This is a genomic window from Pseudomonas tohonis (assembly GCF_012767755.2).
Taxonomy (GTDB): domain Bacteria; phylum Pseudomonadota; class Gammaproteobacteria; order Pseudomonadales; family Pseudomonadaceae; genus Metapseudomonas; species Metapseudomonas tohonis.
Window position 1 is genome coordinate 6,598,325 of the sequence record NZ_AP023189.1, and the last position, 41,676, is coordinate 6,640,000.

Below are 41,676 nucleotides of genomic sequence, written 5' to 3' on the forward strand. Positions count from 1 at the left end.
CGCTGGCATCGGCGCGCAGGCGCAGCTGCTGGCCGTGGGCCAGGCTGGTGCCGGCCGCAGGCGATACCAGGCTCACGCTCGGTGCCTGGGTGTCCTTCTCGGTGGGTGCGCTGTCCTCGCCGTCGAGCAGGCCGTCCTTGTCCATGTCCGCGTCCAGCGGGTTCAGGCCACGGGCCACTTCCACGCCATCGGACAGGCCGTCGCCGTCGGTGTCCGCCACCTTCGGATTGGTGAGGGTCTCCAGCAGCTCCTGCTTGTTGCTCAGGCCGTCGCCATCGTAGTCCTGGCCGGCGTCCTGGGCGTTGCGCGGGTTGAGGATGTCGGCATAGGGGCCCTTCAGCTCGATGAAGTCGGACAGGCCGTCGCCGTCGGTATCCGCCAGGTCCGGGCGGGTGCCGTAGCTGTTGATCTCGTCGTAGTCGGAAATGCCGTCGTCGTCGCTGTCGGCCTTGCGCGGGTTGGACTTGTACTGCACTTCCTGGGCATCGAGCACGCGGTCGTAGTCGCCGTCCTCGCTCAGCGGGTCGCTGTTGTGCTGGTTGACCTCGGCGCCATCGGTCAGCCCGTCCTCGTCGCTGTCGACCTGGCGCGGGTGGGTGCCCAGCTCCTGTTCGCGCAGGTTGCTCAGGCCATCGCCGTCGCTGTCCAGGTTCTGCTCGCCGGCCACCAGCGGGTTGAAGCCGTACTTGACCTCGAAGCCGTCCAGCAGGCCGTCGCCATCGCGGTCGGCGATGAAGGCGCTGGTGCCGTTGCCATATTCGTAGACGTCCTTGAGGCCGTCGTTGTCGCTGTCCTTGAGGGTCAGCTCGTGCATCATCACCAGGATGCCCGGGTGGTAGACGGTGAACAGCGGGTCGTTGTCGGCCGGGCGGCCCGACTCGGTCGGGGTGAAGCCGAAGTAGACCTGGCCAGCGCCATAGGCATAGCGGATGGCCGCCACGCGCTTGTCCGCGCGGGCGTCGGTGAACATCAGCGGCACGGTGCCGGGCGCCAGCTTGTCCAGCGGCATGTAGGCGTGGCCGGAATAGTTGTTGTTGCGATAGGGCCACCAGGAACCGACGCGGCTTTCGCTGGCATCGGACCAGCGCTGCACCGGCGTCAGGCGGACCCAGTTGCCCGTCCACACCGACTCCGCGGGCTGGCCGGGCACGTCCGCCAGCACGGCATTGGAGCTGGTGTTGTAGTTCTCGCTGAACAGCAGCGTGCCGCCGTTCTGGACGAAGGCGAAGAACTTGGCGCGGTTGCTGGAGTAGTTGCTGTTGCCGTAGTAGTCCCGCGAGCTGTCCACCATCAGCATGTCGATCTGCGACAGGTCGAAGCTGGCCAGGTTGCTCACCTGCACCGGCTCGTAGCCGGCACGCTCGATGATCAGCCGCTGCGAGGGCTGGCCGGCGTTGAAGCGCGCGTTGAAGTAGCCCACCCGTACCTTCGGCTGCTGCAGGGTGATGGTGCCGACATCCGTGGTGCCGCCCCAGACCGGGTCGGTGGGCGCGGAGGTGGCGGTCACCGCCTGGTTGCCCAGCAGGCCGCTGGCGATGACCGAGACCACGCCCGGCGCCACCGGCACGCGGGTGATGACGAAGCTGCCGTCGCCGCCGCTGACCGCGGTCAGGCCGCCGACGTCGAGCTGGGCGCCCACCACCGGCTGGCCGTTGCTGTCGAGTACGCGGCCGATCACGGTGGTCAGCGGGTCCTGCACCAGGGCGAAGGCATGTTCGCCGCTGCTGCCGACGTTGTTGTTGGTGTCGGTGGCGATGATTTCCAGGCGCAGGCTGTCGGCGTCGCCCGGCAGGTTCAGGGTGTAGGTGAAGGGCGCCGCGTTGACCAGCGCGATCTGGGCGCCGTTGAGGCGGAACGCCACCTTGGTGACCCGGCCGTTGTCCTGCAGGGTCGGCACCAGGGTCATGCGCAGGCCCTTGATCAGGGTCTGGCCGACCTTCGGAGTGTCCAGGCCCACGCGGGGCGCCTGGGTGTCCTTGACCAGGGGCTCGGCGTCCTCGTCGTCGCGCAGGCCGTCGCCGTCGGTGTCGGCCTTCAGCGGATCGGTGCCCTTCTGGTTGACCTCGACGCCGTCCAGCAGGGTGTCGCCATCGCTGTCCGGGTTGTTGATCAGGGTGCCCAGCTGCGCCTCGCGGGCGTTGCTCAGGCCGTCGTTGTCCTTGTCGGCCTGGCCGTCGGCCGGGTCGCTGGGGTTCAGGCCCATCTGCAGTTCGAGCGGGTCGGGGATGCCGTCGCCGTCGGTGTCCTTCTTCAGCGGCGAGGACGCCGGGATGTTGCTGACCTCGGCACCGTCGGACAGGCCGTCCTCGTCGGTGTCGGCCTTCAGCGGGTCGGTGTGGTGGGTGCGCACTTCGGCGCCGTCGGAGAGGCCGTCGCCGTCGGTGTCGGCCACGCGCAGCTTGGTGCCCAGGGCGGCTTCTTCCAGGTTGCTCAGGCCATCGCCGTCGAGGTCTTCGGCGCCATCCTCGATGCCGTTGCCGTCGGAGTCGCGCAGTGCCGGGTCGAGGCCCTGGGTTTCCATTTCCAGCTTGTTGCGCAGGCCGTCGCCGTCGAAGTCACCGGCCGGGTCGAAGACCTGCAGTTTCAGAGCGTTGCCCAGCACCACCGACTTGGCCGGCGTGCCCGGCAGGGTGCCGGTCAGGGTCAGCGGCAGCAGGGCGCCGTCGGCGATCGGCTCATTGGCCGCGCCGAAGAGGGCCGGAACGGTGAGGGTGCGCGTCGGGCCGTAGTACCAGTTGAAGCCCTGGCTGGTGCCGCCCAGTTCGGCGCGGCCGTTGGCGACGTTGTACCAGCTGATGTTGTCGGCCAGGGCCAGCGGGATCTGCACGCTCTGGCCGGCCAGCACCTTGAGCGGGCCGGCGAGGCTGAACAGCGCATGGGGCGCGCACAGCTCGGCGCCCTGCTCGCGGACCTGGTCGTCGCGGGCGACGCCGCGCAGGCCGGAGCCGGTGGTGTCGTAGCGGTAGCAGCGGCCCAGGGCCAGGGCGGGTTGCGCGTCGAAGCTCAGGGTGCGGCCGTCGCTGCTGAGGGTGGCGCTGCCGCCACGGGCCGCGTTGCCCTCGAAGAACTTCAGGGCGTCGCCGCTGGCCAGGCGCACCGGCTCGTCGAAGTCGAAGTAGGCGCGCAGCGCGGTGCCCTGGCGGGCCTCGATCAGGGCGCGGACGACTTCCGGCGGCTGCACGGTGAAGCTGATGCGGAAGCGGCTGGTCAGGTCCAGGTTCGGCAGGGCCTGCACCGGGCCGGCCAGGCTGACGGTGACGTCCTCGAAGGTTTCGTCGCTGATGGCCATCCAGCCCAGCCCGGCGTTCAGCTGCACGGTGGCGCCACCGGCCTTGCCGTCCACCAGGGCGGAGCCGCTGGCCTGGACGTTGACCGCGAGGTTGGCGGGCTTGCCGTCGACCTGGGTGATGGGGTTGCCGAAGCGGTCCTGCAGCATCAGTTGCAGGCGCACGTCCTGCTTGATGCCACGGGTCAGCACCGCGCCGTCGTCCTGCACCCGGCCCTGGTCGTTGAGCAGGCGCAGGTGGCTGGCCACGGCCGGCAGCACGGTGAGGTCGAGGTTGCTGTAGCAGCAGTTGACGTTGCCACGGGCGTCGTAGGTGTAGCGGATGCTGTTGCCGTTGCTCGACAGCGGCAGGCTGAACTGGCCGGCCTTCTGGCCGACCTGCAGGTTCAGCCGCGCGCGGCCGTCCTTCACGGTCACCTGCACCCGCTCCACGGTCTGGCCGTTGAGGGTGGTGCTGCCGATCTGGATGCCGGCGCCAGGCTGGGCGTGGTAGTCGGCGGCCGGCAGGGTGAGGATCAGCACGCTGCTCTGGTCGTCGGTCACCGGGTTGAGCACCAGGTCCTGGGACTGGATGTCCAGCGCCACGGTCTCGCCCGCCGCCACCGGCGGCAGGTAGCTGAGCAGCAGGTTGCGGGTCGGGCCGGCGAGCAGGCCGATGGCCGCCTCGGCACGGGCCACCTGGGTGAACTGCGGCAGGTCCGCCCACAGCTGGTAGTCGCCCAGGCTGCGGTCGGCGTTGAAGGTCAGGCTGGCGTAGCCGCCGCTGTCGCTGTTGCTGGTGCCGAGGTTTTCCACATAGCCGTCGGCCAGGCGACGCAGGCGCCACTGCACCGGCTGCTCCGGCACCGGGCGCGCGGCGGCGTCGAGCACCTGCACGCGATAGACCGGGCGCTCCTGCACCCGCGCCTGGGCGGGGTTGTCGCTGCCCTGCACGGCCTTGAAGCGCAGCTGGTTCGGCGACTGGGTCAGGGCCACGGCGTATTCGCGGCTGAGGGTCTGCTGGCCGATGCGGTCGGTGAGCTCCACCTGCACGCGGAAGCTGTCGCCCGGCAGCGCGGCCTCGGGCATGCGCAGGTCACGGCTGTGGCCGTTCCAGTAGGCGCCGTTGCCGCAACGGAAGTTGCCGGTGTCCTCGCGCAGGCAGTTGAACAGCTCCTTGCGCTCGCTGCCCACCAGTTGCAGCACGCGCAGGCCCAGGCCGCCGGTATCGTCCAGGGCGTTGAGGTTGTTCAGTTGCAGGGTGACCAGGCCACCGTAGACGCCACGGGCCGGCAGGCTCACCTGCAGGGCGGCGGCATCCGGCGCGCGGTCGCGGACCACGCGCAGGGCCTGTGCCGGGAATTCGCTGACCTGGCCGCGGCTGTCGGTCAGGCGCACCTTGAACGGCTGGTTGACGCTGCTGGCGACGCGCTCGGTGCGGCGGTCCTGGACGCTGAAGCTGCGGTTCAGGCTGGTGCCGGTGACATCGTAGTGGTCGGTGAAGCCGTTCCACAGCAGGTCGACGCCCTTCAGGCCGACGTCGTCGCGGGCGGCCAGCTGGACATCGAAGCGACCGCGTTCGATCACCTCGGCCGGCAGGTTCAGGGTGGTGACCTCGGGGAAGGCGTCGTCGATCACGGTGACGCGCAGCTCGGCGCTGGTCACGTTGCCGGCGCGGTCACGCACCTCGACGTTGTAGACCTGCTCGCCAAGGCTGGTGGCGGCATCCTGGTAGCTCAGCTGGTTCTGGCCGAAGGCCACCGCCACCACCTGGCCGTTGCGCATCAGCGTGGCCTTGTCGAGGGCGCCCTCCTCGTCCGCCATCTGGGCGGTGACGGTGAAGGGGTAGCCGCGCACGGCACGGTTGTTGTCCTTGAACACCGCGCTGCCCTGGTAGCCGAGGCTCACGGTGGGGGCCTTGGTGTCCTGGTGGCGGTAGAAGCGCTTGGCCGCCGACTCGGCGCTGTTGCCGAACACGTCCACCGCGCGGGTCTTGAGGTACTGGCCGGAGAAGCTGCCGTCCAGGGCCAGGTTGGCCTGGTAGGGCTGGGCGCTGCGCAGGGCGACGCGCTGCCAGGGTCCGTTGCTGCCGGCGGCGACCAGGAATTCCACCTGGGCCAGGGGCTGCTGGCTACCGCTGACCTGGGCGCTGACGGCCAGCGGCAGGGGCAGCCAGGAATGTTCGTCGGCCACCAGGGCGATGCTGAAGGGGTTGGCCACGCCATCGCCCGGCTCCATGAACAGGTCGCGGGCGCTGCCCTGGCGGATCACCCCGAAGGCGTCCTCGACGCGCAGGCCCAGCGCCAGGGACTGGCCGCCCGGCAGGCTGGCGGGCAGGCGCAGGCTGGTACGGCCGAGGCCCTGGCCGAGGGTGCCGGCCGGCTGGCCGTTGATGCTGAATTCGACGCCGCGCAGGCCGTCTTCCGCGAGGCCAAGGGCCAGCGCCTGGGCCGGTTGCAGGTGGCTGCCGGCCAGGGGTTCCAGCAGCGAGGTGGTGCTGGCACCGAGGCCGTAGGGCAGCTCATAGACCAGCACGCCCTGGCTGCCGAGGCCGACGGCCAGGCGGTTGTTCTCCACCGCCAGGGCGCTGATGCGCTGGGCGAGACGCAGCTCGCCACCGGCCATGGCCTGGCCGCTGGCCGGGTCCAGGGCCAGCAGGCGCACGCCCTGGGCCTGGGGTTGTTCGATCCACAGCAGGTTGCCGCCCAGGTACAGCTGGGTGACGGTGGCGCCGGCCAGCAGCTCGCTGCGCTGGCCGCTGCGCAGGTCGTAGCGCCAGGCGCGCTCGGCGGAGAGGTAGAACAGCGCATCGCCATCGAAGGCCAGTTGGCGGACCTCGCCACCGAGCTGGGCGCTCAGTTCGCTGACCGGCTGGCGCGCGTCGCTGCGCAGGTCCACCAGGAACACCCGGCCGCTCTCGCTCAGCGCGGCGACGCGGCTGCCGTGGGCCGACAGCTGGCGCAGGCTTTCCTGGGCGGTGACCAGCAGGCTGCGGCGGCTGGCCAGGTTGTCCAGGGCGGCGATCTGCAGGCTGCCGCTGCTGGCCACCAGCAGCTGGCCACGGGCGATGGCCAGGTCGTTCACCGGGGTCTGGGCGAAGACGGTCTGCGCCGCCAGGGTGGAGCGCGACAGCGCCACCACCTGCTGTTGCTGATCCTGAGCGAGGAACCACAGGTCCCCGGCACTGGCCACCTGGCTGGCGGCCTGGGTGAAGGCCTGGCTCGGGTAGAGCGTGGACTGCCAGGTGCCGGCGTCGTCCTGGCGCAGCAGCTGGGCGCCGAAGTTGTCGGCGGCGACCAGTACCTGGCCGTCACGCAGGCCCAGGTCTTCCACGCTGCCACGGGTCGGGGTGGCCAGGCTGCGGCTGTCGTGCAACAGGTGGAAGCCCGCGCTGCCGGCCTGCGGACGCAGCACCAGGCCTTCGCTGCCGCCCAGCCAGAGGCGGCCGCCGGTCCACTGGGCCGCGGCCACGGGCGCGTTGCCCAGGCTCCAGTCGGCGATGCGCTGGCGGGTGGCCAGGTCGATCAGTTGCAGGCGGCCGTCGGCCAGCGCCAGCAGTTGGCCCGGCAGGGCGAACAGGCGCTTGGCGGCGGTGCCCAGCGGTACGGAGGTGCCCTTCAGGGCGGCGTCCAGGCGCCACAGGCGGCCGGCGGCATCCGACACCTGCAGCTGGTCGCCGCTGCGGGCCATGGCCAGCAGGTTCTCGCCGTTGAAGCTGGCGATGACCTGGCCGCTGGCGGACAGGCGCAGGACCTGGCCGGCGGTGAGCACCAGGAAGCCGTCGTCGCGGGCCAGCAGTTGGCGGACTTCCGCGCCCAGGGTCTGGGTGCCGGTGGCCTTGAGCTGGCCGCCCAAGGCGTCGAACCAATACAGGTCGCGGCCACTGGCACCGAGGACGCGCTCGCCCTGCACCGCCAGGTGGTTGATCGGGGCGGCCACGGCCAGGCTGCCGGCGCTGCGCAGGCCGTCCTGCGGGTCCAGCAGGGTCAGGCCGAAGCCCTTGATGCTCAGCAGCAGGTAGCGCTGCAGGTTGTCCATGGCGGCGATGGGGCCGTCCAGGCGCTGGCGCAGGCCCTGGGCGTCGTGCAGTTCGGCGCCGCGTGCCAGCCAGTAGCCGCCAACCTGCGGCAGCATCAGGTCGAAGGGCAGCCGCGCGCTTTCGCTCTGCAGGTTCCAGGCGTCCACCACCGGCGCGCTCCAGCGCTGCTCCTGGCGGTTGCCCAGCTCGTCGTCGATCAGGGCGCGCACGCGCAGTTCGCGGATGCCGGCCGGCAGGCGCAGGCCGAGCGTGCCGGCACCGCTGGCGAGCAGGCGGTCGTCCTGGTCCAGGGCTTCCAGGCTCATGCGGAAGCGGCTGGCGTCCACGCCGGAGAGGCTCAGGTCCACGCGGCTGCCGGCGTACAGCAGGCTCGGCAGGCCGGCGAGTTGCGGCTGGGGCAGTTGCTGGGCCGGCGCGACGCGCAGGTTCAGCTGCTGCTCGCTGTAGTGGAAGTCGCCCGGGAAGTAGGCGCGGGCGCGCAGCACATAGCTTTCCTGTACGGCCACCTGGGGCAGGCGCAGGCTGAAGCGGCCCTGCTGGCCGGCGTCGAGGATGCGCTGCACGGACTGGCCGTTGAAGCTCAGCAGCTCGATCTCCACCCAGGCCGGGACGTCGCCCACCTGGTAGGCCAGGGACAGGCTGGAGCCTTCGGCGAACACCTGGTTGTTGCCGGCACCGCTCAGGGTGACGGCGCTGGTGGACGGGTTGGCCTTGGTGAACAGGCCGATCTCGCGGGCACCGGCCGCATCCTGCCAGGCGTAGCGGGCTTCGCCGCTGGCGGGCAGGCCGATCCAGCTGAAGCGCTGGCGCAGGCCATTGATGCCCGGCTGCACCTGGCCCTCGCGGGACAGGGTGGCGCCACGGCCGTCGCTGCCGGCAGCGAACGCGGCGGCCAGCGGCAGGCGGGCTCCGGCGGCGAGCACAGCGCCCTGGTCGGGCGTCAGTTCGGCGGCGGCATGGGTGGCTGCAGGTACGGCCAGGTCCAGGGCCTGCTCACCCGCGTGGTCCTGCAGCACCAGGCGCAGGCTGGCCGGCGGGTTGGCCAGCAGCCAGGCGCGGCCTTGGGGGAAGGCCTCGCCCAGGTAGGCATCCAGTTCGCCCTGGTACCAGAAAGCCTGGGCGGCCAGGGGCTTGTCGGCGCCATCGCGCAGGCTCAGGTCGGCCTGGCCGAGCGCGGCCTCGGCGGCAGCGGGCAAGCCGCCGACCAGGACACCGAAGGGCAGGCGCACGGCCTTGGCGGTCAGTGCGGCAGCCGGTGCGGCGGCCACTTTCAGGGGCTCGACCACCAGGTGCTGCACGCCATCGCGCAGTTGCAGGGACACCAGGCGGCCGGCACCGAAGGCCAGGTCCTGGCGTTCGCCCGCCAGGGCGCCCAGGCGCTCGCCGTCACGCCAGGCCTGCCAGCTGTCGCCGTGCAGGTCGTCGCTCACCCGCAGCCAGGCCAGTTCGCCGTCGAAGCGGGCGCGCTGCACGCGGCCGTCGACAGCCAGCACGGTGGCATCGCCCAGGCGCCAGCCGTCGGCATCCAGCACCGGCGTGTAGCGGGCGGCTTCGGTGGCGGTCCAGGCCAGCAGGCGCTCGCCGTCGAGGGCGAAGCCCAGGCGGCCCGGCAGCGCCAGGCCGGCGCGGCGCACCAGTTGCGGCAGGCGGCTGTCGTCCAGCTGCAGCCATTCCAGGCCCTTGTCGGTCAGCACCAGCAGGCGCTGGCCGTCCAGCTGCACCTGGCGGATCTCGTCGGCGAGGCTCAGGCCCACCAGCTCGCTCATGGCGCCACCGTCGACGGCGTAGCCGCCCAGTTGCTGGCCATGGCGGACGTACAGCAGGTCGCCGCTGCCGCCCAGCAGGGTGCCGGCGATGGGTTGTTCCACGGCGGCCAGCCAGGCGCCGTCCTGCCAGCGCCAGAAGCGCAGGTAGTCCTGGCCGTCGCGGCGGACCTGGGCCGCCAGGCCGGTGCCGGTGAAGGCCAGTTGGCGGACACGGCCGCTGTCGCGGCTTTCCACCAGGCCGTCGAGGGTCCGGATGCGGTAACCGTCGCGCTGGGCGTTCTCGACCCAGGCGGCGCCCTGGGCCAGGCCCGGCAGGCGGGTCAGGTGGCCGGCCTGGTAGCCGGTCTCGATGGGCTCGCGACGGCTTTCGGCCTGCAGGTAGGCCAGCTTGGCCAGGCTGCGGTCCAGTTGTTTCTCGTGGCCGGAACGGTCGCGCAGGGTCGCGGCCAGGCGCAGGCCGGCACCGTCGAAGCGGCTGTTCCAGACCTGGCGCTGGTCGCCGAAGGCCAGGCGCGCGGCGGCGCTGCCGGCATCGGCCGGGTCGAACAGGTCGAGACTCGAGTCACGGCTGAAGTCGGTCATGCCCGCCGGTGGCGGCGCGTCGATCCACAGCTGGGTGCCCGCCAGCAGGGTGCTCGCCGGTTGCAGCAGCAGGGCGACGTCCTGGTCGATGCCGTTGTCGGCGTGCAGGTTGAGGATGCGCTGGCTGCGCAGGGTCTGGCCCTGCCAGGTGGCTTCGAGGCGCAGCACCAGCACGCCATCGGCGGCGACCTGGGGCATGGGCACGGCCAGCTCCACCACGTCGTCGCCGTCGGCGGCGCGGGTCAGGCTGCGCGCCGCCGGGTTGCCCGGGTGCTGCGGGTTGCCGGCGATGTCGAGGTTCAGGGTGGCCTGTTCCAGCTTGCGCATGCGCACCCGCACCGGGATGGTCTCGCCGGCCTGGACGTCGAGGCCGTCGGCCGGGACCAGGAAGCTCAGTTCCGGCGCGCCGCTGCGGCTGTCGTAGGGCTGCAGGGTGACGCTGGCCGGCGCGCTGGCCAGGCCGTTGAGGTCGATGGCGCGGGCCACCACGTGGATCGGCTGGGTGGCGTCGGCGGCGACCGGCAGGCGCAGGCGGCCCGGGTCGGCGAGGCGCTGGCAGGCCTGGGCGTCGGCGAAGGGATCGGCGCTGCGGCTGTCGACGCAGGCTTCGACGCGGTCGATGCCGTAGCGGTCGTAGCTGCGCAGGATGACCTCGGTCACCTCGCCACGGGGCACGAACTCGCCGTCCAGCGGCGCGATGATCGACAGCTGCGGCGGGGTGCGGTCCGGCTGCAGGTCGTAGCCCACCTGGAAGTAGCGGTAGCTTTCCTGGCCGGCCAGGCCGAAGCCCACGCGCAGCTCGGCGGTGATCGGGGTGGCCGTGGTCGGCGCGCCCGGCAGGTCGCGCAGGCGCGGGTGCGGCAGGCTCAGGCTGGCCAGGCCGCTGGCGCGGTCGAAGGTGGCGGCCTGGTAGCGGCCGTCCAGCAGGCGGACCTCGGTGCTGCGCACCAGGTCCAGGTCGCCGCTGATGGCGAAGCGCAGCTCGGCCGGGGTGCTCTCTTCCACCGGGGTCGGCAGGGTGCTGAACGAGGCCAGACCCAGGTCCGGGGCGCTGATGTCGGCGTCGAAGCGGCGGTCGACGCTGTTGCGGCCGTCGCTGGCGCGCAGCAGCAGGCTGAAGCCCTGGTACTGGCCGTTGAGGTCGAGGCTGAACTCGCCCTTCTGCACCGGCACCCAGTCGGTCTTCCAGGTCTGGCCGCCATCGGCGGACAGGCGATAGGCGAAGGCGATCTTGTCGGCGGCCTGCAGGTTGTCCTGGGCGCTGACCTTGAAGCCGTAGCGGTTGCCGGTCTTCAGGCGCACCGCCGGGCTCAGCGGGCGGCCATCCTGCAGCACGACCTGCAGGGAGTCGTAGCGCGGCGCCAGGCGGTCTTCGGCCTGGAACACGCCGTTGTAGGCGCCGGCCTTGATCAGCGTGTTGTCGCGGGCCGGGTTGCCGGCGGCGTCGCGGATACCGCTCAGGGCGATCTGGTAGAGGGCGTTGGCCTCCAGCTGGGCATCGGCGCGCAGGCGCAGCTCCAGGCGCTTGCCCTGGGCGATGAGCGGCTGGAAGCGGGCGCTGACGTCTTCGCTCGGCTGGGCGTGGGTCTCGTAGTCCTTGAACACCTTGATGACGCTGACGCCCTGGGCCTGCAGCGGCTCGTCGGCCTCCAGCACCAGCGACTGCGACGCGCCCAGGGCGCTGATCAGGCGCACGCTCGGGGCGGTGTCGTCAATGGCGGTTAGCCACTGGGCCGGGACGCTGTCGACGCGCTCGCCGCTGGATTCGCGCACGACCGAGACCTGGTACTGCCAGCCCGGCTGGCTGGGCGGGGTGACGAAGTTCAGGCCATCGTCGGCCAGGGTGAAGGCCACGCGGTTGCTGGCGGTGGGCTGGATGCCCTGGCCGGCCGGGTACCAGTGCAGGCTGAGGCCTTCGGACAGGCCCTGGGCGGCGATGTGCACCTGGGTGCCGCCGGCGTCGCTGACCACCGCACCGGCGGCATGGGCGGACTGCACCGCGTCGATGGCCAGCGGGGTGACCACGGCCAGGGCGGTGGGCAGGGTGGCGCGTTCGTCGCCGTAGCGGGCCTGCAGGCTGTAGAGGCCGGCCTGTTCCATCTGCAGGCGGAAGCTCAGCTGGTCGCCGGTCGCGTTGGCCTGCAGCTGGCTGCGGCCGAGCACGCGGTCGCCCACCTGGAGTTCGTCGATCAGGTGCAGCTGGCGGCCACGCAGCACGTAGTCGCGCGGTACACCGCTGATGCTGCGGTTGGGTTGCAGGCTGTCCAGGCGCACCTGGGCGGCGCCGAAGAAGTCCACGGCATCCACCAGCCACGGCAGGTCGATGTTCACCTCGGCGCCCTGCAGCCAGTCCAGCGGTGCCTGGCTCAGTTGCAGGCGATAGAGACCGGCCGGCTGGAAGCTCGGCTGTTGCACCAGGGCGCGCAGCTCGCGGCCCAGTACCTGGGAGTCGCTGGCGATGCTCTCGCCGCTGGCCGAGGACAGCGCCAGGCGCGCCTCGCGCCAGGCGTATTCGGCACCGGACAGGCGCAGGCCCACCGGCTCGTCGGCGGCGGCCAGGCTTTCCGGGGCCAGGCCCCAGGCGTTGTTCAGCGGTACGGCGGCGTTGAAGTAGTTGCCGCCGTTGCTCCATTCCAGCAGGTCGCCGTGCAGCTCCAGTTGCCCCAGCGAGCCCACCTCGGCGCTGCCGACGGTGATCGCGGCCACTTCACGGGCGACCAGGCGACGCTGGGCGTCCAGGTCGAGGTCGAGCACCTGCAGGCGGCCGTTGTCCAGCCAGGCCAGCAGTTCGCCCTGGCTGGTGAGCTTGCCGATGCGGGCGGGGAGTTCCAGCTCGCCGAGCACCGGCTCGCCACGGCCGCGCAGCAGGGCGGCGCGTTGCAGCACCTGCAGCCCGGAGGTGCCTTGCAGGTAGAGACGCGAGCCGTCGAGCCACAGGGACCTGGCGCCGGCCAGGCCGTGGACCTGGGTGGCCAGCAACTGCGACGGGTCGCGCACGTTGCGCACTTCCAGGCGGTCGCCATAGAGCAGGTAGAGGGCGCGGCCATCCAGCGCCAGGTCGACCAGCGTGCCGGCGGCGAGGGTCAGCTCCTTCAGCTCGGGGCCCTGGACCTGGCCATGGAACACGCGGTTGCCGGACTTGGCCAGCACCAGGTCACCGGCGATGCGCACCTTGTCGTAGGCGACCTGGCGGCTGTTGGCCAGGGCCGGCAGCGCCTGGGGCGAGTAGAGGTTGGCCAGGTCATAGACCTGCAGGCGGGTCTTGTCGCCCAGCACCGCGGCGTAGCGATCGCCCAGGGCCAGGTCGACCAGCTCGGCGGCGGCCTGCCACTTGGCCAGCAGTTGCGGCGTGCTGCCGTCGCGCAGGCTGTAGAGCTGCACGTCGCGACCATTGCCGGTGAGCAGCAGGTCGCCCTGGCGGCGGAACTGCTGGACGCTTTGCAGCTGGCGGCGGGCCGGCAGTTCGATGCGCAGGCTGGCGTCGCTGGAAAGATCGCCGGCGAAGCCCTGGTTGCTCACTTCGACCAGCAGCTGGCCGAGGCTGTTCTCCGGCACGGCGAAGCTGATGAGATCGGCGCGTTCCAGGCGGGTCTCGGCGATCTGCCGGCCGTTGACCCGGACCACGGTGGATTCGCCGAAGCCACGGCCCTGCAGGCCGATGATCTCGCCGGCGTTGTAGGTGAAGCGCTTGGCCTGGGCATTGAGGGTGCCGGCCAGGCGGTCGTAGAGGCCGGACTGGTCGATGCGCGGATCGGCCACGTAGGTCAGCGCGGCGCCACGGAAGACTTCCTGGCCGCCCTGCTTCAGGCGCAGGCCCACCGGCAGGTTGCGGTCCGGCGAGGCCACCAGGCCCGGCACGCGGAAGCGCAGCTGGTTGTCGTCGCGATGCAGCACGTCGGCCGCCGGCACGCGCTGGCCGCCCACCTCGATCACCAGGCCCTCGGCGAAGTTGCGGCCACGCAGGGTGACCTCGGCACCGCCCCGCCAGCTGGCCTGGCGCGGGGTGATGCTGTCGAGCTCCGGCAGTTGCTGGTCGTCGGCGACGAAGCCGAAGCGGTAGTCGTGGCCCAGGGTGCGGCCCTGCTGGTCGCGCAGGGCGGCGCCCAGTTGCACCTGGTACTGCTTGCCGGCCTGCAGCGAGGCCGGGCGCAGCACCAGGCGACCGACGCCGACCTGGGCCACCTGGGCCGGGACCGGGGTGCCGTCGAGCAGCAGTTGCACCAGCTGGGCGCCCTGGTCGCGCAGCTGGGCGTTGTCCAGCAGGCGGTTGAACTGCACCTCGATGGCGCCGTCGCGCGGCAGGCGGCCGGACGGCAGCGGCTGCTGGGACAGGATCGCGAGGTTCTGGTAGGCCAGGGTGTTGAGGCTGCCGCCCAGGTAGTTGCCGGCGTCGAGGCTCGGCAGCGGGTTCTCAGCCGGCGCGCCGTCCAGGTAGACGAAGGCGCTGCCGGCGTAGAGGGCCTGGCTGCCCAGGGACAGGCTGTTGACGTTGCCGAGCACGCTGAAGTAGTCGCGCAGGCCGATGCTGGCGCGGGCATCGCCGTTCAGCCACGGGGAGATGTCGAACAGCTGCACGTCGCCCTGGCCGCCGGCCACGTAGAGGGTCTGGCCGGCGAGCTGCAGCTGGCCGGCGAACAGGTCGCCACGGCTGACCAGGTAGGTGAGCTTGAGGTCGGCCACCGGGGTGGCGTCGTCGCTGCGGTCCAGGTTGAACAGCTGCACGGTGGCGTTCTTGCCGCTGGAGACCAGCAGGCGCTCGGGCGCCACCAGCAGGTCCTCGGGCACGAAGGGGTTGCCGGCCTGGTCGCGGGTGGCGACGCGGCGCACCACGCGGAATTCGCCGCTGGCCAGTTCCAGCTCCACCAGCTGGCGCTGTTGCGGCAGGGTGGCCCAGAGGCTGGCGCCGGCCAGGCGCAGGCGGCCGGGCACGCCGCCCAGCTGCTGCACGCCGATCAGGCCGAGGTCGGTGAGCTTGAGGTCCTGGCCGATGCGGTACTGGCGCACGCCGTCCTTGTAGGCGACGTAGAGCAGGTCGTCGCGGCTGGCCAGGGCGTTGATCTCGCCGGCCATGTCCAGTTCGGCGAGCTTCTCCGGCGCGGCCGGCAGGGTCAGGTCGAACTGCAGCAGCTTGCGGCCGCCGGCGACGAACAGCTGGCGATCGTTGATGGTCAGGTCGACGAAGCCGCGCGGCGACAGGCCGTTGGGCGCTTCGTAGTGGTAGGCCTTGGTCTGGCCGGCGAACTCGCGGGTGACGATCACCGGGTGCACCGGGTCGCTGATGTCGGCCACCAGCAGGCGCGCGGCGTTGCTGGTCAGGGTGGCGACGCGGCCCTGGCTGTCGAGCTTGTCGAAGCTGCCACCGGTGACGGCGTACAGCAGCTGGCTCTCGGCGCCGTCGAGGCGGGCGATGGCGGAGACCGGGCTGGCCATCTCGGCCGGCAGGTTGACCGAGCCGGTGGGGATGCCGGTGTAGAAGTAGTCCACCGGCGAGTCGGTCTGTTCGCCCGGGAACAGCTGGCTGGTGGCGGCGACCTTGGCCTTGCCGAAGCTGCCGGCGGGCGCGCGCACTTCGGCGCGGTTGCTGCTGAGGATCTTCAGGTCGCCGGCCAGGGCGCCGGCGAAGCGCACCTGCATGTAGTGGTTGAAGCCACGGCCGTGCAGGGTCACCAGGTTGCCGCCCTGGGGCGGGCCGGTCTGCGGCTGCAGGTCGTCGATCTCGATCTGCGGCAGCACGGTCATGGCGCCCTGGCGCAGGTAGGACAGGCGCTGGTCGATGCGCTCGACCTTCACCGCGAGGCTGGCGCTGATGCCGGCCATCTGCAGGTCCGGCACCTCGACGCGCAGCTGGGTGTCGCTGAGTTCCAGTATCTGCTGCGGCTGCAGGCGGGTTTCGCCCAGCCACACGGCCAGCTGGTCGGCGGCGACGCCGAAGCCGCTGCCCTTGATCACAGCGATCTCGCCACCGGTGGCGTGGAAGTAGTGCAGGCCCGCGACGCCGGCCGCTTCGCGCTGGACCTGGGTGACCTGCGGACGGATGCCGGTGAGGCGCTCCAGCTGCAGCACGAAGGCCTGGCGCAGGGCGTGGCCGGCCAGGTCGGTGAGCGCGGTGCCCACTTCGATGCGCAGCGCGCCCTGGTAGTCGCCCTTGAAGGCGATCTGCACCTGGCCGCCACGCAGGGTGTTGGTGCCGGTCATCTCGAAGGCGCCGGCCGGCAGCGCCTGGCCGCCCTCGCCCAGCACGCGGATGGCCTGGGCCAGGTGCGCCGGGTCGGTGTTGATCAGGTTGTTGAAGGCGATCCGCACCGATTCGCCGCTGCCGAGCACCGCGCCGTTGCCCGGGGTGGCCGAGGCGACGGCGAGGTAGGGCGAGGTGTTGATCTGCACGCCCTTGCCGTTGCCCTGCATGACCTGCCCGCCGACGCTGAGCAGCTCGCCGCCGGTCTTCTGGTTCTGCCAGTAGATGGTTTCGTACTGGCCCTGGGCATTGGCTTCCAGCAGCAGGTAGGTGTCGCCGGTGCCGACGCTGATCAGGCCCTGCTGGACCTGCAGGGTCGGGCGGCCGAGGGACGCGCTGATGGAGTCGCCGGAGACGGTGCCGCGCTCGATGGCCTGGACGCGGTAGTCGAGCTTGTCGCCGAAGTCCTTGAAGGTGGCCAGGTGCAGCTGCTTGTCGCGCAGGAACAGCACGTACAGCTGGCCGTTGAGCCATTGCAGGTCCACCGGCGCGCCCAGCAGGTCGGCGCGCAGGCTGCCGTCGAAGGGAATGCTCGGCAGCGGCGCCTGGGCACCCAGTTCGTTGCGGCCCAGGGGCAGGAAGCGCACGTAGCCGGTGCCCAGGTCGTTGGCGGCGGCCACGGCCAGGGCGCCACGCTCGCTCTCCACGGCCAGGTCGAGGGCGCGGTGGTTGGGCAGGGTCAGGCTGGAGACCAGCAGCGGGCGGCCCAGGTCGTTGACGTCCACCACGCGCACGCCGTCGCGGTCGTTGGCCATGTACACCAGGCTGCCCAGGGTCTCCAGGCCCAGCACCGGCTGGTCGAGGCGCAGCTGGGACAGGCGGATCGGCCGTTCCCACAGCCCGATGTCGTAGATCTCCAGGCCGGCCGGCATCAGGAAGCGGTTGGAGCTGGTGGGCGCGGAGCCCGCCTTGACGCCGACGAACAGGGTGTCGCCCACCACCTGGGCGGCGCCGATCTGCATCGGCGGGTAGTTCGGCAGCACGATGCCCAGGCCCTGCGGCAGGGTGTAGGACAGCGCGCCGACCTTGACCTCGCGGGTGCTGGCGCCGCTGGGGATGCGCAGGAAGACGTCGTAGATGTCCGGGTCGATCACGCCCGGCAGGATGAAGTCGAAGTCACGCTGGGTCTCGACGTCGTCCTGCAGGTCGATGGCGGCGCGGCCCGGCTCTTCCACGATGGGGCTGCGGCCGGTGTAGATTTCGGTGGCGCCATGGCGGGCACGCAGGACCACGCGGGTGCCCGGCAGCAGCACGTCGGCGGACGCGTTGATGCTGACGAGGGTGCCGCCCTTCTTGCTCGCGGAATCCGGGCTGATGCGGTACTTGACCTGGTCCAGCGCCTGCTCGGCGCCGATCACCAGGGCGCCCAGGTAGTCCTCGCGCAGACCGCCGTCTTCCAGGCGCAGGTGCCACTGGCCGGGGCCGAGGGGCAGCATGTCGAGGGCGTTCGGGGCGATTTCCAGGCGCTCGGTGCTGACCCACTGCAGGGCCACCGGGTACTGGTTGACGTAGCCCTTGACGGTGCTGGAGAAGCCGCTGCCGTTGATCACCACGCGGTCCTGGGCGCCACGGTGGAAGCGGGCGTTCTCCAGGTTGCGGATACGCGGCTGGGTGGCGCCGGCGGCGGCCACCTTGAAGTCCACCTGGTACGGCGCCCACAGGCCGCCGCCACGCAGGTTGCGCGCGGAGGCCAGCTGCAGGCGCAGGCTGGCACCGGCGGCGGGGGTGAAGCGCAGGGTCACGCGGGTCGCGGACTGGCCGTCGCCGCCCACGGCCTCGACGCTCGGGGCCGGCAGTTCGCGCTCGCCGTTGCTGATGTCCAGCAGGCGCAGGGCGCCCGGGGCACGCAGGGATTCCAGGGTCACCGGTTCGTTGAAGCTCAGGCTCAGGGCCTGCTCGCTGGCCGGGATCACACCGCCCTGGGCGACGCCGGCTTCCAGCACCAGGGCGCCGGGCAGCTCGAGCACGGTCAGGCCCTGTTTGCCGGAACCGGCCACCAGGCGGTTGTTGAAGAGGTCCAGGGCTTCGATGCGCTCCTGGTTGCCGGCGGAGACCACGCGCGGTTGCAGCGGCTGGGCCAGGTCCAGCACCACCACGCCGCTTTCCGCCGAGACGAACAGCAGGTTGCCGGCCATGCGCAGGGCGATGCCGCGGCCGGCGACGGCCTGCAGCTGCTTGTCGAGGGTGACCAGCACGCGTTCTTCGGGCTCGTCGCGGTTGACGATCTCGACGCCGCGGCCGCCTACGGCCACCACCAGGTAGCGGCCGTAGACCAGCGCGTCCTGCGGGTTGGCGGTGAAGCTGTAGACGCGGGTCTGGCTCGGGTCGAACAGGTTCAGGCTGCGGATCTCGCCTTTTTCCAGGTCGATGGCCTTGGCCAGGGTCTCGTCCCAGCCCGGGCAGTTGGCCCACTTGGCGCCCTGCACCAGGCCGCCGCTGAGCAGCCAGCCGTTGTCGAGCTTGAGCAGGCCGGCGCCTTTCAGGCCATCCGGCGCCGCGACCCGCACCGGGTCCTCGCCGTCCTGGTAGTTCAGCGCGGCCAGGCCGAGGCCGCTGGAGCCGCCGATCTTGAAGGCGCACAGGTCGCTCTGTGGCGGGTCGACATCCACCGAGGCGGTGGCGGCGAACAGGCCGTCGCCCTGCTTGACCAGGCGGCTGACGAGGCCGTCGAGCTTCTCTTCCTGGATCACCTGCAGGCCGTTCTGCTCGTCCAGGTTCAGGCGGGCGACGCCGCCATTGCCGCTGGCGATGTAGAGGCGCTTGCGCCAGGTGTTACCTTCCCACTCGCGGGTCGGGGCGATCTGCAGGGAATCGAGGCCGAGGGTGAAGTCCTGGGCGGCCTGGCGGTCGAGCAGCTCCTGCTCTTCCTCGGTGGGCTCCATGACGCCACTGGCGAGGAAGCCGTCCGAGAGGCGCTTGGAAATGGCCATGGCCTGGGTCTTCAGGGACAGGCGCTGGGCGTCGCTCGGCAGGGCCGGCGAGCCGCCCACCAGCAGCGGCTTGGCGGGGTCCTGCACGGAGAAGGTGGCGGCGCGGTAGTTTTCCGGCAGCCAGCCGCCGGCGGCGAGTTTCTGCTGGCCGTAGCCTTCCACCATGAGGCCGCCGTTGCTCACGGCGACACCGGTGTCGCGGTCGATCCACAGGTCGCTGGGGAAGATCAGCGAGGGGTGCAGCTCGGCCAGCTTGCGCAGGCCGTAGCCGAAGCTGCGCTCGCCGTTCAGGCGGGCCTGGTTGCCGTAGCGGTCTTCACCCAGCACGTCCACCTTGCCCGGGGCGCCACGCGGGGTGGTGACGCGCATGCGGCTGGTGGAGAGCACCTGGATGCGGCCCACCGGCAGGCCGCCGAAGCGCACCTTGAGGCCGTCCATGACGCTGTTGCCGGGTTCGAAGCCGTCGCCGCTGATGGTGACGCTGGTGTCGCCTGTGATCGGCCCCCAGAGCGGCGCCAGGGCGTCGAAGCGGATCGGTGCGTCCACCAGCAGCGCACCTTCGAGCACGGCCTGCTGCCAGAGCCCGTCGCGCAGCACGGACAGGGTCAGGTTGTACTGGCCGGGACGCGGCATGGCCGGGACGCTGACCTTGAGCACGGCCGGGGCGGTGTCGCTGTCGCGGGTGACGCCTTCGATCTGCAGGGCGCGGTCACCGGCGAAGAGGCGCACCTGGGCCAGGTTGGCCGGGATGCCGCGGGCGCTGACGGTGATCAGGCTGGTGGTGTTCTGGGCGATACGACGCGGCACCACGGCTTCCAGGCTCAGGGTGTCGTCGCGGGCGCCGCGGTAGGTCAGGCCGACGCGCTGGTCCTGGGCCAGGCGCTGGAGCACGACGATGTCGCGCTCGGACAGCGGCTTGACCGAGGCGATTCCGGCCTTGGCCAGCAGGGTCAGGCGGTCGCCGGCCTTGAGGGTGTCGGCGACGCTGGCGGCCAGGGTCAGGCGGGCGTCGTTGTTGAGGATCTGCACGGTGGCCGGCAGGGTCTCGCCCTGGGGCCCGAGCAGGCTGAACAGGGCGGCGTTCGACGGGTACAGGTCGATGGCCTTGTTGAAGCGGGCGATGACCTGCAGGCTGCCGTCGACCTGGCGATCGAGGATGCCGTTGCGCGGGTCGACGGTGTGCAGCTTGAGCACCACGTCCGGCACCACCTGCAGCACGCTGCCCTTGGCGTCGACACCACCGGCGTGGGCGGCGTATTCGCTGGCCACCACGCTTTCCACGGTGCCGCCCTCGGGGGCCTGCATGCTGCGGCTGGGCTGCGGGCGCAGCGGGTCGGTGACGTCGATGCTGAGCACGCCCTTGTCGCCCCGGGCCACATAGAGGGTGTTGCCGTTGTAGTCGAGGTCGTAGACGTAGCCGATGTCGTTGACGCGGGCGACCACCTGGGGACGGTTCGGGTCCTGCAGGTCGACCACGGCGACGCCGCTGGCGCCGGCGGCCACGTAGGCGTAGCGGCCCTGGAGCACCACGCGGGTGCCCGGCAGGTCGAGGTGGCCGAGGCGCTGCAGACCCTGGCCGCTGCTCTGGCCGTAGACCTGGAAGCCGCCGCTGCCGTTCTCTTCCTTGCTCAGCAGGCGGTTGTTGGGGAAGTCGAAGGCGCCGCCCACGGTGACCAGCAGGCCGCTCTCGCCGGCGGCGGCGTCGCGGGTGGCGACGTCGAGCATCGGCATGCGCGGGTCGCTGGCCAGGCTTTCCACCAGGTAGGTCTTGTTCGGCAGGAAGGCGTCGACCACGCCCAGGCCTTCCTCGCCCATGGCCAGCAGCACGCGGGCGTTGCGCACCCGCAGGCCGCGCACGGCGCTGGAGGGCAGTTCCAGCGAGCCGATCAGGGTGGTGCGAGACGGGTCGAGGCTGTCGAAGGCCACGGTGAACAGCTGCGCCGCGTCGGGCTTGCCGCCGGCCAGATGCACGGCGGTGATGTAGACGCGGTCGGAGCCGCGCTCGAAGTAGGGCTCGACGCCGACGGCGATGTAGCCGGACGGCAGGCTGATGGCGGAGATGACGCGGTCGTCGCGGCCATCGCGGTTGCGGTCGATCAGGCGCAGCAGGTCGTCCGGGTTCAGCGGCTTCTGCGGGTCGGCGGTGTAGTTGCCGGCGTTGAGGTCGTAGACCAGCACGCCGTTGCTGCCCTGGGCGGAGAACAGGTAGCTGCCGCTGGGGTCCAGCGCCAGGTCGTAGACGCGGCCCTTGTCGCGGATCTGCGATTGCGGCGGCTGCTGGAAGGTGAAGGACTGCGCCAGGGTGCCCTGCTGACCGTTGGCCAGGCGCACGCGCACATCCACCGTGCCGATGGGGCCGGGCGGGGTGATGACTTCCAGGGTCTCGCCGTCGAGCACCTTGAACTGCTCGGCGAGGATGTCGCCGAAGCTGACGGTCATGGCGCCCAGTTCGCTGCGGAAGCCCTGGCCCTTGATCAGCACGCGGGTGCCGCCGTTCAGCGAACCCTGGGACGGCGACAGCGAGCGCAGCAGCAGCGGCTCGACGAACTGCACGGCGCCGACGCGGGTGGCCTTGCTGCCGTTGCCGGCCACCACTTGCAGGCTGGCCGGGCCGGGCAGGCTGGCCGGTGCCTGGACGCGGTAGCGGGCGCTGCCGTCGGGCAGGGATTCGGCCAGGGTGCCGGTGGCGGTCTGGCCGGAGACGGTGAACTGCGGCTGGCCGGTGACGCCGGACAGGCGCACCTCGATCTCGCCGCCACCGACGTCGAGCATCGACGGCCGGCTGTCGAGGATGGCCACCTGGGCACCGCCGGCCAGGCCGCTGCGGAAGTGGATGGCGTGTTCCATCAGGCCACGGCTGCGGCGGCTGGCCAAATCGCCCTTGAGGATGAGCTGGTGGCTGGCATTGGCCAGCAGCGCCTGCTCGGGCACCAGGGTCAGGGTGCGCTGGTCGGCGCTGCGCTGCAGGGCGAAGGGCAGGCTGACGGCCGGCTGGTCGCCCTGGGCGTCGCGCTGCAGGACCAGGAACTGGCGCAGCTGCTCGTCGCTCATGGCGCCCAGGGAGCGGGTGAAGCGCAGCACCAGCGGGCTGTCCAGGGGCACGCCGTCGGCCTGGTCGCGCGGGGTGGAGCCGACCAGCTCCAGGGTCAGCAGGTCCACCAGGCCGAGGTGGGAGACCTTGCCGCCAGTGGCGTCGCCGCGCAGGGCGAAGCCGGCGATGCCTTGGTCGGTGATCACCAGCGGCTGGGTGCGCCAGGGCTTCTTCAGCAGGTTGTCGTAATCGTCCGAGTAGTCGGCGGCACGCACGCAGTAGGGCAGGCTCAGGGCGTCCAGCAGGCCGATGTCGGCCGGGCGGCTGAAGTCGTAGAAGCCCAGGTAGGCCTGCAGGCCCTTCTCGCAGGTGGCGAGGTCGTCGCTGCCGGTGTAGGTCAGGTTGAGGCCGGTGGTGGCCTGGGCGGCGATGCCACGGCTGTCGCCCGGCACGCTGAAGCCGCCGGAGAGGTAGCGGCCCTGCTCGCGGATGAAGGCCGGGCGGCTGGCGTCGTAGAGGTTCAGGCCGTTGCCGGTGGCGAAGCGGCTGCCGTCGGCGGTGAGGCCGATGTAGCCGCCCACGCGGGATTCGCCCAGCTGCGGCAGGGACGGACGCGACAGGTCGAAGACCACGCGGGCGCCACCGTTGACCACGTGCAGGCTGTCGCCGATGACGGCGATGTCCTGGACGTTGCCCAGGGTCTGCACGCGGCCGTCGATGCTGGCCTGGGTGATGCGGCGCACCACGGTCGGGCGCAGCGGGTCGGCGACGCTGACCACGGCGATGCCTTCGGCGGTGGTGGAGACCAGCAGCAGGCCCTGGTGGGCGACCACTTTCTCCGGCACGGCCTGGGTGAAGGGCAGCGGCAGACTGTAGCGGATGCCACGGTCCTTGCCCGGCGGCTGCTCGGTGAGGTCGTCGGGGTCGCGGATCTCGCGGTCGTAGACCAGCAGCACGCTGCGGCCTTCGTATTCGGTGTCGATGTAGGGGAAGTCGTAGCCGCGGCCCACCACGTAGAGCTGCTTGTCGGCCAGGGCCATGGCGCTGGGCTTCATGTCCTGCGGCAGGTTGTAGTAGCCCAGGCCGTGGCGCGGCGCGGCTTCGCCGACCTTGGCCGGGTCGTATTTCACCAGGCTGATCCAGCCCGGGGCGTAGTAGTGCTCGAGCTGCTCGCGGCTGAAGACCTGGTTCGGTGTCGGCGAGCCCTTGCCCAGTTCGCCCCGGCCGAGCACGTAGAACATGTGCAGGTCGCTGTCGACGGCGAGGTCGACGATATGGCCCGGCGGCAGCTTGAGCGGGTCCGGCACGTAGTCGGTGATGCCGCCCTTCTCCAGGGTCTCCAGGCGCTTGTCGATGACCTCGGCGGACATCGGCTTCTCGGTCTCCAGGCCGCGGTCGAGCTGCAGGCGACCGTAGAACAGGGCGTTGCGCTGGACGTAGTGGCGGCCGAGTTCGTCGTCCAGTTCCAGGTCGATGAAGCCGCGGTAGCCCTTGCCGTTCTCGTCGCGGAAGTCCGGCACCAGCAGGCTCATGCGTTCGGCGCTGTAGAGGCGCAGGTCGCCCGAGCCGACCTTGATGACCTTCTTCTCCGGGTTCGGCTCGCCGCTCTTGTAGGCGGTGAGCGTCAGGCCTGCGTGGAAGCCCTTGCCGACCAGGTCGACGCGGTCGTTCTTGCCGCTCTGGGCGACGCGCACCACGGCCGGGGCCAGGTGCGAGATGGACAACTCGTCGACGAACACGAAGCCGCCGAGCACGGTGTCGGAAAGACCGGCCTCGGTGTACAGGCTGACCGCCGCCGGGCCCGGGTAGTTGGGCACGGTGCGGGCGTAGAGGCTGATCACGCCGCTGGCGGCGTCGACCGCGCGGCGCTCGATCACCAGCGGCTCGCCACCCACCAGCAGGCGCGGCTGGTCGCCGAAGTTGAGGCCACGGACGATGAGTTCGGTGCCGCCGCGCACGTCGCCGACGTTGACGCAGGCGCTGCGCTCGGCGCTTTCGCGGGTGCAGATGCTCTGGATGTCCGGGTAGGCGGCATCGGCCGGCGCGGTGCTGAAGCTGAAGACGTAGTCGGCGGCCAGCGGCTGCCCGGTGATGGGCGTGAGCCCCTGCCTGATGCGTACGTAGTAGCGCTGGCGCGGCTGCAGGCTCTGGCCGTCCTTGCGGGTGAGCTGGATGCGGCGCTTGGTGGTGTCGCTGCCACGGGCGGCGAAGGCCAGGTCGAACAGGCCGGTGACGTCGCGGCCCACCTGGGCATCGCCTTCGAGCACCTGGACGAAGTCGGCCAGGCGGGTCTGTTCCGGCAGCACCGCCGACAGTTCGATGAGCATGGCCGGCAGTTGGGTGCTGACGTCGTTCTCGCCCACCTGCGGGTTGTGCTGCAGCACGGTGAGGGCCGGCAGGTCGATGCGGCCGATGCCGCCCTTGCCGGCGGCGACCTGGATGGCGCCACGGGCCAGGGTCACGCCGCGGATGGCGAAGTTGTCGGGGGTGGCGTTGCGCTGGACCATGACCGGGACGCTGGCGTCCAGGCCGCTCTCGCCGATGCGCGCGAGGTCGAGGATCTGCACCAGGCTCTGGGTCGGCTTGTCTTCCTGGTCGGAGAGCAGCTCGGTGACGTAGGCGAGGTTGCCGGAGACGTGCACGTCGTAGAGGCCGTCGGCGGCCTGGTCGGGGCGGTGCGGCTTGATCTCCACGACCTGCACCAGGCGCGGCTGGTCGGGCTCGCTGATGTCGATGCGGGTCAGGCGGGCGCTGTCGCCGCTGCCGGCCATGTCGGTGACGTAGAGCTGGTTGCCCACCAGGTGCAGGCGGTTGGCCACGCCCAGGGTGTCGATGCGCGCCACCTGGGGCATCGCCGGGGTGCTCAGGTCGGCCACCACGACGCCCTCTTCGGAGGCGGCGATGTAGGCGTAGTGGCCACGCACCTTGACGTCGCGGGCGAAGCCGTTGGGCTTGATGTAGCCGACGTGGTAGGGGGCGGTCATGTTGGTGATGTCGATGACCTGCACGCCGCCGGCACCGTTGGCCACCAGGGCCAGGTTGCCGCTGCGGGTGAGGCCGTAGACATCCGGGTAGGGCATGTCGACGCGACCCATCATCAGGTAGGGCAGGCCGAACTGGCCGTCGCCGTTGCGCTGGCCGAACAGCAGCAGCTCGCCGGCCTTGTTGTCGAGGTACAGGGCGCCGGTGCCTTCGCTCGGGGTGTCGCCGCCGTGCCAGTCCTTGCGGATCTCTTCGCTGAACTGGTTGACGAACTGGCAACCGGCGTCGCTCGACTGGCAGCTGCCGGCATCGGTGACGCCGGACTTGCCGGCCAGCACGATGTTCTCGTCGGTGACCAGTTCGCCGATGGTGCCGCTGAAGATCTCGGCGGCGCCGTTGAGCAGCGGCGAGTAGGCGAAGTAGTCGCCCTTCTGGTTGCCCTGGGTCTCGTCCACCGCATCCATGATGTAGATGCCGGTGCGCGCCTCGGGCAGGCCGCGCAGGGCGTCTTCCTTGCTCAGCAGGCCGAGGCCCTGCTCGATGCGCAGCGGGTCGACGCTGGCCCAGGCGGCGATCATCGCGCCGCTGCGGTCGAGGGCGCGGTACTGGTCGATGGCGGTGTAGTGCACGCCCTTGGCCTGGGCCTGGGCACCGGCCTGGGGCGCGATGAAGCGGCGCTCGCTCAGCGGCCAGCCCATCTCGTGGTAGGTGTCGCGGGTGACGGTGTGGTTCGGCGTGACCACCTTGGTCAGCACGTGCAGGCGTTCGTTGCGCAGGCCGGTGCGGCGCAGCACGTTGCCCTGGCTGAAGTCGGCCCAGTAGATGTAGTAGTGCTTGTCCGGGTCGCTGACCGGGGTGGTGTCGCCCGCCTGGCGCTGGTCGTCGCGGAACAGGGTCAGCGGGTACTCGTCCGCCACCTTCCATTCGCCGGCATCGTTCTGGTATTCGCGGCGCCAGAGCATGCTGACGCCTTGGATGGCGCCGCCCATGTCTTCGACGGACACCACCGCCCGCAGGCTTTCGCCCATGGTCAGCACGTCCTTGTCGATCGGGTAGAGCACGGCGAGGCGCGGCACCACGGTGTCTTCGAGCTTGCCGACGCGCACCACCTGGGACTCGCCCGCCTGGCCCAGCGCGTCGTAGGCGATGGCCTGGACGGTGAAGCCCTGGACGCCCGCCGGGGCGGCGAGGCGCGCGCGGTAGACGTGGTCCTGGGCGTGGCTGCCGACCTGCTGGCCGTAGCTCTGCTCGGTGGTGATGACCGGTACGCCGTTGACGTAGAAGGTGACGTGGTCGATGCCCTCGGGGCCGAGGTCGTCGAAGGCCTCGACGAAGACTTCGAGGTCCTGGCCGTCGATCACCACGGCGTTGTCGTTGTCGGGCTTGACGATGCGCGCCTGCGGCGGCTTGTCGGCCTTGATCAGGATGCTGCCCGGCAGGTCCACCATGGCGGACTCGTAGCCGTCGAGGTCGCGGGCCTTGGCGCGGAAGCGCAGCACCTGGTCGACGCGGCCGGTGGGCACCTTGAAGTGGAACTGGTAGGGCGCGGCGGAATCCTCGCCCAGGGCCTGGTACTTGGGCGTGGAGCCGGCCGGGCCGATGGCGTAGTAGAGCGCGGCGGCGTCCACCCCGACCTCGGGGTCGCTGGCCTGGACCTGGACCACCACGCCGCGGCCCTCGGTCAGCTCGGTGACCTCGCCCATGGCGAAGCCGCGGGCGTCCAGCAGCTTGATGGCGTTGACCTCCGGCGGCTGGTTGCGCAGCAGGTTGACCGGGATGATCTCCTTGGCCTCGTTGCCGGCCGGGTCGCGGGCGGTGATCTGCAGCTGCATCGGCAGGGATTCGGGCAGCGTGTCGGTGCGGCCCAGGTAGTCGGCGATGCTGGCCACCGGCAGGCTGCCGATATAGGGGCCGGTGAGCAGCAGGCGATCGGAGACGCGCTCCTCGGGTGCGAAGGTGCCGTCGCCGTTGCGGTCGACGTACAGGCCCAGGCTCACCGAGCCGACGCGGACGTTGTCGCTGACTTCCAGCTGGTACGGCAGGTTGCGCTTCTCGGCGATGCTGGCGCCGCTGGCCAGCGGCTGCTTGACCAGCAGTTGCGGCGCCTTGTCGTCCTTCAGTACGCGCACGCGCACGGCCTGGGGCGTGCTGACGCTGCGGCCCTTGCCGTCGGCGCGACGCTCCAGGGCGCTGGCGGTGAGGCTGAGGTCGGTGCCGGCCTGGCCATAGGGCACTTCGACGAGGAATTCGTAGGGGAAGACCATGTCGGTGAGGCTGCGGTCGCCGCCCTTGAGGCCGCCGATGTTGAGCACCACGCGGTCGATGCCGACATCGTCCACGGCGTTGATTTCCACCAGCAGCAGCTGGCCTTCGGTGGTCTCGCTGTTGTTCTGCGGCGCGCCGACCACCACGCTGGGCAGCTGGTCGCGGGTGACTTCCACCGTCAGGTGCTCCTCGGCGCGGTGGGCGTCGAGATCGCCATGGGCGACGCCGTAGGTGTCCACCGCTTCCAGGCTGAGCTGCACCTGGTTGGCCTGGGGGTTGTCCGGGTCGAAGGCGGGCATCGGCACGGAGAAGTTGTAGGGCGACTGGCGCAGGCGCATCTCGTAGGGCGGCTGGCCGTTGCCGTAGGTGGCGCGCAGGTGCACGTACTCCACGCCGACGTCGTCGAAGGCCTTGGCGTTGACGTACAGCGGGTTGCCTTCCACGACCTTGGCGCCGGGCACGGGCTCGACGACGTCGATCACCGGGCGGGCGTCGATGTTGATCGGGTAGCTGTTGGTGAGCACCGCGTTGTTGGCCGCGTCGAAGCCTTCCAGGCGCACGCGCACGCTGACCCGCTCGATCTGGTCGCTGGTCAGGCCGAAGGCGCGGACGATCTCGGCCAGGCGGTCGACGTGGATCAGCTGGCTGTATTCGGGGGTGTCGATGTCGACCGTGGTGACCGGCTCGTAGTCCTCGGAAGGGATGCCGTCGATGGTGCGTACCACGGTGAAGGGCTGCTCGCGGTCCTGGGCTTCGCCACGCACGCGCACCGAGTAGCCGCGCGAGAGCACCAGGCGGTTGACCTTGACGTTGTCGAAGGCCTGGTAGACCAGGGTGAAATCGCTGTCCTCGATGGCGCCGAAGCCGAGGCTGGGCCGCTTGAACAGCAGTTTCGGGCTGATGGTATCGGCCATCACCTTGATCTTGCGCTCGAACAGGCCGACCGCACCGTCGGAGTCCTCGACCTGGGCGGTGAGCTTGAGTTCTTCGTTGTGGCGGATCAGGCCCTGGGGTACTTCCAGCACGAAGGTGCGCTGCATCGCGTAGGGGCTGTCCTTGCGGCCGAAATCGTCGGCCATGGACTGGTCGTAGCGGGCATGGATGCTGTCGTGGATGCTGGCGAAGGCGGCATCGACCACCTTGTCGCCACCGGTGACGCCGTCGCTGGAGCCGATCACCGGCAGCGGCACGCCATTGGCGACGACCTTGAGGCGGCTGGCGGTGAGCTTGCGGTCGTCCGCGGCCACCAGGCCGACGCGGATGCGGAAGGTGCCGGCCGCGATCTCCTGCTCATCGCCCGGGGCGGTGATGCGCACCTCGGGGACCATGTTGGTCAGCGGGTGGACCAGGATGGTGCGGTCGCTGACATGACCGTAGGTGTCGGTCAGTTCGATGCGGTATTCGGTGGGCTCGCTCTGGTCGAAGAGGACCTCGGCCTGGTCGGCGGCCTGCAGCGGCGGCGCGGCGGGGCAGTTGACCTGGAAGCCGCGCTCGTAGACCACGGCGGCGACACTGCCGTCGCGCTTGAGGCGCAGGATGCGGTAGGCGGCGAGGCCGGCGTCGTCGCGCAGGTCGGTGTCGAGGCGGAAGCGTTCGTTGATCCGCACCCAGAATTCGCCGTAGTTGATGCGCGCCGGGTCGGTGAGGGCCTTCTCGTACTTGCCGTCCACCCAGTAGGTGTTGAAGCCGGTGAGGCTGAGCTGCGGCTTCTCGTTGGCGGCCAGCGGGTAGCGCAGGCTGTGTTCGGTGGTGCGACCGCTCCAGTCCTCGGCCACCAGGGTCAGCTCCAGTTCGCCGCTGGAGAACTCGCGGGGCACCCGGTAGGGCAGTTGCAGGGCGCTCTGGCCGAGGTAGGTGCCGAGGTCGTGAACGACACGGCCACGGTTCTCCAGCAGGCGCAGGCTCTTCAGGCCGAGGCTGTCGTCGCCGAAGGTGGTCTTGAGGTCCAGCTGCTGCAGGGGCACGGCGACGGAGCCGGCCACCGGGCTGACGATGCGCGCCTGGGGCGCCTGCTCGTCGACCCGCAGGGGCTGTTGCAGCAGGGTGCCGAGCACCAGGTCGCCGCGCTCGTGGGACAGGCGGTCGGTGGCGTGGCCGATCAGGCTCAGGCTGGTGCTCTGCACCTCGGCGGGCACCGGCAGGAGCAGGTTGTAGCGTTCTTCCGCACGGCTCTGGGCACCGCTGTCGCCCACTTGCAGGAAGGCGGTCTGGGCATTGCCGTCGAGGCCGTCCTGGAGCAGCAGGTTGATGACGTTGCGGCCCGGTACGCGGGTGCCGCCGTCGGTGCTGACGTTGGCCTGGGAGGTTTCCAGCTGGGTGATCTGCAGCTCGCGGATGAAGGCGGGCGCGCCGGCACGCGGGCGCAGCACCAGGCGGGTGACGTCGGGGCCGCCCAGGGCGGCGAGGTCGAGCAGGCCGCCGACGGCCTGCACGTCGCGCAATTCGGGGCGCACCTGGCAGAGGCTGCGGGAGAAGGTCTCGACCTGCCAGTTGCTGGTCTGCGTGCCCAGCTTGAGCAGGCGCGGGGAGCCGAGCTGCTCGTTGCCGGAGAGGATCAGGCGGCCGTCCTTGACCTGCAGGAAGGGCTTCTCGTTGAGCAGCAGGTCGCCCTGCCAGCCCTGGGCCTCGGGGTAGGCGATGCTGATCAGCGGGCTGTTCTGCTGGCTGGTGGCGTCGACCTTGGTCAGGCCGCGGATGTCGCGGGCACCGCCCAGGTCGCGCAGGGAGCTGGCTGCCAGCAGGTAGCGGCCGGTGCTGGCGGGCGCGCCGTCGTTGAAATCGTCCTGCACGACCAGGCTGCCACGCAGGGGCATGCCGCGCTGCTGCTGGGCGGAGGGGGTGCTGTCCTTCCAGCTGAGCAGGGGCGCCTGGTCACGCTGGACCAGCAGGCGGCGGGTCACCTGGCTCTCGTTGCCCAGCAGGTCCTTGGCCTTGACCACCAGGGTCAGGCCGATGGGCTCGGCCTGGGGCCGGTAGCGTTCGATATCGAGCAGGTCGTTGGCACCGGCGGCGGGGACGCTGACCTGCGGCGTGCTGAGGCCTTCGGCCTTGGCCACTAGTTCGTCGCGGCCCTGGTCGTCGAGCAGGCGCACTTCGTAGGAGGCGACGGCGGTGTCGTCCTGCAGGCTGACCTGCAGCTTGGTCTTCTGCCGCTCGAAGAGGCGTTCGGTGGGGGACTGGATGTTGATCTGCGGGCCGGTCTCGTCGCCGAGGACCTTGATGTTGATGGCCGGGGAACGGGTTTCGTTGATGCCGCGGTCACGGGCGCGCAGCACCAGCTGCAGCACCTTGCCGGCGTAGCGGCGGCTGAGCTCGGGGGTCAGGCGCAGGCGGCCGTCGAAGTCGGCGTAGAAGCGCTGGCCGACGAGGATGGCGCCGATGGTGCCGGGGTTGGGCACCTTGACGGTCTCGACACGGTCCTTGCGGCTGAACAGTTCCCAGGCCACGGCGTGTTCTTCGCGGGTGTCCGGGTCGATCAGCAGGGGGTCGAGGCTGTCGACGTACTGGTTGTCGCCGGCACTGCCCTGGATCTGGAAGTTGGTGCCCGGCGGCAGGCTGAAGTCGCCTTCCGGCTTGCTCAGCTGCAGGGTCGGCGGCTCGGTGTCGTCGATGATCTCCAGCTCCAGCGAGGCTTCGCTGACCTGGTTGGCGCTGTCGTAGGCGCGGACGGCGATATCGGTGTCGGCCCCGGCCTTGTTGGGCACGCGCAGGGCGGCGCCGACATAGCCTTCCTGGGACTTGGCCAGTTCGCTGCCGCTGACGGTCTTGAGCACCTGCACCTGGCCGCCCTGGCGCAGGATGAACTCGACGCGGCTCACCTGGCGGTCGTCGGTGACCAGCGCCTGGGCGGTGAAGGCTTCGCCCTCGTACAGGCGCGAACCGGGTGCCGGGGCGCGGACGGCGATCTTCGGCGGCTGGTCCTTGCCGATGGGGAAGCGCCAGAGGGTGGGATCGGCGTCGTTGCCGTACTGGTCACGGCCGCGCAGTTCGATCACCAGTTCCTGCTGGTCGGAGGGGACTTCCATCTCGAAGCTGTCTTCGAAGCTGGCGACCTGCTGGGCGCCGGTGAGGGCTTTGGAATACAGGGTGCGGCTGCCGCTGAGGGCGCTGAAGGCCACCAGGCGGGTGTCGTCGACGCCGCGCAGGCGGACCTGGATGCGGTTGCCGGCGTAGAGCGGTGCGCCCTGGATCGGCGAGACCACGGCCAGGCGCGGGCCGAGGGTGTCGGCCATGACCTGCAGGGGCAGTTCGCGGTTGTCGCCCTGCTGGCCGCCGTCGTCCATGGCGGCGACCTTCAGGCGCAGGGCGCGGTCCTGGTTGCCCAGGTTGAGGGGCTTGAGGTCGATCACCAGGCGGTTGACGGTATCCGGGCCGATGATGAGGCCACCCTGCTGGTCGATGCGCTTGTGCCACAGCGGTGCGCTGCCGCCTTCGGCCCAGAGGCTGGCTTCGAGTGCGTGTACGGCGCGGTCGTCGTGGGCGACCACGTCCACCTGCAGGCTGTCCTGGCTGTAGACGCGGCTCTGCACCGGGTTGAGGCCGCGGACCTCGGGCTTGGCGTCGTCGGCGATGCCGATCAGCACCTTCACTTCGCTGTCGTTGCCGGTGCCATCGGTGGCCACGACGCGGATCGGATAGCGGTCGTAGCGCACGCCGTCGAGGTGCTTGAACTTGGGCGCCGCCACCACCTTGAGGGTGGAGAAGGCCTTGAGGGCGCCAGGGATGGCCTGCACCGAGAGGCTGCCATCGGCGCTGCTCAGGTGGTCGTTGGGGTTGCCGGTGAGGTAGAAGCCGACGCCCTCCTGCTTGGCCACGCCGTAGAGGTCCAGGCGCTCGACGCCGACGTTGTCGTAGCCGGTGACCTTGAGCACGAAGGTGCTGTCCTCGACCACCGGGGCCAGGTCGTCGCCGGCGTCGCTGACGGTGATGGAGGGTGAGGCCAGGTTGATGACCGGGTCTTCCTCGTCCTTGCCCAGGGTGACGTTGACCGGCGCGCTGCGGGTCAGCTGTCCGGCGCTGTCGATGGCCTCGGCGTGGAGGGTCAGGGGGGTTTCCTTGTCCACGCCGGCCGGCGCCTGGTAGATCACCGCGAAGGGCGCCTTGAGGTCGGTGCCCGCCAGCTTGCCGTTGACGTAGAAGTCGACCTGGCGCAGGCCCAGGTCGTCGGTGGCGTTGGCACGCAGCTCGACCGGCTGGCCGGAGACCAGGTGCGCGCCTTCCACCGGGTGACTGAAGGATACGGTCGGCGTCTGGTCGCCCTTGACCGGCAGGGTCAGGGGCTCGGAGAGGTTGGACTGCTGGTGCAGGTCGACCACGCGGGCGCGCAGTTCCAGGGTGCGGCCGAGCCAGTCCTGCTTGATCGGCAGCTGGAAGCTGTGGCTGGTGCTGCGCAGGCCGAGCTTGGTGCCGTCGTAGTCGCGGTCCTGGTGGCGGTAGGACTGCACTTCCTCGCCGTTGACCAGCAGGAAGATGTCGGTGCCGCCTTCGAGGGTGTCGTCGGTGGCCTCGACCGTGACGCTGACGGTCTGGCCCACGGTGGCGATGCTGCCGGCCGCGGGCTGGGTGATGCGGGCGGTGGGCCGCTGGTTCTCCAGCACGCGCAGCAGGCGGGCCGGGGCGTCGACCACGGCGCCGTTCTGCGCATGCACGCGGGCGGAGAGCGCCATGCTGGTTTCCCGCAGGGAGATCTCGGGCACCTGGAGGGTGACCTGCCAGACCTCGAACAGCTGCTTCTTGCTCGGGTCGCTCTCCAGCGGGCGCTGTTCGAAGATGGGGAAGCGGGTCTCGCCGACCTTGCGCCCGTCGAGGAAGTATTCGACCTGGCTGATGCCGCTCTGGTACTCGACGTCCGGCAGTGTGCCCAGGTTGACGCTGATGGCGGCGCGCAGCGGGCTGTTCTCGACGACGCGCTGGGCGTCCACCGGCGATTCGAAGATGAACTCGGGGGCCTTGGGATTGCTCTTGGCGACGACCTGCACGGCGCGCTCGGGGCTGCTCTGGCTCTTGCCGGTTTCGTCGAAGGCCACGGCGCGCACGCGCAGGGTGCGGCCTTCCAGTTCCTGCTCGATGGGCAGGCTGAGGGCGTAGGGCGGGGACAGGCGGCGCCCGACCATGGCGCCGTCGAGCCAGAACTCGACGCTTTTCACGCCGACGTCGTCGCTGGCGCTGGCCTGGAGTTCGAGCACCGAGCCGACGGCGATGCTGGCTTCGGGCTGCAGGTCGACGGCGGGGGCGGCGTCCTGGGCGGCGACCGGGAGGTCGACGCCGATGTCCGGGTAACGCTGCAGGCGGGCGTGCAGCAGCATCGGGCTCTGCTCGGGCACCTGGGCGCGGGCGCGCAGTTGCAGCTGGTCGTTGCGCTCGAGGATGCCTTCGCTGCCGTTGGGCAGCTGCAGCTCGACGGCGAGGCTGTCGGCCAGGGGCGACTCGCTGCCGTCGTCGAATACCGCGAGGATCGCCGGCAACGCCTGGAAGTCGTTGAGGCGCGGAAGCACCAGGGGCTGGCCGGCGGCCTGGCCTTCGAAACGCAGGGCGGTGAGGCGGCGGCTGTAGTCGACCTTCACCGGCAGGCTGACTTCGGGCAGGCCGGGGTAGCTCACATAAACAAAGACCGCCTCGGAGGCGGTCTCTTGCAATGGATAGACAACGCCTTCGGCGCTGACCCAGACCAGGTCCGGGTTGGAGGAACGGTAGCTGATGCCGTTGCCCAGCCCGGCCAGGGGGGTCGGCCCGCGGAATTCGAAGTCGACCTCGGGAACCAGGCGGGCCGACTGCAGGGCGTCGCTGAACACCAGGCGATCGGGGTGTACGGCGATGGAGCGGGCGGCTTCTTCGACGCTCTCGCCGATGAAGCGGATGTCGGAGAAGCTGCTCTGGTTGCCGGAGGCATCGACGGCGACCGCCTGGACCATGACCAGGGCGTTGCGCGCCACTTCTTCGGCGCTCAGGGGGGCGTCCAGGCGCTGGCGCAGGCTGTAGCGCTGCTGGCCGTCGACCTTGGGGAAGACCCGGCGCGCTTCGGGCATGCGCAGGAAGGCCTTGCGCTCGGCCTGGCTGACCACGCCGCCGGCGGCGCGCAGGTCGGAGGCACGCAGGCCGGTGAGGGACAGGCTGAGGTAGCTGAGGTCGATGTCGTCCTGGGCGTCGAAGCTGGCCACCAGGTACTGCTCGCCATCCTGGCTCTCGATCGCCAGCTGGGTGAGTTCCAGCTGCGGGGCCACGGCTTCCTGCTGGAAGGTTTCGCTGTAGTCCTGGATCCGCCCGTCGGCGTAGACCAGCTTGACCGCCGGCTGCAGGACGTCGCCACCTTCGAGACGGAAGCTGAAGGAGCAGGCGACGCTGGAGTCGGTGTCACGCGTGGCATCGGTCGGCAGGAAGCGCTTGCCGCTGGCGGGAATGCTGACTTCGGCCAGGTCGCGGCAATCATCGAGGGAGAGGACGTAGTCGGCGGCGTTGCCGGTGGAACCGAGGGCGGAGGCGGTGCGGATGTCTATTTCGGATGCAAAGGTTTCAGGGGCCGCTAGCGCGATCAGCGCGGCGAGCACCCGGCGAAACCCTGTATGGCGGCATCCTTGCAGCATCTTGGGGGAAAAGTTCCATTTATTTTGCGCATTCAGGCGTAGGACTTCGATAGCCTTAGCCTTTCCAATGGCAGAATGCTATACACGGAAAAATCTTATTTCAAGATAGGTACAAATGCCGAACAGGCATAAACGGTAGGGAACGTGATCGGCGTCAAATATCGCCATCATCCGCCACCACCCGTCCTGACCCGGCTTTGCACCCGATTGAGCAATGGATAGTATTGCCGCGCCATCACAGGGAAGAGTCCATGGCCACCATCCTTCACACGCTGACCCAGCTCGCAGCCACACGCGCGGTAAAGCTGTCGGCGCTGTCCCTGTGCTCCCTTCTCATGCTCGCTGCCCTGACCTGGCACGGCCTGCAGCTGCGTGCTGCGCTGCAACCGCCGGTGCTGACCCCAAGCGCGTTGAACGAGCCCGGCCCGCAGGACGGGCCGACGCCGCTCGGCAAGGGGCTGCTCGGTTTGTTCGGGTCCAGCGCCGAAGCCGAATCGGTGGCGGCCGAAGCGCTCGAGAAGCTGCCCGAGAGCAATCTGGACCTGCAGGTGTCGGCGATCTTCTTCATGGCGCCCGCCGAGCAGAGCACGGTGATCCTGGAAGACGGCGATCGCACCCTCATTCTCAAGCCGGGTGAAGAGGTGCGCCCCGGCATCGCCGTGCAGCGCATCGAAAGCCACCGGATCACGCTCAAGCGCAATGGCAAGCTGGAGCAGATCAGCTTCCGCGGCTTCGGCGAGATGCCCGGCAGCAGCCCGGCGCCGGAAAGCCCCATGCCCGTCGCCCAGAACATCGAACCGGTGACCGACACCCTGGCCAGTTCATTGCCTGCCACACCGGAGCCGGCGGTGGCGAGCCAGGGCGTACCCACCGCTTACCAGCAATACATTCAGCGCAAGCTCGCGCAGAACAAGTAGTCGAGTGAGAGAAGTGTCCACCAGAGCCCCGTCGTGCCTGCTGCTCAGTCTGTGCCTGCTCGTCCCCTTCGCCAGCGCCCACGCCGAGGACAAACCGGTGGCGGCCGAGGCGCCCGTGGCGGCCAGCGATGTGAAGATCAACATGCAGGACACCAACATCCGCTCCTTCATCGAGTGGATCGCCAAGGCGACCGGCAAGAATTTCATCATCGACCCGCGGGTGACCGGCAAGGTGACGGTGATTTCCAACGAGTCGATGAAGCCGGAGGAGGCGTACCGGGTCTTCCTGTCGGTGCTGCAGGTGCACGGGTTCTCCGCCATCGAGTCGGACAGCGCGGTGAAGGTCATCCCGGACGCCAACGCCAAGCAGAGCGGCGTGCCGCTGGTGGACGACGACACGCTGAACGATGACCAGCAGGTGGTGCGGGTGATCCGCACGCAGCACGTGCCGGCGACGCAGCTGGTGAACATCCTGCGGCCGATGGTGCCGCAGGTGGGGCACCTGGCGGCTTACCCGGACAGCAACGCGCTGATCATTTCCGACCGGGCTTCCAACATCAACCAGCTGCTGAAGCTGGTGTCCGAGATCGACCGGGCCGGGCAGTTCGAGATCGACGTGATCCCGCTGAAGTTCGCCAATGCCAAGGAGCTCTCCAGCATGCTCGGCAACCTGGTGCCCCAGGGCGGCGGTGCCGAGGGCGCGAGCAAGATGAGCGTGTCGGTGGATGAGCGCACCAACAGCATTCTGATCTCCGGCGACCCGAGCAAGCGCCAGCAGTTGCGCGATGTGCTGGCCAACCTGGATCGCCCAGGGAACATCATCCGCGACACACAGGTGATCTACCTGCATTACCTGAAGGCGTCGGAGGTCGCGCAGATCCTGCAGAACGTGGCCACCAGCCTGCAGAAGCAGGACAAGGACGTGGGCATCAGCGGGGCGGAGATTTCCATCCAGGCCAACGACACCACCAACGCGCTGGTGATCAGCGCGCCGCCGGCGATCATGAAGACCGTCGAAGGGGTGGTGCAGCGGCTGGACATACGCCGGGCGCAGGTGCTGGTGGAGGCGGTGATCGTCGAAGTCTCGGACAACAAGGTCAACGAGCTAGGCGTGCAGTGGAAGACTTCGGAAGGGGCCATCGGTGGCGACGGCTTCTTCGGTGGCTTCAAGTCGTCGCTCAAGGGCAATGCGATCGACACATTCCCGGGCGGCAACCCGGCCAAGCTGGATGCCGGGCTGAGCCTGGGCTTCTACAGCAATGGCTCGCTCCGGGCGCTGATCCGTACGCTGTCCACCGACGACTCGATGAATATCCTCTCGACGCCGAACCTGGTCACTCTGGACAACGAGGAGGGCAAGATCGTGGTCGGCCAGAACGTGCCCTTTGTGACCGGCAGTTCGACCAGCGCCTCGAACCCGTCCACCAACCCCTTCCAGACGATCGAGCGGCAGGACGTGGGCATCACCCTGAAGATCAAGCCGCAGATCAACGAAGGGGACTCGGTGACCCTGAACGTCTACCAGGAAATATCCAGCGTCACCAACGACACCAGTGCCGCGGACATCGTTACGAACAAGCGTTCGGTGGAAACGCGAGTCCTCATCAAGGACAACATGACGCTGGTGCTGGGCGGCCTCATCTCGGACGAGGTGAGGGACTCGGGCGACAAGGTGCCCTTCCTGGGCAAGATCCCGATCATCGGGCAGTTGTTCCGCAGTGACCGCAAGGAAGTGAACAAGAAGAACCTGATGGTGTTCATCAAGCCGACCATCATCAATGACTTCGACCATGCCGACCAACTGACCGAAGGCAAGTACAACTTCATCCGGGAGCGCCAGCTGCGTTATGCCGACCAGGACATCGCCAAGGGCGTGCCCACGCTGCCGGAACGCATCAACAGTGCGGAGAAGGAGTTGAAGATCAAATCCGTACCGCTACCGCCCCAGTGATGGATTGCTGAAGTGAAGCCACCTGCGGGTGGCTTTTTCTTTGGCGGTTCGATGGTGCTGGCCTGGTTATCCGGGCTGGTGGGTGGGGAGCGGCGAGGGACGCCTGTTACTCTTCCAATTTGCGGAGAGGGCGATTGGGAAAATCGACTTGGGGGAGACTGGCTTGCTCATCTGCCTTATGACATCCCCTGGTTGGAGCCAGGTGTATCTGGCAACGCTTCAGGAGTTGAGCCGGGTGCGCATCCATGAGACCTGCACCAATGGCTGCGAGTATCGGGGCGACTGATTCTTCTGCTGCATAAATGCAAAAGGCCACCCGAGGGTGGCCTTTTTGTTGCGCGCAGTTCCTGTCGATCATACTGCCTGTATAGCCTGGACGTAGCCGGACTTCAGTCCTTGGAGTCTCTCAGGGTTGAGAGCGGGTCAATGAAGCGATCGCGGCAGGCACCGGCATGGCGGTCCTTCGGTCCGCTCGCTGCCCGGACACATCGCCGTGGCTCTACACGCGATGCCATGGCGCACCGGACGGATCGCGATGCCCGCACCCCGAGCGGTGCCCGGCGTTATAGGTGCCCCACATTGCCCGGCCAATTTTCTTAGGCGCAAAGTCAAACCCCCGACCTTCTTGCGAAGATCGGGGGTTTGGTATAGGTGCTTGACGATGACCTACTCTCACATGGAGAAACTCCACACTACCATCGGCGATGCATCGTTTCACTACTGAGTTCGGGATGGGATCAGGTGGTTCCAACGCTCTATGGTCGTCAAGCAATTCGGTTGGGGTATCGTCTGGGACGCGACCCCGAATGGGTATGTGATAAGGCTTTGCAAGTTCTGGCCAATTTTCGGCTAAGTCGACTTCACCTTATAACAACAATCGTCAGATTGTTTGGGTGTTATATGGTCAAGCCTCACGGGCAATTAGTATTGGTTAGCTCAACGCCTCACAGCGCTTACACACCCAACCTATCAACGTCGTAGTCTTCGACGGCCCTTTAGGGGATTCAAGATCCCAGTGAGATCTCATCTTGAGGCGAGTTTCCCGCTTAGATGCTTTCAGCGGTTATCTCTTCCGAACGTAGCTACCCGGCAATGCCACTGGCGTGACAACCGGAACACCAGAGGTTCGTCCACTCCGGTCCTCTCGTACTAGGAGCAGCCCCTCTCAAATCTCAAACGTCCACGGCAGATAGGGACCGAACTGTCTCACGACGTTCTAAACCCAGCTCGCGTACCACTTTAAATGGCGAACAGCCATACCCTTGGGACCGGCTTCAGCCCCAGGATGTGATGAGCCGACATCGAGGTGCCAAACACCGCCGTCGATATGAACTCTTGGGCGGTATCAGCCTGTTATCCCCGGAGTACCTTTTATCCGTTGAGCGATGGCCCTTCCATACAGAACCACCGGATCACTAAGACCTACTTTCGTACCTGCTCGACGTGTCTGTCTCGCAGTCAAGCGCGCTTTTGCCTTTATACTCTACGACCGATTTCCGACCGGTCTGAGCGCACCTTCGTACTCCTCCGTTACTCTTTAGGAGGAGACCGCCCCAGTCAAACTGCCCACCATACACTGTCCTCGATCCGGATGACGGACCAGAGTTAGAACCTCAAGCATGCCAGGGTGGTATTTCAAGGATGGCTCCACGCAGACTGGCGTCCACGCTTCAAAGCCTCCCACCTATCCTACACAAGCAGGCTCAAAGTCCAGTGCAAAGCTACAGTAAAGGTTCACGGGGTCTTTCCGTCTAGCCGCGGATACACTGCATCTTCACAGCGATTTCAATTTCACTGAGTCTCGGGTGGAGACAGCGCCGCCATCGTTACGCCATTCGTGCAGGTCGGAACTTACCCGACAAGGAATTTCGCTACCTTAGGACCGTTATAGTTACGGCCGCCGTTTACCGGGGCTTCGATCAAGAGCTTCGCTTGCGCTAACCCCATCAATTAACCTTCCGGCACCGGGCAGGCGTCACACCCTATACGTCCACTTTCGTGTTTGCAGAGTGCTGTGTTTTTAATAAACAGTCGCAGCGGCCTGGTATCTTCGACCGGCATGGGCTTACGGAGCAAGTCCTTCACCCTCACCGGCGCACCTTCTCCCGAAGTTACGGTGCCATTTTGCCTAGTTCCTTCACCCGAGTTCTCTCAAGCGCCTTGGTATTCTCTACCCAACCACCTGTGTCGGTTTGGGGTACGGTTCCTAGTTACCTGAAGCTTAGAAGCTTTTCCTGGAAGCATGGCATCAACCACTTCATCGTCTAAAAGACGACTCGTCATCAGCTCTCAGCATTAAGCGCCCGGATTTACCTAAGCACTCTGCCTACCACCTTAAACTTGGACAACCAACGCCAAGCTGGCCTAGCCTTCTCCGTCCCTCCATCGCAGTAACTAGAAGTACAGGAATATTAACCTGTTTCCCATCGACTACGCTCTTCAGCCTCGCCTTAGGGACCGACTAACCCTGCGTCGATTAACGTTGCGCAGGAACCCTTGGTCTTTCGGCGTGCGAGTTTTTCACTCGCATTGTCGTTACTCATGTCAGCATTCGCACTTCTGATACCTCCAGCAAGCTTCTCAACTCACCTTCACAGGCTTACAGAACGCTCCTCTACCGCATCACTTACGTGATACCCGTAGCTTCGGTGTATGGTTTGAGCCCCGTTACATCTTCCGCGCAGGCCGACTCGACTAGTGAGCTATTACGCTTTCTTTAAAGGGTGGCTGCTTCTAAGCCAACCTCCTAGCTGTCTAAGCCTTCCCACATCGTTTCCCACTTAACCATAACTTTGGGACCTTAGCTGACGGTCTGGGTTGTTTCCCTTTTCACGACGGACGTTAGCACCCGCCGTGTGTCTCCCATGCTCGGCACTTGTAGGTATTCGGAGTTTGCATCGGTTTGGTAAGTCGGGATGACCCCCTAGCCGAAACAGTGCTCTACCCCCTACAGTGATACATGAGGCGCTACCTAAATAGCTTTCGAGGAGAACCAGCTATCTCCGAGCTTGATTAGCCTTTCACTCCGATCCACAGGTCATCCGCTAACTTTTCAACGGTAGTCGGTTCGGTCCTCCAGTCAGTGTTACCTAACCTTCAACCTGCCCATGGATAGATCGCCCGGTTTCGGGTCTATTCCCAGCGACTAGACGCCCTATTAAGACTCGCTTTCGCTACGCCTCCCCTATTCGGTTAAGCTCGCCACTGAAAATAAGTCGCTGACCCATTATACAAAAGGTACGCAGTCACCCAACAAAGTGGGCTCCCACTGCTTGTACGCATACGGTTTCAGGTTCTATTTCACTCCCCTCTCCGGGGTTCTTTTCGCCTTTCCCTCACGGTACTGGTTCACTATCGGTCAGTCAGTAGTATTTAGCCTTGGAGGATGGTCCCCCCATATTCAGACAAAGTTTCTCGTGCTCCGTCCTACTCGATTTCACTTCTAAGATCCTTTCGCGTACAGGGCTATCACCCACTATGGCCGCACTTTCCAGAGCGTTCCGCTAAAATCAAAGAAGCTTAAGGGCTAGTCCCCGTTCGCTCGCCACTACTAAGGGAATCTCGGTTGATTTCTGTTCCTCAGGGTACTTAGATGTTTCAGTTCCCCTGGTTCGCCTCTTGCACCTATGGATTCAGTACAAGATACCTAGGTTATCCTAGGTGGGTTCCCCCATTCAGAGATCTCCGGATCAAAGTCTGTTTGCCGACTCCCCGAAGCTTATCGCAGGCTACCACGTCTTTCATCGCCTCTGACTGCCAAGGCATCCACCGTATGCGCTTCTTCACTTGACCATATAACCCCAAGCAATCTGGTTATTGTCTCTAACGTGAAGACGACATTCGCCGAAAATTCGCGCTTGAACTCGCAAATTTTACCTTGACTTGATTAATCACCAGTGAAAGAGATTAATCAGTCTACTTCTATCACATACCCAAATTTTTAAAGAACGGTTCTGGCGCAAAGACCAGAAATCAATGCCATTCTCAAGGCACTCATTTCTGAGCTTTCAGCGATTTCAGAGTGGATGGTGGAGCCAAGGAGGATCGAACTCCTGACCTCCTGCGTGCAAAGCAGGCGCTCTCCCAGCTGAGCTATGGCCCCTCGAAGACCTGCCACGCCCATGACAATTGGT

The 41,676-nt window shown here is 68.4% G+C and carries 3 protein-coding genes, 2 tRNA genes and 2 rRNA genes (2 of these 7 only partly in view); 2 read left to right on the forward strand and 5 right to left on the reverse strand.

All coding sequences use genetic code 11. The features are described from left to right. Nucleotides 1–34,639, reverse strand: the 5' portion of a protein-coding gene (locus tag HSX14_RS31460) for an Ig-like domain-containing protein (protein WP_173179054.1). 8,243 nt of this gene lie to the left of the window's left edge; 34,639 of the gene's 42,882 nt are visible here — the first part of the coding sequence; its start codon is at nucleotides 34,637–34,639; the stop codon falls past the left edge of the window. A gap of 287 nt (nucleotides 34,640–34,926) precedes the next feature. On the opposite strand from HSX14_RS31460, the gene HSX14_RS30185 reads away from it, so the two are divergent. Then, nucleotides 34,927–35,592 (forward strand): type II secretion system protein N, encoded by a 666-nt coding sequence (locus HSX14_RS30185; protein WP_173179046.1) that lies wholly within the window; start codon nucleotides 34,927–34,929, stop codon nucleotides 35,590–35,592. 13 nt (nucleotides 35,593–35,605) lie between these two features. Continuing rightward, complete coding sequence (gspD, locus tag HSX14_RS30190; protein WP_173179044.1) at nucleotides 35,606–37,543, forward strand: type II secretion system secretin GspD; 1,938 nt, start codon at nucleotides 35,606–35,608, stop codon at nucleotides 37,541–37,543. 653 nt (nucleotides 37,544–38,196) lie between these two features. Here the strand turns inward: gspD and rrf are convergent. The 4 genes from rrf to HSX14_RS30210 form a co-directional block, all read right to left on the reverse strand. Then, nucleotides 38,197–38,312 (reverse strand): 5S ribosomal RNA (gene rrf, locus HSX14_RS30195). A gap of 131 nt (nucleotides 38,313–38,443) precedes the next feature. Continuing rightward, nucleotides 38,444–41,335 (reverse strand): 23S ribosomal RNA (locus HSX14_RS30200). A gap of 234 nt (nucleotides 41,336–41,569) precedes the next feature. Beyond that, nucleotides 41,570–41,645, reverse strand: a tRNA-Ala gene (locus HSX14_RS30205). A gap of 27 nt (nucleotides 41,646–41,672) precedes the next feature. Beyond that, nucleotides 41,673–41,676 (reverse strand) — tRNA-Ile (locus HSX14_RS30210); it runs 73 nt beyond the window's last position.

Coding starts and splice junctions, on each gene's coding strand:
- HSX14_RS30185 (WP_173179046.1), top strand. CDS start 34,927: ATGGCCACCATCCTTCACACGCTGACCCAGCTCGCAGCCACACGCGCG.